At 67.8% G+C, this 40745-nt stretch carries 33 protein-coding genes; 13 read left to right on the forward strand and 20 right to left on the reverse strand.

The genetic code is table 11. The features are described 5' to 3' along the window. Window positions 1-131: 131 nt before the first annotated feature. The 8 genes from A9G05_RS22565 to A9G05_RS22600 form a co-directional block, all read right to left on the reverse strand. A complete protein-coding gene (locus A9G05_RS22565; RefSeq protein ID WP_069563078.1) occupies window positions 132-1598 on the reverse strand; it encodes an outer membrane protein transport protein in 1467 nt (488 codons plus the stop codon). Window positions 1599-1787: 189 nt separating this feature from the next. Beyond that, the gene (gene praB, locus A9G05_RS22570) at window positions 1788-2267 is read right to left on the reverse strand and encodes an alkane oxidation protein activator PraB (RefSeq protein ID WP_069563079.1); all 480 of its coding nucleotides are present in this window, start codon (window positions 2265-2267) and stop codon (window positions 1788-1790) included. A 1062-nt stretch (window positions 2268-3329) separates the two neighbouring features. Beyond that, window positions 3330-4589: an efflux RND transporter periplasmic adaptor subunit gene (locus tag A9G05_RS22575; RefSeq protein ID WP_069563080.1), complete on the reverse strand. Its 1260-nt coding sequence runs from the start codon at window positions 4587-4589 to the stop codon at window positions 3330-3332. Next, window positions 4579-6060 carry a TolC family protein gene (locus tag A9G05_RS22580; RefSeq protein ID WP_069563081.1) on the reverse strand — a complete coding sequence of 494 codons (1482 nt, stop codon included), beginning with the start codon at window positions 6058-6060 and terminating at the stop codon, window positions 4579-4581. The genes A9G05_RS22575 and A9G05_RS22580 overlap by 11 nt, the downstream gene beginning before the upstream one ends. After that, window positions 6053-7264 carry an ABC transporter permease gene (locus A9G05_RS22585; protein ID WP_069563082.1) on the reverse strand — a complete coding sequence of 404 codons (1212 nt, stop codon included), beginning with the start codon at window positions 7262-7264 and terminating at the stop codon, window positions 6053-6055. The genes A9G05_RS22580 and A9G05_RS22585 overlap by 8 nt, the downstream gene beginning before the upstream one ends. Further along, a complete protein-coding gene (locus A9G05_RS22590) occupies window positions 7261-7962 on the reverse strand; it encodes an ABC transporter ATP-binding protein (RefSeq protein ID WP_069563107.1) in 702 nt (233 codons plus the stop codon). The genes A9G05_RS22585 and A9G05_RS22590 overlap by 4 nt, the downstream gene beginning before the upstream one ends. Before the next feature lie 212 nt (window positions 7963-8174). Next, window positions 8175-8864: an ABC transporter substrate-binding protein gene (locus A9G05_RS22595; RefSeq protein ID WP_069563083.1), complete on the reverse strand. Its 690-nt coding sequence runs from the start codon at window positions 8862-8864 to the stop codon at window positions 8175-8177. Window positions 8865-8961: 97 nt separating this feature from the next. Further along, the gene (locus A9G05_RS22600; protein ID WP_069563084.1) at window positions 8962-10185 is read right to left on the reverse strand and encodes a DUF1444 family protein; all 1224 of its coding nucleotides are present in this window, start codon (window positions 10183-10185) and stop codon (window positions 8962-8964) included. 226 nt (window positions 10186-10411) lie between these two features. On the opposite strand from A9G05_RS22600, the gene A9G05_RS22605 reads away from it, so the two are divergent. Beyond that, a complete protein-coding gene (locus A9G05_RS22605) occupies window positions 10412-10636 on the forward strand; it encodes a YdcH family protein (protein WP_069563085.1) in 225 nt (74 codons plus the stop codon). Between the two features lie 97 nt (window positions 10637-10733). Here A9G05_RS22605 and tagQ read toward each other — a convergent pair whose 3' ends face one another. The 12 genes from tagQ to tagH form a co-directional block, all read right to left on the reverse strand. Then, window positions 10734-11726 (reverse strand): type VI secretion system-associated lipoprotein TagQ, encoded by a 993-nt coding sequence (gene tagQ / locus A9G05_RS22610; protein ID WP_069563108.1) that lies wholly within the window; start codon window positions 11724-11726, stop codon window positions 10734-10736. Window positions 11727-11842: 116 nt separating this feature from the next. Beyond that, a complete protein-coding gene (locus A9G05_RS22615) occupies window positions 11843-13540 on the reverse strand; it encodes an SUMF1/EgtB/PvdO family nonheme iron enzyme (RefSeq protein WP_069563086.1) in 1698 nt (565 codons plus the stop codon). After that, on the reverse strand, window positions 13533-14732 hold the full coding sequence (locus tag A9G05_RS22620; RefSeq protein WP_069563087.1) for an ABC transporter permease: 1200 nt from the start codon (window positions 14730-14732) through the stop codon (window positions 13533-13535). The genes A9G05_RS22615 and A9G05_RS22620 overlap by 8 nt, the downstream gene beginning before the upstream one ends. Continuing rightward, window positions 14732-15448 carry an ABC transporter ATP-binding protein gene (locus A9G05_RS22625; RefSeq protein ID WP_069563088.1) on the reverse strand — a complete coding sequence of 239 codons (717 nt, stop codon included), beginning with the start codon at window positions 15446-15448 and terminating at the stop codon, window positions 14732-14734. The genes A9G05_RS22620 and A9G05_RS22625 overlap by 1 nt, the downstream gene beginning before the upstream one ends. After that, entirely contained in the window at window positions 15448-18573 is a 3126-nt protein-coding gene (locus A9G05_RS22630; protein WP_069563089.1) for a serine/threonine-protein kinase, read from the reverse strand. The genes A9G05_RS22625 and A9G05_RS22630 overlap by 1 nt, the downstream gene beginning before the upstream one ends. Before the next feature lie 19 nt (window positions 18574-18592). Continuing rightward, window positions 18593-19321: a PP2C family serine/threonine-protein phosphatase gene (locus A9G05_RS22635; RefSeq protein ID WP_069563090.1), complete on the reverse strand. Its 729-nt coding sequence runs from the start codon at window positions 19319-19321 to the stop codon at window positions 18593-18595. Further along, window positions 19321-20016 (reverse strand): type VI secretion system-associated protein TagF, encoded by a 696-nt coding sequence (gene tagF / locus A9G05_RS22640; protein ID WP_069563091.1) that lies wholly within the window; start codon window positions 20014-20016, stop codon window positions 19321-19323. The genes A9G05_RS22635 and tagF overlap by 1 nt, the downstream gene beginning before the upstream one ends. Next, on the reverse strand, window positions 20013-23525 hold the full coding sequence (tssM, locus tag A9G05_RS22645; RefSeq protein WP_069563092.1) for a type VI secretion system membrane subunit TssM: 3513 nt from the start codon (window positions 23523-23525) through the stop codon (window positions 20013-20015). Before tssM ends, tagF begins: the two co-directional genes overlap by 4 nt. After that, window positions 23522-24871 (reverse strand): DotU family type VI secretion system protein, encoded by a 1350-nt coding sequence (locus tag A9G05_RS22650; protein WP_069563093.1) that lies wholly within the window; start codon window positions 24869-24871, stop codon window positions 23522-23524. Before A9G05_RS22650 ends, tssM begins: the two co-directional genes overlap by 4 nt. A 6-nt stretch (window positions 24872-24877) precedes the next feature. Beyond that, the gene (gene tssK, locus A9G05_RS22655; RefSeq protein WP_069563094.1) at window positions 24878-26212 is read right to left on the reverse strand and encodes a type VI secretion system baseplate subunit TssK; all 1335 of its coding nucleotides are present in this window, start codon (window positions 26210-26212) and stop codon (window positions 24878-24880) included. 16 nt (window positions 26213-26228) lie between these two features. Continuing rightward, window positions 26229-26711, reverse strand: a complete 483-nt coding sequence (gene tssJ / locus A9G05_RS22660; protein ID WP_069563095.1) for a type VI secretion system lipoprotein TssJ — start codon at window positions 26709-26711, stop codon at window positions 26229-26231. Between the two features lie 82 nt (window positions 26712-26793). Beyond that, complete coding sequence (tagH, locus tag A9G05_RS22665; protein ID WP_069563096.1) at window positions 26794-28494, reverse strand: type VI secretion system-associated FHA domain protein TagH; 1701 nt, start codon at window positions 28492-28494, stop codon at window positions 26794-26796. Between the two features lie 403 nt (window positions 28495-28897). Between tagH and tssA the strand changes: the two genes are divergently transcribed. The 12 genes from tssA to A9G05_RS26820 all read left to right on the forward strand — a co-directional run. Continuing rightward, entirely contained in the window at window positions 28898-29929 is a 1032-nt protein-coding gene (tssA, locus tag A9G05_RS22670) for a type VI secretion system protein TssA (RefSeq protein ID WP_069563097.1), read from the forward strand. Between the two features lie 86 nt (window positions 29930-30015). After that, on the forward strand, window positions 30016-30531 hold the full coding sequence (tssB, locus tag A9G05_RS22675) for a type VI secretion system contractile sheath small subunit (protein WP_069563098.1): 516 nt from the start codon (window positions 30016-30018) through the stop codon (window positions 30529-30531). A 12-nt stretch (window positions 30532-30543) separates the two neighbouring features. Then, window positions 30544-32040 (forward strand): type VI secretion system contractile sheath large subunit, encoded by a 1497-nt coding sequence (tssC, locus tag A9G05_RS22680; RefSeq protein WP_069563099.1) that lies wholly within the window; start codon window positions 30544-30546, stop codon window positions 32038-32040. Window positions 32041-32114: 74 nt separating this feature from the next. Beyond that, the gene (locus tag A9G05_RS22685) at window positions 32115-32603 is read left to right on the forward strand and encodes a type VI secretion system tube protein Hcp (RefSeq protein WP_044407523.1); all 489 of its coding nucleotides are present in this window, start codon (window positions 32115-32117) and stop codon (window positions 32601-32603) included. 71 nt (window positions 32604-32674) lie between these two features. Then, entirely contained in the window at window positions 32675-33106 is a 432-nt protein-coding gene (locus A9G05_RS22690) for a type VI secretion system amidase effector protein Tae4 (protein ID WP_069563100.1), read from the forward strand. Continuing rightward, window positions 33103-33531: a hypothetical protein gene (locus A9G05_RS22695; RefSeq protein ID WP_069563101.1), complete on the forward strand. Its 429-nt coding sequence runs from the start codon at window positions 33103-33105 to the stop codon at window positions 33529-33531. Before A9G05_RS22690 ends, A9G05_RS22695 begins: the two co-directional genes overlap by 4 nt. Window positions 33532-33585: 54 nt before the next feature. Further along, window positions 33586-34371, forward strand: coding sequence for a type VI secretion system accessory protein TagJ (locus A9G05_RS22700; RefSeq protein WP_069563102.1), 786 nt, complete (start codon window positions 33586-33588; stop codon window positions 34369-34371). Window positions 34372-34373: 2 nt separating this feature from the next. Beyond that, entirely contained in the window at window positions 34374-34889 is a 516-nt protein-coding gene (gene tssE, locus A9G05_RS22705; protein WP_069563103.1) for a type VI secretion system baseplate subunit TssE, read from the forward strand. Continuing rightward, on the forward strand, window positions 34886-36745 hold the full coding sequence (tssF, locus tag A9G05_RS22710) for a type VI secretion system baseplate subunit TssF (protein WP_069563104.1): 1860 nt from the start codon (window positions 34886-34888) through the stop codon (window positions 36743-36745). Before tssE ends, tssF begins: the two co-directional genes overlap by 4 nt. Continuing rightward, the gene (gene tssG, locus A9G05_RS22715) at window positions 36709-37749 is read left to right on the forward strand and encodes a type VI secretion system baseplate subunit TssG (protein WP_069563105.1); all 1041 of its coding nucleotides are present in this window, start codon (window positions 36709-36711) and stop codon (window positions 37747-37749) included. Before tssF ends, tssG begins: the two co-directional genes overlap by 37 nt. A gap of 2 nt (window positions 37750-37751) precedes the next feature. After that, on the forward strand, window positions 37752-40448 hold the full coding sequence (gene tssH / locus A9G05_RS22720; RefSeq protein WP_069563106.1) for a type VI secretion system ATPase TssH: 2697 nt from the start codon (window positions 37752-37754) through the stop codon (window positions 40446-40448). 116 nt (window positions 40449-40564) lie between these two features. After that, a partial coding sequence (locus A9G05_RS26820) for a hypothetical protein (RefSeq protein ID WP_139131229.1) occupies window positions 40565-40745 on the forward strand: 181 nt, incomplete at its 3' end.

Consider the following 40745-nt stretch of genomic DNA (forward strand, 5'->3'; position numbering starts at 1 on the left):
TAAAAAAAGGCAGGCCCACCCGTGGTGAGGACACGGGTGATCGGCCTGCCCAAACGTCCACTTACTGTTCCGGATCGGCCCGATGCCCCGGGAACCGGGCCGTGAGGGGTATGACGCGGGGGGACCGCGACTTAGAACAGGTAGGTGGCCGAAACGCTGAAAATCTGGCCCTTGGATTCAACCTTGCCGTCGATGCTGCCGCCCCCGAGACGCGGCTGGTTGACGGTGCGCAGGCGGCCCTCGTCGACGAACTGGCGGGAGTACGCCATGTCCACGCTGAGGTTCGGGTCGAAGCCGAAGCGGTAGCTGCCACCAATGGACACGAAGGTCCGATCGCCATCCGGGATGCGCGCATCACGGGTGGAGTTGCGGGTCGGCGTCTGGTCCAGCGCCACACCCGCCCGCAGGGTCAACTGATCGTTGAAGCGGTAGTCACCGCCCAGCGAGTACATCCAGGTGTCCTTGTAGTTGTAGGGAATGTCGACGATCAGGTTGCCGTTGGAGGTGAGCTTGAGGGACTCGAAGGACGACCACTGGGTCCAGGTGACGCTGGCACCCAGGCTGAAGCTGTCGTTGAAGTCGTGGACCCAGTCAAGGACCGCCATGGCCGGGATGTCCATGCGGGACTTGGCGTCATCACCATTGGGGTTGAGGACCAGCCCTGGATAGAAAAAAGCCAAGGTGTCGGGATTCATCACGCTCGGAGAGTCGAAGGGGGCAATCCCCGTCGCATCATTGAAGTGCCAGCTGTACTTCCCCTCCAACTCATTCTTGATGCGGGCGTGATAGGCGAGGCCCAGGGTGTCACGAGCTGTTGGCTTCCAGGCGACACTGGCAAACCAACCGGGCGAAACGTTATCCACCTTCACCCGCATCGTTGCCCTACTGGCTCCCGCATGCAGCAAGCCATTTGCAAAAGAGTCAGGCGCAGCGCCCGCAGCGGCCATCAGGTCAACGTTCTGACTGACGAATCCCTGAGTACGCTGAATTACCACACCGCCACCAATGGCCCACTGGTCGTCGATCTTGAACGACACCGAACCTGCCAGTGCCGCCGTTTCGATCTTGGTGTCCAGAGCGAAGTCCTTGCCTTTGAAGTTCTTGTCCCAGGTACTGCGCATTCCCATGGGTACGACCTGCCCCAAGCCGAACGCAAAGCGATCGCCTAACGGAATGACCAGGAACTGAGTGGGCAACCACTTGCTGAATCCGCCGTTGCCACCATCGCCAAGCGTCTGATAGTTCGAGGTTCCAATATCAGCGCCATCGGCGTAGTCGACACGAGGGTTGCCCTCATAGTCATAGGCCTGGCCTTTGAACTTCATGTCGATGTCGGCATAGATCGCCGAAACCTGCCCCACCGGGCGTTCGATGAAGGCCATGGCTGCGGGGTTATTGAAAGCAGCAGAGGGGTCGTTGTGCCACAGGGAGCCACCGGCAAAGGCACGGCCCCAACCGGGGGTGCCGTAGGTGGGCACAGCGAAGGCACCAGCCTCGGCCTGCTGGACGCCGAGCAGGGCACCGACCACCGCCAGGCTGAGCAGCGAGCGGCGCAGGACGGGGGCGTTACGTTGGGATGACGGGACATACGGCTTCATGACAACTCCTGGGTTCTTATTGTTGTGCGCTGGTGCATCCGATGGCGGACTTCCGAGTCATTCGACGTACAACCGCTCACCGGCCGGCGTTCGTTCGGGCATCGCCTCGGGGCGTACGGGGTACGCGCAATTGTTATGGGGTGGGATCGCTGGAGACGGCCCTTCCCACAGGGGGAAGGGCCGGTGCCATCAGGGCAGAACGGTGAAGGCCGGGTTCGGGCTCACCGACAGGCTCTGGATGGTGCAGATGCCAACGGCCTGGTTCGGGGTCAGGGTCAGGGTGTTGGCGGCGTTGCTCCAGGCACCGTTCACGGTTACCGGCGCAGAGCTGCAGTTGATACCCGCTACGACGAACTTGACACCACTGACGGTGCCGGTGGTGGTGCTGGTAGCAGTCAGGGTCCAGGGCAGCCCGGCAGTGCTGGCCAGGCCGCAAAGACCACCACCGGTGATGTTCACCGCAGTGATGGTGGCGGTGTTGTTGTTGTTGGTGGTGCCGATGAATTCCACGTTGCAGGTGACCGGGCTGAGGAAGCCCGGCTTCACCACCGATACACCCTTGGCGGAGAACTTGGTGTTGGTCGGGGTGATGGTCACCGCCATGGCAGAGGAAGCGCCCATGCAGAGGGCCAGGGCAGCGGTAGCAACGGAGATTTTGGACATTTTCATTGTTTTTCGTTCCTTGGTTGATAAGCAAAGCATGGTTGTTTTGGTCACCTGGGAATGAACCACTCAGACCTTCCTATTGATCCCATGACCGCTTTTCAAACCTGGTGCGAACCCTTCCGTGATCGACCCGCAGCGGCTGGCTGGGTATTCGGGTCCATCTCGGCGGCACACTGCCCGCTCCAGGCTCCACAGGCCCGTCGGTGAGTGCGAAGGTCGGCTCTCGAGAATGCAGCGATCCCTGGCTGCGCTTGTCGTCCTTCACACGCCCCGGCAAGGCGCTGACCGTGCCGCCCGGAGTCGGGCGGCCCATCGTTCACTGCTGTCGGTTGAACCGGGCTCCAAGGCCCGAGACAGGGTGCTGCCGATACCGCCTCGCAGGCGGTGCGAGCACGACGACGCCGGCAGTTGTCCGGGCTTCATCGCGAAAGAGCCGGGCGGCAGATTCCCGGCGGGTGATAGGTGCGTGGCCCAAGTGGGCGAAGACGTGGAGCATCCGTTGCCACCTCCCTGCTGCGTTCCAATGCGTAGCGACCGTGGTTACCGATTCGCCAGGGTTCGTTGCTGTTGGCGTCTTTCCGTAGGCGTTACACCCCACCTCGTGTGGGGCTTTGCCAGGTCGTTGCGCCGGAACTGAGATTAGGTTGGTGAACTGCGATTCATACCTAGCAAAAGATGGGTCCCCCTCGGCCTAGAGCGCCCCAGCGAAGCGGTGCGAACGGGAACTTCCTACACACTTTCTCCCGAGTTCAAGCTGACTGCCCCGTCAGGACTGGGCTAGGGGCGTGTTTCCATTGGGGACACCGCACCAGAATGGCGCACGAGCGGGTGCTTGGAGGATGGGCTCTGACGGTGGACCTGCAGTGCGTCGAGAGAAGGCTGGCAGCGAGACGGGCGGGAACAGGAAGGTAAAAGTGGGCTTATGCCGCCTTTATTGGGCGATCTTTCTTGTCTGCTGAGCTGCAGGGGGTGCGATACAGGCAGCGGTTTGAACCGAACATTGGAAGCACGGCGCTATGTCCCGGGCTGAAGCCCGGGCTACGGGCAGCTACGGACAGCTTTGGCTCAGCCGTCCAGTGCCACCTGGCCGGGTTGCAGGTCGAAGACCTCGATGCCGCCGCTGGCGGCCCGTCCGGGTCGCACCGGCAGGCGCTGGACGGCAGCCTCGGGGGTGGCGCGGTAATCCACCCACCAACGCCCGCCTTCGCTGTGCAGGGCACGGGGCGGCAGCACCAGGGCCGACGGGTTGCGGTAGACCTGGATCGACAAGCGCGCACTCATGCCCAGGCGCACGCGGGCCAGTTGGCCCTCGTCGAGATCGGCGACGGCCACCACCACTTCGAACTGAGCCCCGCCCTGCCCGTTCCCGGCCAGGGCCTGCCCACCGACCACGTTGACCGTGCCCTGAAGCGCCTCACCCTCGAAGCCGTCGCCCTCGACCCGCACTGGCATACCTTCCCGCAACTGGTTCACGTCCAGCTCCGAGACCCGCGCGACGATGCGCAGCCGCTCGATACCGGCCACACCGAACAAGGGCGCCCCCTGGGTCACCGTGGCACCGGCCTGGACCGGGCCCCGCGTCGCATCCTCCGGCGTACCGCTGCCCGGCGGCGCGACCAGGATGCCGGCGAAGGGGGCGCGTACTTCCCGGGCTTCCAGCAAGGCCTGCAGGGCCCCGTGGCGCGCTTCAGCGTTGGCCAGCTCCATCCGGGCGATCTGCAGGTACTCACCACTGCCCCGGCTGCGCGAGCGGGCCAGGTCGCGCTCGGCGGCCTCGCGGTCGAGGCGCTGGAGGCGAGCCTGCTGCTCCAGGTCCTCCAGTTCGTTGCGCGGAATGATGCCGCGCTCGTACAAGGCGCGGGTCTGGGCCAGCTTCTTCTCGCTGCTGGCCAGGGCCAGTTCGGCACTGCGCAGGGTGCGCCGGGCACGGGTCATTTCCTCGCCGCTGTCCCAATCCTCCAGCTCCTGCAGAGTGCGTCGGGCGCGCAGCAGGCTGGCCAGGGCCTCGCGCTGCTGCACTTCGGTCTCGCCGGTGTCCATGCGCAGCAGCAACTGGCCGCTCTTCACCCGCTGTCCGAGCGCCACGGGCAGCTTGGCCACCCGCCCGGCGAAGGGTGCCGTCAGCACCAGGGTGCGCTCGGCCTCGATGCGCCCCACCAGGCCCACGCTCTGCTCAAGCGGCTCGGGCTGTACCGTCACCCATTGGCGCCCCGCCGGCTCCCGCGCCGGGGCTTCACGCAGGCCCCAGGCCAGGCCGGCCACCAGCAGCAACGGCAGGGTCAGGAACAGCCCACGGCGGATGAAGGCGCGACGGTCAGTAGTCATTGAGCGAAATGTCCCATCGGTCGAGTGTGAGGCCCAGGGTCAGGTCCAGCCGCGTCTGCGCCTCCAGGTAGGCCAGCATCGCGTTGAGGCGGGCGTTTTCCGCGTTGCGCAGGTCGCTCTCGAAACTGAGTACCTGGAAGTTGCTGGATCGCCCGGCCGCGAGCTTCTCCCGCTCGATCGCAAGCTTGCGCTGGGACAGGGCCAGGGCGCGGTTGGCGATTTCCAGTTGACGCCAGCGGGTGCCCACGTCGCGCACCACGTCGGTGACGTTGCGCTCCAGCAGTTGTCGCGCGTCGGCCACCTGCAGGGCCTGGTCCTCCACGTTGACCCGCGCCTGCACCTCCGCCTGGCGCCGCGACAGGTCGCCGATGGGGATGTCCACGCGGATACCGGCGTAGCTGTCCCAGGAGCGGTCGGAGCCGCTGGCGGTGGGGTAGCTGTAGCGATCCTGGCGCTGGCTGCCTCCTACTTCCAGGGACACGTCCCACAAGCGTTGGTTCTCGGCGATCACCAGGTTGAGGTCGGCCTGCTCACGGGCGATCAGTTGGCGCAGGTAGTCCGGCTGCTGCTGCTCGGCCAGACGCAGTGCCTGCTCGCGGTTCACCTCCATGGACTCAGCTCCCAGTTCGTCGCTGGCACGGATGCGCGAAGACAGGTCCAGGGCCAACAGGCGCAACAGCTCCAGGCGCGAGGTATCCACCTGGTTCGCGGCCTCCTCCACACCCAGTTCCTGGGTCGCCAGGTCGGCTTCGGTCTGCACGATTTCGAATTCGGCCATGCGCCCCGCTTCGATCATCGAGCGGTTGACCTTGACCAGCTCGCGGGTGCGCTCCAGCGCAGCATGGGCGATGCGCAGTTGCTCCTGAGCCCGCAGCAGGTTGCGGTAAGCGCTGATGATGGCGGTGATGGTCTGCGAGACGCTGGACTTCAACGCCAGTCGATTGGCCTGTTCGGCGAGTTGGGCGATGCGCACCGGTGCCCGGTTCACCTCGCGCCCAGCATTGCGCAGCAGCGGCTGGATGAGCGTCAGGTCGACGCCGTCGTTGCGCCGTCGCCCGGCCACGTCGGCCTCGTTGTAGCCATGGCTCCAGCTCAGGGCGACCTGGGTGCCGAACTCACCGAGCAAGGTGGCAGTGGGACCGATGCGCCCATCGCGGTAGCGGTCCTGGTGGTTGCGGTTGGCCCGGTAGGTGCCGTTGATGTAGAGCTTGGGCGTGAAGGCGTCCTCCGCCACCCGCAGGTCGAACTTCTGCGCAATGCGCCGCAGGTAGCTGCTCTGGATGCTGCGGTTGTTGCGCAGACCCAGGGCCACGGCATCCAGCAGGCTGAGGTCGGCCTCCTGCTCGCTGAGCAATACGCTGCGACTCTTCCCCGCCATGCTCGGCGCCGAGGGTGCGAGCCGCTCGCTCCACGGCGCACCCAGGGCGGGCAGCGCAACGGCCAGGAGCGACGCCAGCAGCGCCTTACGCATCGCGCAGAGCCTCGACCGGCTGCAAGCGCGAGGCGGAGACCGCCGGGTAGAGGCCGAAGAACAGCCCCACCAGCAGCGTGCTGCCCATCCCCAGCGGCAGCGCCGAGGCCGCCAGGCTGAAGGTCCAGCCGGATAGCCAGGCGTAACCCCAGGCGGCGGCGATGCCCAGCAGCGCGCCGGACAGCGCACCAGCAGCGGTCAGCGTCACCGCTTCCAGCAGGAACAGGTTGCGGATGTCCCGCTGCCGCGCCCCCAGGGCCATGCGCACGCCGATCTCCCGGCGGCGCTCGCTGACGTTCATCAGCATCACGTTCATCACCCCCACCCCGCCGCCGGCCAGGGAGATCGCCCCCAGCCCGCCCAGCAGGTAGGTGAAGGTGCGGGTCTGCTGCTGCATGGCCTCGATCATCTGCTCGGCCACCTGCAGGGAGCCTTTCTCCTCCCCGGCGATGCGGTCGTTGACCCAGGCCGCCACCCGCTCGCCCACTGGCGCCACCGCCTGGTCGGGGGCGACCCGGGCCAGCAGCGCGCCGAGGCGCGGGTCGGTATTCACCCGGGCCATCCCGCTTTCGGTGAGGAACAGCGAGTCGTTGCTGGTGAAGGGGATGATCCCGCCCTCCCCCTGGGCCCGCAGCCGGCCGATCACCTGGAACTGGTAGTGGCCGATACGCAGCCAGTCGCCCACTCGCAGCGGATCGGCCGGTTCGCCCAGCACCTGGGCCGCTCGGCTGCCAACCACCACGAAGGCCTCACGCCGGTCGAAGGCGGACAGGTAGCGCCCTTCCGCCAGGCGCAGCCCGGCGGTATCCGCCAGCGCATCACCGGCCCCCACCAACGCCAGGTTGGCGCTGCGCCCGTGGAATACCACCGGCGCGCTGTAGAGCACCACCGGGCTGGCCGTGGCAACCTCGGGCACGGCTTCGCGCAGGGCATCCACATCCAGGCGCAGCGGCAGCCCATCCTGGCCGCGGGCGCCAGAGGGCAACTGCACCACCACCGTCTCGGTACCCATCTCCTTGAACACGCTCATGGCCTGGTCCGCCGCGTTGCTGCCGATATTGAGCAGCGCAATCACCGAGCAACTGCCCATGACGATGCCCAGCAGCGCCAGCAGCGAACGCCGCCCCAGGTTGCGCAGGCTGCCGATGGCCTCGTGCAGCAACTGGCCCAGGGAGGGCGAGGCGAACCCGGCGCGGGCGCTCATGCCGGCAACGCCTCGCTGACACGACCCTGCACCACCCGCACCTGCCGGCACAGGCGTTCGGCGATGCCGGGGTCGTGGGTGACGATCACCAGGGTCACGCCCTGGTCGCGGTTGAGCGCGAGCAGCAGGGCCATGATGTCCTCGGCGGTGGCCGTATCCAGGTTGCCGGTGGGTTCGTCGGCCAGAATCAGCGAGGGCTCGCCCACCAGTGCCCGGGCGATGGCCACCCGCTGCCGCTGACCGCCGGACAGATCGGCCGGGCGATGGGCCGCACGCTGGGCCAGGCCGACCTGCTCCAGCACCGCCCGCGCACGCTCGCGGGACTCGCCCAGGGGCACGCCACGGTAGCTCAGGGGTAGCGCCACGTTGTCCAGCGCGCTCAGGCGCGGCAGCAGGTTGAAACTCTGGAAGACAAAGCCGATCAGGCGATTGCGCAGGGCCGCCAGTTGATCCGGCGTGGCCCGCAGCACGTCCTGCCCGGCCAGGTGGTAGTCGCCGGCGCTGGGCCGGTCGAGCAGGCCGAGGACGTTGAGCAGGGTGCTCTTGCCCGACCCTGAGCTGCCGAGGATGGCGCAGCTCTCACCGCGCGCCACCTCAAGGCAAACACCGCGCAGGATGCTCAGCTCCTGGCCGGCGTGGTGGTAACGCTTGTCGATGTCCCGCAGGCGGATGAGCCGCTGGTTATTGTTGTGCAACATGTCCATGTTTCCGCCGTTCCGTACTGTGCGCCACGCCCGCAGAACGTGGGCGAAACCGCTCTACAACCGGCATCTGCGCCGCCCCAGGCAGGGCTCGGCGCAGCGCTCAGTAAGGGCAAAAATCCCTCTCAGGTAAAGCCAATCTTTAGTTTGGGCCCCTTGGTTCGACGGAGTGGATGAACCAGTCAGATACCAGCGAAATGCTTAGCCATTCAAGTTTCGAGCTGGCACGCCTCAACAGCCCTGTTGAAGCGTTCGATGAAATCACCAGGAAGCGCCTTGAGCCCACGGTGTGAAAAATAAACGCCCAAGGGTTTGTCGAGCTGCAGAACCGAGCGAACGTCAGCCTCTGCATTGTTTTCACGAAGCAGTTCGGTCATCACGAGGTGATTCGCAAGAATCGCGTCAAGCCGCTTGGCAAGCAGCATCTGCAGCAACTGCTGGTTCGTTGCCGGGACGACCTCGGCGTCGTAGCCATGTTGCTGAAGCCACTTCTGCATATTGGCGCCGATGAAGCTTGAAACCTTGCTGTGCGCCCGAAACGCCTCACTGCGAGGATCGGAAGCGTTATCAGCGAGCAGGAACCAACGCCACTCCTGGGGCGCAATGGTCGCGCTGAGCGTGGCATAGGCATCACGCTCGGCCGAGCGCGACGCACCGAAAAACCCATCGGCGAGACCGTCCTTCACCATGCTCTGCGCACGCTTCCAGGGAACGAACTGGATGCTGAAATCAACGCCTATTTTCTCCAGGGCACACTGCACCGGACGAACAGCCAGACCATCTGCATTCCCCTGTTCATTCACGAAGCTGTAGGGCGGCAGATCATGGGTCATCAGGCGCAAAGGTTCTGCAGAAAGCTGGGTGGCAAAGAGTAGGACGCAAAGCAGAAAAATACGCATGACAAGCCCCTCACGAGTTGTTTTTGTGAGCGTAGTTCACGCATGACTCAACGCCCGGCGATGCAGAGTGGCCTACCTGCTTCTCAGAAACGGCCTCTCAGCCGAGCTCATCGAGCAGCTCGGCGCGGCTCGGTTCGGGGAAACCCAGGGTGCGGTAACGCGGAGGGTAGTGGCCGGGTGCAGGCTCCAGGTACTCGCCCAGCAGCTCAAGGGCCTGGTCCCAGGCGACCATGCGAGTCTGGGCGTTGCCGGTGTCACCTTCCGGGCGGACCAGCATCAGGCGCTCGGTGACCGGGAGCAGCGTGTCGACGCCACGGGTCCAGGTGCTGAGGGAGAACAGTTGCTCCGGGTCCTGCTGGCTGGCGAACAGCAGGTAGTTGGCGACGAAGATGTCCACAGCGTTGTCTTCGTTGATCAGGTCCAGCGCCTGCTTGTGGGTGTCGTACTCGCTCTTGGTGTAGAGCTTGCGCAACCGCTCCAGGCGCGCCTGGAGCACTGGGTTGTGCACGCTGTAGGGCACCACCTTGGCGTTTTCGTAGCAGTACAGGCCCGCCGAGAGGATGCGGCCCTTCTCCATCGCCTCCAGGCTCAGCTCCACCATGCTGGCGAGGCCGTGCCCGTCACGGTCGCCGGCGACCAGCAGCACATCACGGGTGGGGATCATGAACACCGGGCGGCCCTTGAGCGGCAGCCGTTCTAGCACATCGGGCAGGAGGATGCGGCTGGTGTCGTAGCCGTCGCCCCAGGCGCCCTGGAAGACCCCCGGCGCGGGCTGGATGAAGCGGTCAGCGGTGCTGTCGCGCAGGTTGGTGAGGGCGATGGCGATGCCCTCCTCCAGGCGGATGTCCCAACTGCGGTCCGGTCCCTCCACCAGAGTCGCGGTGGACTCGGGGTGGTCGATGGCCAGCAGCACGGCGGCGTCCAGGCCCAGGGGCAGGTAGGCCGGGTGGAAGTCATTGTCGTGACCGTCGGTGCGCAGATGGTGCAGGCGCACATCTTCCAGGGTGCCGAGGCTGCGCACCACCGGCAGCAGCAGCGGGCGGGCGTCGTCCAGCGGCATGGCCTGGGCGCGCTGGTTGTCGCACAAGGCCGCGATGTAACCCTGCAGCGCCTTGCGCCGGCCCGGCCCACGCGCGTTGCAGTACTCGCGGTAAGCGTTGTGCAGGTTGAAGAAGGCGCTCTCGCCATAGTTGAGGCGGAAGTCGCGGGGGTTGTAGTGCAACTCGCCCTTGAAGCCGGCCTTGCGGGCAGCGGATTCGAACAGCGCGGCGAAGGCATCCGGCGAGGGCTTGCGGTTGAAGAGGAAGTCGAGAAATGCCATGGCTTTACCAAAACAGAATCAATCAGGCGATGAATTCAGGAGGATCTGTTCCCTGTGCGCAACCCCACAGGGCCTGCACAGCCGCCCCTGACCAGAAACCTGTAAAAGAGTGACGAATACAGCCTCATTGCACATAGGCATGTTGACAAGGGTCAGCAAATCCCCGGTGACGAAGGCATAGCGTGGTAACAGGTGTCCTCGAACAACCCCAGGAGATTCGCCGTCCATGTTTCCCGAATACAGAACGCTGATCACGAAACTCAAACACAACGATGCTCACTTCCAGAAGAAGTTCGACCAGCACAATGCGTTGGATGAGGAGATAAAAAACCTGGAAAAACACCACGCCAGTGACTACAGCAACGAAGTAAGAGACCTGAAAAAACAGAAACTCAAATTGAAAGAAGAGCTGTACGAGATCCTCAAACAGCACTCGCAACAAACACCCTGACAATCACCCCCAACTGCCTGCCCCACTGCCTGTGTGCAAACCTGCTGCACACAGGCAGTAGCCAAAGGGCGGGCCACCAGAGGCCCGCCGTACACACTCACACCTTGGAGCAACTGGCCGGTGCCCAGTCACCCATGTCGGGGCTGTTGCACACGTCGCTGACCATGGTTGCGCCCTGGCTGGCGACCTTCTGGCTTTCGGCACGCTTGGCTTCGGCCTTCTGCAGGGTGCGCTCGGTGGCCACGGCTTCCTTCGGCACCTTCTTCGCGGCAGCGGTGGTCGCCTTGGTGCTGGCCTTGGTGGTGGACGCCTTGGTGGAGGCCTTGCTGCCGGACGCCTTGGTGCCGGTGGCCTTGCCGCCCTGGCTGGCGATGCTGACCGGGTTCTCGGCGGCGACCACCTGGGTCACGGTCTGGCGCTCGACGCCCACGGTCTGCAGGTCACGCTCGTAGGCCTGGGTGTAGGTGTTGATGTTCTCGCCGGCACGGCCATCCACGGCAGCCATCAGGGCGTTGGTTTCCTGCAGGCCGGCGACGATCTCGGCCATGCGCAGGCGACCTTCGCTGTCGCTGATGCTCTTCGACTTGCGCGCGTTCATCAAGTTGTTGAACTCACGCTGGTAGCAGCTCTGGGCGGCGCTGGCGTAGCGGATGCTGCGGTCCAGTTCGCCACTGCTGCTGTCGATGTCGGTGGCGTAGGAAGCGATGCGCGCGTTGTCGTCGGCGATCTGCTGCTGGCGCGCGGTGTAGTAACCGGCTGCACCGCCCACCAGGGCGCCACCGGCGGCACCGATCAGGGCATTGCGACCGGCGTGCTCATCACTGGACAGGCCGCCGGCCAGGGCGCCAAGCACACCGCCGGCAATGGCGCCGGTGGCCACGGACTGGGTCACCGCCTGGTCGGAGGCGCGCAACTGGCTCACCGGCTGGTAGCACTGCGGGTAGTACTCCGCCTTGGTGGTGGCGGCCACCTTGGAGCTGGGCGAGCCCATGCCGGCGCAGCCGGTGAGCAGGACGCTGGTGCAGGTGACGGCGGTGATCAGCGCAGTGCGCACCGAAGAGAAAGCCGGAATGTTGCGTGGAGTAGCCATAGCCATGGTCATTGCTCTCGTTCTATGAGTTGTCCTGGTTCATGCGGACGCACGGTCGCCCGCCTGATCTTCATCCCTGTGCCCTGCCTGGGTACCGGATCGTTGCCGACCGCCGCTCAGGGGCCGAGCAGTTCCTTCAGAATCACATCCTTGTCCGCCTTGCGCTGTTGCCGATATTGGCCGACATGCTTGACGAAAAGCGTGGCCCGGTTCACGAGGCTCTTGCCCAATACCGGGTTTCGGTTGAGTTCCTCCCTGGTTCGCTGGAACTGCGCCTGGATCACCGCGTCGGTATAGCGGGTGCCGGTGGCCAGGTTGTCAATATAGATCGCCAGGGCGCCGTCGAGCGCCGTGCGGCCGTTGGTCATCGCGCTCTCGTAGAGCTTGGCGGCGTTCTCGTCCTTGGCCGCCTGGGCCTGGTCGCGGCTCTTCTTCAGGTTGGTCAGGCGGATGTTGTAGTTGTTGATGGTCTCGGCCACCAGGGCGGCGGACTGTATCAGGTTGCCCGCGGCCTCCTCACGCTGTTTCGCGATCAGCGAGATGTTGCGCTTGAGTTCCTCGTTGACCAGTGCCAGGCGCCCCTGCAGCTCCGGGTCGGTGCTGCTGGCGATCACGCTGTCGAGCAGTCGGGTGGGGTCCTGGTCTTCGCTGATCTCGTCGGTGAGGGACGAGGAACGGCCTTCGGCCTTCCATTGCTCGAACAGTTCCTTGTAGCGCGAGCGCGGGGCCGAGAGTGCGCCGATGGCCACGCGAAAGCCGGTGGTCTCGTTGCGCTGCTCGGTGCCGTCGGCGGCGAACAGCGGGTACTCGCGGCGCATGCCGGTGAACAGCGTCATTTCACCTTCCAGGTAGTTGCCGCCTTTGACTACGAAGCCGCCGTAGGTGCCTTGGCGACGCCCCGCGTGAACCAGTTGGAAGGATTCCTGGACCATCTCCGCAGCGTTGCCGATCACGTCGAACAGGCCGATCGGGTTGGGCTTCTTCAGGCCCACCGGCAGCAGCCGCGCCGCCTGGCCGGTGCCGCCGGCCACCTGGTTGAACACTGCCCAGTCGGCCAGCGGGCCGTCACCCTCGGCACCCTCCTGCTTGCGCGGGAACAGCCGGGCCTCCAGCTCCTGACGGCTGACGGCATGGGCGCCACGGGCGGCGTATTCCCATTCCACCTCGGTGGGCAGGCGCACGAAGGCGACGCCGCCCTCCTCCGCCTTGGTACCCCGGCCGCTGACCGGCAGCAGGTCGCGGTGGTTCTTCAGCAGCCAGGCGCTGTAGACGGCGGCGAAGCGCTCGGCGTCGAAGTGCGACAGGCTCACCTTCGGCAACCGCGCCGCCATGCCCGGCTGGGCCGGTTCGCACGCCGGCGGCTCGCCCTGGCCGGCCAGGGACGGCGCCTGGGCCATCACCAGGTCGTACTGGCGCTGGGTCACCTCGTACTTGCCGACGAAATACAGCATGGGCTTGAGCAGCGTGCCCTTCTCCGGCTTGGGCAGGCCGGGGCCGACCTTCGCCTGCCAGGGCTTGGGCAGGTCGTTGAGAGTGAACTGGCCGTTGATGTAGTCGCGCCGGTAGCCGGAGATGAACGACTGCTGGTAGCCCGTCTCGCCTTCGCTGAAGGGGTAGCCGAGGCTCACCTCGCGGTCGTCCAGCGCGCCCTTGGCCAGCACATAGACGTAGCGGAAGGCCATCTGCCCCTCGCAGGGCAGCGGCAGCAGCACGTCGTCATCCATCGGCTTGGGGTTGTAGAGCGGGTCCGGGTCGGCCTGGGCCACGGCGGCGACCAGGGACAGTGAGCATGCGACTGTCAGCAACTTAGACATCACGTAGTCCTTCCGAGGCTTCGATGCGGGCCGCGCGCCACCCACCGGTGGCAGCGGCCAGGGCGCTGCAGCCGAGGGTCGCCAGCAGCGCCAGCAGGTAATGGGCGAAGTCCAGACGGCAGGCCTGTTCGCCCTCGGCCGACTGGAACAACTGGTTCAAGCCACTCTCGGCCACCAGGTACAACAGCCCGGCGAGCACCAGGGCGATCAGCCCCGTGTAGAGCGCCTGGAGCACCACGAACAGCACCAGGCCGACGGTCGGGAAGCCCAGCAGGCGCAGCACCGAGAGGTCGCGGCGCTTGCGCTCCACCGCCGCCAGGGTACTCGCCGCCATGGCGGCGAAGGCGCCGGCCAGGGCGAGCGCGGCGATGACCCAGAACACCAGGGTCAGGTTGCGGCTCAGGGCGCGCACCTGGGCGATGGCCTGGGCCTGGGTGGCGACTTCCAGGCCGCGCTCGGCGAAGTACAGCCGCAGCGGCTCCACCGCATCCAGATCGCGGGCGTAGAGGCGGAAGCCGGGGTAGACCCTCGCCCGCGTGGCGCCGGCCTCGGCACCCGGCCAGCCGAAGCGCGGCACGGCCAGGCCGTCGCGGTAGTCCTCTACTGCTTCCAGCAGGTCGAGCCGGGCGAACAGTGCCGGGCGCGGGTAGGCCTCCAGGGGCAGCACCGCCTTGACCCGCAGGCGCGTGCGCTGGAATTCCGGCTGGCCATTGCTGGCGCGGCCGAAGGCGGCGGTGAGCAGCGCACCGGTCTGCACCCCGAGGCGCTCGGCGGCGCGCTGGCTGAGCACCACCTCGTCGGCGCCGGGCAATTGCGCCGCATTCACCAGCGGGTCGCCTGCGGCACTGGGGACCATCTCCACGGTGAGCGGTTGCGCGCTGTCGTCGGCGTAGAGGTCGGCGGTGGCGGCGATCTGCCGGGTGCGGGGCACCACGAAGGCCACGTCGGGCCGGGCCGCCAGCTCGGCGATGCCCGCCAGGCTGAACCGTGCACCGCCAAGGGGGATCACCTCGCGCACAGCCGGGTCACGCTCCAGGCGCTCGGTGAGGGTGCTGACCAGGCCATGCTTGAGGCCGAACAGCACCAGCAAGGGCGCCACCACGGCCACCAGCGCCAGCACCGCGCACAGCGACAGGCGTGCCTCGTCGCGGTAGTCGTCCCAGGCCAGGCCGGCCAGCAGCGCGCCGCGCATCAGCGGGCCTCCGCCAGGGTCGCGGTGACACCACCATCGGCGCCGCGCTGCAGGCCGATGGGCAGCGGCACCAGCCCGGCGCGTTCGGCCAGGGCGTGGTCGTGTGTCGCCACCACCAGGCACAGCTCGCGGTACTCGGCCTGCTCCACCAACAGGTGCATGACCCGCTCGGCGTTGAGCGGGTCCAGCGAGGCGGTGGGTTCGTCGGCCAGCAGCAGGCGCGGCTGGTGCGCCAGGGCACGGGCGATACCGACCCGCTGGCGCTGGCCGACGGAGAGTGCCGCCGGGCGCTTGTGCAATTGCTCGGCGATCTCCAGTTGCTTGGCCAGGCGCTCGACGCTGCCGTTCTCCGGCAGGCCCAGCAGACGCCGGGGCAGGCCGATGTTGCCGGCCACGTCGAGGTAACCGAGCAGCCCGCCGGTCTGCAGCACGTAGCCGATGGCGCGGCCGCGCAAGGCCGCCAGGGCATCCTGCCGGCCGTCACGCCAGAGCGCGGCGAGGTCGTGCTGGGTGTCGGCGTCGTCGAATTCCATCAGCGCGCCTAGGTCCGGCGACAGCACCAGGGCCAGCAGGTCGAGCACGGTGCTCTTGCCGCTGCCACTGGGGCCGACCAGGGCCAGGCGCTGGCCGCTGCGCAGATCCAGCCGGGGGATCTCCAGGCTGTAGCGCTGGCTGCCCTGCCCGCGCGTCTTGCGCAGGTCGCGGATGCGCAGCATCAGGGCAGCGTCGACAGCGGCACGCGGTAGAGGGCGTCACCGGGGGCGGCGTCGCCGAAGCGCACCCAGTTGGCGGTGTCGTTGTGGAAGGTCTCGTAGAGACGGATCTTCGATTCCAGCTCGTCGATGAAGTCTTCCTGCTCGGCCACCGACAGCGACAGCCACAAATCCTGGCTCATGTTCAGCGCCTTGCTGCGGTACGGCAGGCCGTCCAGGTACTCGCCCAGCAGGCCGCTCTCGGCCAGGTTGCCGCCCTGGGTCAGCCTGGCCGGGTCGCGGCTCATGTAGGCGCTGGCGCTGGCGATTTCCTGGAAGAAATCCTTGGGCGAACTCTGGGTGCGGCGCGCGGCGTCGACGATCACCTTGAGCGCCTGCTGCAGGTCGTTGAGCTGCAGCTTGGTGAGCAGCACACAGACCTGAAAGGCCGGCAGCTGCGGGTTGGTCAGGTCGCGGTCCGAGGTCCAGGCGGTGACCAGTTGCGGGGCGCGGGCCTGGTTGCGGTGGCCGAGGAAGTCCATGTGCATGGCGTAGCCGATGGCTTCGGTCTTGGCAGCAATGCTGGCGCCGCCGGTGGGCGCCTTCAGTTCGGCATTGCTGCGCACCTTGTGCACCAGATCGGCGAAGGTGCTGGCGATCTCGTTGACGCTCTCGCCGAACGTCTTCACGTCGCCACCGCCCACAGGGATGTACAGATCGCCGATCTGCGGGTTGGCGTCGGCAGTGAGCACGCGGTACTGCTGCTCGGCGAAGCTGTGGTTCTTCTTGCCGGTGTCGGTCTTCAGGTGCAGCGCGTAGATCTTGATCTGCTTGCGCAGCGCCGCCTGGCGCACTTCGGCCTCGTTCATGCGGGTCTGCCCCAACGGGTCGCTCTTGCGCAGCGCGCCGGCATCGCTGACCAGCAGGATCAGGCGGCCGCCGTAGCCGCTCCAGTCCATGCCGTCGACGGCCTGCATCACGCCGGCGAAGGCGTCCTCGTTGTAGTCGTGGCTGGAGACGCTGGTGGCCTTGACCTGCTGAGCCAGCTCCAGGAAGCGCGCCGGGTCGCGGCCCTCCTCCAGGCTGACCAGGGTCTTGGCGGTGTACTGCAGGCCCGGCGTCTTGTCGGTGTTGCTGCGGAACCCGACCATGCCGAAGCTGACGCTGTCCAGCTCGCCGCGGGCGGCGATCTCGCCGTGGAGCTGGTGGACCACGTCGCGCACGCGGTCGATGTAGGGCTGCATGGACACGGAAGTGTCCACCACCAGCACGATGCCGGTGCGGAAGGCGTCCGACGAAGCCGCGGCAGCGGGCTTGCCGTCCCCCTGCTTGCGCGGGGTGTCGCCCGGGTCGATGGAGGCGACGTTGAGCACCTGCACCGGCTGGCCGTTGCTGTCGAAGCTCTCCCGCGCGTCGAAGATCGGCAGCAGGTAGAACTGGTCCTGGGGCACGGCGCTGGCCGGCGGCTCGATGGCCACCAGCTCGGGGTCGGTGGCATCGCCGAACTGGGCCTGGTGCACCGCGTTGCGGGCCTTGGCCGAGTCCATGAGGAACTGCTCCACCTGGTTGGCATCACGCAGGAACATCACCGGCGAACGGCCCGAACGCTCGGTGAACTTCAGCACCAGGCTCTGCTTCCAGTCGCTGACCTTGTCCAGCGGCAGCCAGCCGTCGCGGTGGCCATCGCTGGAGGCCCCCACTTCCACCCAGGGGGTGCCGTTCACCACCTGGCGGGCATACACGTAGAACACCGAGAAAGCCGGCACCGCCTCGCCGTCGCCCTGGCCACCGGCCTGGCTGGCGAAGCGCGCGCCGGGCTTGCTCAGCACGCGCTCGAAAAGGGTCTTCTTGCCGGCCATCAGCAACGGGCGGTCACCGCCCTGCACATCGGTCGCCGGGGTGGCCTGGGTGGCTACCGTGGCCGTGCTGGTGCCGGGCGTGGACGGGGTGTCGGTGGTCGGCGCCGTGTTGCTGCCATCCCGCACCTGCACCACCGGCGGCGCACTCTCGCCACCGCGGTTGAGCCACCAGTAGCCACCGCCCCCCAGGGCGGCAACGCCGAGGGCGGCCAGGGACGCGGCGACGATCAGCGGCGCGCGGCTCTGCCCTTCGGGCTTCTGCGTGGCGACCATCTCGGTGTCCAGCACCGACTCGCGCTTGCGGCCGGCGCCGCTGTCCGCCACCGGTGCTGCAGGCGGCACCTGGGTGGCGGCGTCGGGAATGGAGACGCTGACCGGGGTCAGCCCGGTCATGCCGCTGGCAGCCGGCGGGGTTACCGCGCTGGCGGAAGTGCCGGGCAGGTCCAGCGGGCGGAACTGGGTCGCCTCGTTGTCGTCGGCCACCGGCGCCACGGGCCCAGCCGGCAGGCGGTCGAGGGCGGCGATCAGCGCGGCGGCGTCGGGATAGCGGTCGTTCGGGTCCTTGGCCAGCAGTCGGGTGAGGATCTCCTGGTAGCGGCCCTGGGCGATGGGCAGTTCCGGCAGCGGCTGGGTGATGTGCGCCAGGGCGGTGGACAGCGAATCGGTGCCCACGTAGGGCAGTTGCCCGGTGAGGATCTCGTAGAGCACCACGCCCAGGGCGTAGAGGTCGGCGCGGCCGTCGATCTCCTGACCACGGGCCTGCTCGGGGCTCATGTAGCTGGGGGTGCCGACGGCGAAGCCGGCCTGGGTGAACTGGGTGCGGTCGTCCAGCGCCTTGGCGATGCCGAAGTCGGAGAGCACCGCGCCGCCGTCGGCGCGGAACAGGATGTTGGCCGGCTTGACGTCACGGTGCACCAGGCCCTGGGCATGGGCGTAGCCCAGCGCCGAGGCGATCTGGCGCAGCCACACCAGGCCCTGCTCGGGGCTCAGGCCGGCGGCGATACGCTCCTTCAGGGTGCCGTTGGGCAGGTACTCCATGGCCATGTAGTACAGGCTGCCGACATTGCCGATGTCGTAGATGGTCACGGTGTGCGGGTGCGACAGCCGCGCCAGGGTCTTGCCCTCGCGCAGGAAGCGCTCGCAGAAGCTGGCGTCGTTGGCCAGCGCAGCGGCCATCACCTTCAGCGCCACCTTGCGTTCCAGCGAGCGCTGGGTCGCCAGGTAGACGACGGCCATCGCGCCATCGCCCAGTTCGCGCTCGATCTCGTACCCCGGAATCTGAATGTCCATGCTGGTCTTTTTTTCTGTCTCAGGATGCTTTGACGACTACCGCCGTGATGTTGTCCGGCGCGCCCCGGGTCAAGCCCAGATGCACCAGGCTGCGGACCACCTGGTAGGGGTCCTCGTGGCCCAGCACTTCGCACAGTTCGTGGTCGTCGGCGGTCTTGTTCAGACCGTCGCTGCAGAGCAGGAAACTGTCTCCCGGCAGCACGACGAACCGCGACTCTTCCAGCTCCAGGTCATCCTGCACGCCGATGGCCCGGGTCACGATATTGGCCATGGGGTGCGCCCTGGCCTCCGTTTCGTTGAGCAGGTGGCTGTCCACCAGGTCCTGGACGTAGCTGTGGTCGCGGCTGATGCCTTCCAGGCGCCCTTCCCGCAAGCGGTACAGACGACTGTCGCCGGCCCACAGGCAGGTGCCTTCGCTCCCGCGTGCGGCCAGCACCACCACGGTGCTGCCCATCATGTTCACCCCGCGCTGGGCCGCCTCGGCCCGCACCAGGGTATTGACGTGTACCAGCGCCGCGCGCAGGGCCTCCACGTAGAGGTCCAGGGCATCGGTGCAGGGCACGCCGCGGAGCGTATCGACGATCAGGTTGCTGACGTAGTCACCGGCGGCGTGTCCGCCCATGCCATCGGCCACCACCCAGAGCCCGCGTTCGCAGGCGTCCAGGCAGGCGTCTTCGTTGACCTGGCGGACCATGCCCACATGGCTGTGGCTGGCCGACTGGTACTGCGTGACAGGAGGCAGCGGCATCACAGGCTCCCGAAATCGATCTGCCCGATGGCCGGGAGCTGGCCGACGGCGCCCTCGCCCACCAGGAAGCGGCTGAAGTAGCGGGTCGGCGGCAACCCCTGGAACCTCACCAGTTGCGCCTCCACCCGTTGTGATCCCCGCCCCCAGAAGAAGCTGCAGCCCTCGCCCGCCAGTTGGCCGAGCACCGCGCGCCGCGCCGCCTCGCCCTCCACCGGGTAGGCCAGTGCGCCCAGGTCGCTGACCCGGGGTGTCACCCGTGGGCCCGTGTCCGGCGCCCCCAGGGCCTGGACCCCGCGCTCGAAGGCTTCGATGTCCGCCTCCGGCTCCAGGGTCGACAGCAGCAGGGCCTCGGCCTGTTCGAACCAGGCGTCGGCGCCCCCCACCAGCGCCCCGCTGTTGCACGACGGCTCCAGCGCCACGGCGATGGTGAGGGGGAAGTAACGGCCCACGCGGTCGATGCTGGGCATCATCACGCCGGCCACCGCCTCGGGCACCAGCAGGCCCGGGGCGATGCTGAAGCGCCACAGCGGGCTGATCAGGTAGGCGTCGAGCCAGGCGCCGCCCAGCTCGGCCTGGCTTTCCGCCATGCCGGCGGCCAGCCAGCGGTCCCAGGCTTCGATGAAGGCCGGGGTCAGGCCGCGATGGATGAAGTCGCCGCGACCGGCGAGCTTGCCGTAGAAACCCGCTGTGCTCATAGCCGCTCCGGCAGGCCGAAACCGCTCACCACGCGGCTGCGGAACGGGTTGAAGGCGCTGCTGGCGCGCAGCTCGCTGGAGATGCTCAGGTTGTCCACGCGCATGCGCAGGGTGAAGCGGTCCGGTGCGTTGCCTTGGGTCAGGTCGGACTGGTCGAGCAGGCGGAACCAGGCCCAGGGGCCTTCCAGGGTCAGGCCGGAGCGGCCGGCGCTGGTGGGCGGGGTCACGCTCAGGCGCACCACGCCCAGGCTGTTGGGGCTCGGCCACTGCATGGCCACCGGCCGGCTCGGGCCGTGGTCGTAGGTGAACTGCTGGCCGTCCAGGTCCAGCAGGAACTGGTCGATGGCAGCGTCCATGGCCACCGCCTTCAGCTCGAAACGCACCATCGGCGTGGTGTTGCCGGAGCGGAAGAAGGCATCACGGATCTGCGCCGCACGCTGGAAGGTGCCCAGCACGCCGGCGCTGATGCCCAGCTTCTCTGCTGCGCCCGGCTGCCAGCGCCAGGTGGTGGCGGAGGTGTCGACGTAGGGCTGCAGGTACTTGCGGAAGTAGCTGTCCATCACCCCGCCGACGCCGAAGAAGGCGCCGAAGTCGTCCAGGGTGGCGTCGCGGGTGCTGTTGCGGTCCAGCGGGTAGCGACCGGCCAGGGACTGGCGGTAGACGTTGACCACCTCGGCCGTCCAGGCGGCGTTCAGTTGGTTGCGGATGCCGCCCATCATGGTGTTGGTGGAGGCGTTGACCACCGACTTGACCAGCCCCTGCACCAGCGGCGGCTGGCGCTCGGCGCCGAGGCTGACGCGCTGGGCAGCGGCCTGGGCCTGGTTCTTCGCCTCGCCCAGCAACTGGTCGCCGCTGGCGCCGCTCATGGCGCTGAGCTGCACGTAGAGGGCGTTGAGGTCGGCCAGCAGGGCCTCGATGGGCGCGGCGGTGTCACCCTCGCCCTTGTCCACCAGGCTGTTCAGCTCGGCGAAGTGGCGGCTGATGGGGTCGTCCGCACCCGGCTGGGCCGGTTGCTGGGTGTCGTCACCGCCCTGCCCCACCAGGGCCTTGAGCTTGTCGACGGCGCCGTTGCCTTCCTTCGCCAGCTTGGCGGCGGCCAGGCGCTCTTCCTTCTGCAGGTCGGTCTCGCGGGCCACGGCTTCCAGCAGCTTCTTCAGCGGCGACTGCGGGCCGGACAGCACCCGCAGCACATCGGCGGCCTGGCCGGTGCTGGTGATGGGCACGAAGTCGATGTCGGCCAGCAGCGCATCCCACTGCCGCAGGTAGTCCTGGAAGTACAACTGGCGCACTTCCAGGGCCAGGCTGGCGGCGTCCTGGGCATCTTCCACGGTGCGCCCGAGCACCCACTGCTCCTCGGCCAGGGTCCCGGCCTGGCTCAGGCTGGAGACCATGAACACCTCACGGTAGCCGCGCTGGGTGAAGAAGCCGGACAGCGGGTCGTTCAGCGGCTTGCCGCTCTTGCGCGCGAAGACCAGCGCGGCGTCGCGGCCGGCGGCTTCGCTGAGGCGGAAGTCCGGCACGTTCTGCGGCAGCTTCTGGCGCTTGACGCGGTCGTACACGCGCTGGGCGACGGAGAGCTGCTGCAACTGGCGGCGGGTGTCCTGCACCAGGTCGTCGTCCAGGCGTACCGCCGGCGGTGCGCGGTCGTACAGCGCGGCCAGGTGGTCGTTGAGGGCCTGGCGCTGTTCCGGCGCCAGGTCGCGGGGCAGGCTGCGGTCCCAGTCCAGGGCGATCCAGGCCTTGATGAAGTCACCGTCGTAGTGCTCCGGGTCGGCCAGCATCAGGTAGGCCTTGAGGCCCTCGTAGAGGAAGTCGGAGCTGCCGCCGCTGCGCAGTTGCTCCTCGATGCGCGCCATGACCCGGGGGGCCATGACCGCGATCAGCAGCTTGCGGTACACGCTGGCGCCCTCGGCACCGAGCATGTCGCCCTGGTAGAGGCCGAAGCCTTCGGCCCAGGAGGGTGCGTCTCCCGGCGCATTGCGGATGGCATTGAGCAGCGGCAGCACCGCCAGCACCTCGCGCTGGGCCGGGCTGAGGGCCTGCAACTGGCCGTGCAGCGGCTTCACCCGCGCATCCACTTCGGCGATGTAGGCCTGGTTGGCGCGGAAGCTGGCGATCCACACACCCAATACCGCCAGCACCAGCACCACGGTGGCGGCGAGCACGCCCCGGGCGATCCAGGTGCGCTGGCGCTCCACCTTCGGGTTGGCCCCCACCAGGCCGCGCTCGCCGAAGGCCACCTCGCGGAACAGCCGCTCGATGAAATAGCTGCGCCCGGTGCCGGTCTGGCGCGCCAGGTGCTGGCGGTCCAGGTTCATGCTCTGGGCCATGGCACCGATCAGGCGGTCGATGGGGCTGCCTTCCTGGGTGCCGCTGGTGAAGTACACGCCGCGCAACAGCGGGCGCTCTTCATAGGGGTTGGGCTTGAACACGCCGTCGAGGAAGCCCGACAGCGCATCGCGCAGGGCCGCGAACTGCTGCGGGAAGCCGTAGATCAGGTCGCGACGGGCGGGGTCACGCTCCTGCTGCAGGCGTTCCACCAGGCGCTCGTTGAGGCGCTGTTCGAGCAGGGCGAACTCGCTGCCGAACACCGCCAGCGGGCCCTCGGCGCTCTTGCCGTCGTCCAGGGCGAAGGTCATGCCCCAGACCTGGGCGCGCTCTTCCTTGCTCAGGGCGTCGAAGAACTCCATGAAGCCCGGCACCAGGTCGAGCTTGGTGAGCATCACGTAGATGGGGAAGCGCACGCCGAGCTGGGTGTACAGCTCCTGCACCCGGGCGCGGATGGCTCGGGCGTGGGCGGCACGCTCGGTCTCGCTGCCCAGCAGCAGGTCGGACAGGCTGATGGCGACGAAGGCACCGTCGATGGGGCGCCGCTTGCGCTGGGTCTTGAGCAGGTCGAGGAAGCCCAGCCAGGCGGCCTTGTCCACTTCGGCGTGGCTGTCCTGGGTGGTGTAGCGACCGGCGGTATCCAGCAGCACGGCCTCGTCGGTGAACCACCAGTCGCAGTTGCGGGTGCCGCCGACGCCACGGATGGCGCCCGAGCCCATGTGCTCGGCGAGGGGGAAGTTGAGGCCGGAGTTGACCAGCGCAGTGGTCTTGCCCGAACCCGGCGGGCCGATGATCACGTACCAGGGCAGCTCATAGAGGTTGCGCCGCTCATGGCCGCCGAGCTTGGCGCGCTTGAGCAGGGCCAGGGCCTCGTCCATGCGCTGCTTGAGGGTGGCCAGCTCTTCGCTGGTGGCCACGGTGGCAGCGTCGGGAGCGACGGCCACCAGGCCCTGCATGACCTTGGCCGCGTTGCGCCGGGCCTGGATCAGGCGCAGCACGCGCCAGCCGATCCACACGGCGAACAGCAGGATGATGATCACCCAGCGCACGGTGGCCGAAGCCAGGGGCTCGAAACCGCCGATGGCGATGAGCGGGCCGACGAACCAGATCACCAGGCTGAGGGCGATCAGGCCCAGCACCGGGATGACCCAGCGGGCCAGGAAACTGAAAAACGCCTTCACTCGACGCCCTCCGCGAAAACAGTGATCTCCACCCGGCGGTTGCGCGAACGGCCGTCGGCGGTGTCGTTGGATGCGACCGGCTCGGTGTCGCTGCGGCCTTCGGCGCGGAAGCGCTCGGGCTGGCCGGTCTTGGCGGCGAGCACGTCCATGACCTGCTGGGCACGGTCCTGGGACAGCTTCCAGTTGGATGGGTAGCGCAGCGTGGCGATGGGCCGGTTGTCGCTGTGGCCGGTGACCAGCACCTGGCCCTTGACCTTGCGCACGGCCTCGGCGATGCGCAGCAGCAGCGGCTGGAAGTCGTCGTCGATGCTGGCGCTGCCGGAGGCGAACAACTGGTCGCCACGGATGGTCACCACGGAGCGGTCCACGGCGTCTTCCACGGCCACCTTCTGGGCGCGGATCTCGTCGGCGAGGAAGCCGGCCAGACGCGGGCGTTCGACGATCTTCGGCTTCTGCGGCGGGCGGTCGATGGTCTGCACCGGGATATCGCCCAGGGCATGCAGGTTCTTGAACACCGGCTCGGCCTCAGCGGCCAGCTTCAGGCGCATGCCGAACAGCAGGGCCAGCAGCAGCGCCGCACCGATGGCGATCACCACCCAGGGCGGCAGGAACTGGCGCAGGCGGTCGCGGGCGACCACCAGGCCGCGCCAGTGCGGCGACAGCTCGCGCTCGATCTCGCCATGGGTGGCGCGGATGGTGGCGGCCACCCGCTCGCGCAGCGCGTCCAATTGGCTGCGGCCGTCGTTCATGACCCGGTAGCGGCCTTCGAAGCCGAGGCTGATGCACAGGTACAGCAGTTCGAGGATGTGCAGGCGCTGGCGCGGGTTCTGCAGGCAGTGGTCGAGCAACTGGAACACCTTCTCGCCACCCCAGGCCTCGTTGTGCAGGGTGATCAGCAGGCTCTGCTTGCCCCACTCGCTGGCACTGCCCCAGGGGGTGCTCATGACCGCCTCGTCGAGGGCAGTGCAGAGCACGTAGCGGCTGAGCATCACCTCGTCCTGGGGGACGCCGGCGGCGCGGGCCTTCTCTTCGAACTGGCGCAGGTAGCCCAGCAGTTGCGCGCGCAGGCTGGCGGGCATGGGGTGGGCGATGGTGTTGCGCAGCCGGGTGAGCAACGCCAGCATCGGGCCGGCGGCGTTCTCCAGGGGGTTCAGGCCCAGGCCGCGCGCGGTGAGCATCGGCCCGCTGGCCGGGGCCGGGCCGGGCGGCGGTGCGTCATGGCGCGGCGCGGTCGGCTCGGGGCCACGCCCGCCCGGGCGCGGCATGATCATGGTGCGGTCGTTGTTGTTGCCGCCACTGCCGCCACCCATGGGCGGGCCGCCGAAGGGATCGTCGATCGGGTGCATCGCGAATTAACTCCGGATGGCCCAGAAGGCCAGGTTGAGGCCGGGGAACTTGCCGGCGATGTGGAAGGCGAAGCCGCCGGAATGCACCAACTGCTTCCAGTGGTCGCTGCCACGGTCCAGTTCGAAATAGGTGCTGCCGGCGTGGTACGGCAACTGGCGCGGCGCCACCGGCAGCGGCAGCAGGCCGATGCCCGGCAGTTGCAGGTTGACCAGGTCGCGGATGTGCTCGACCGACCCCACCTTGGCCTGCTGCGGGAAGTGGCCACGGATGGATTCGCCGGGCACATCGGCACGCACCACGAGAATGAACGCGGAGTTCTCCAGCAGGGTGCGGTCGGCCAGCATCGCCACGTGCACGCCGTAGGCCTTCTCGACGATGGGGATCGGCACCGCGCGGCTGTCGATGACCATCGACAGGGCCTGGCGCAGGGCCAGCATCACCGGGGCGAAGCTGCTGGCCAGGTCGTCGTGCTGGTAGGCCGGGTATTCGGCCGGGCGCCGGCCGCTGGCGGTGAAGGTGGAGAACTCGCCGGCCAGGGCCACGGCCTCGCGGTAGAAGTCCTCGGGGTGCAGCGGGGCGATGCGCGCCAGGTGCGCCACCAGGGGCTCGGCACGGTTGACCAGTTGCAGCAGCAGGAAGTCGGCGATTTCCGAGGCACCGCCCGCGCCGGAGGCGACCACGCGGCCGGCCAGGGCTTCGCCACGCTGGTGCAGCAGGCCCAGCAGCTCACTGCGGAAGGCCGCCAGCGGTTTGGAAACGGCCACGTCCAGCAGCGGCGGGATGTAGGACTCGTCCAGCACCACGGCGCGGTCGGCACGCTTCTCCAGCACCCGCACCACACCCACGGTGGCGTATTCACCCAGGCCGTCGCGCTCGGTGACCAGGCGCAGGGCACGGCCGCCGATGGACACGGGGGCGCGGCTCTCGAAGGCGGCGTTGTCGTCGCGCACTTCGCGCACCTGGCTGCGGTAACGGGCACCGCCCAGCTCCTCGCCCTCCTCCACCGTGTCGCGGGCGCCGGCCCGCTTGAGCGGCAGGGCCAGGTAGATGATGCCGTCACGCAGGCTCTCGTCCACGTCGAACGGCTCCGGCGCCAGGTCGTCGCCGGGGATGTCGAAGGGGGTGCCGTCGGGCAGCAGGCCGCGGGCGGAAATGATGGCCAGCTTGCCCTGGGTGAGCAGTGACTCGTCGATCTTCAACTCGGAGAATCCCCAACTGCCGGGGCGCAGCGAACGGCAGCGCCCTTCCACCAGGGCTTCGAGGTAACGGTCATGCTGCTGGAAGTGCTGCGGACGCAGGAACATCCCTTCCGACCAGACCACACGGTTGTTCCATGACATGGGCTGTCTCCGCTTTTCAGTGTTCGGTGATGGGCGCCGGCGCGACGGTCACGCCGCGTGCGCCGAACTTGAGGCTGTAGGCGCTGGTCTGGTTCAGCGGCACGGTGATGACATCGCGCCAGACGGCGGCATCCAGTTCGCGGTAGCCAACGACGATGCCGAACTGCCGGGTGCCCTCGTCGAGGGTGCGCTCCTGCATCTGGCGATCGGACGGCTTGACCAGCAGTTCGTCCTGGGCGACCAGGTCGGCGGCGAGGGTCGCCTGGGCCTTGTCCACCAGGGAGAAGTAATCGGCACGGCTGAAGGTGGTGGCGTTGCGCAGCTCGTACAGGCGCACCCGCACCGGCGTGCCGGCGCCGCCGGGCAGCGCGTTGAGGTCGGCACTGGCTTCGATCTGCAACTGCACCACGGTGGGCGGCGGCGGCGGTGCATCCTTTTCCGGCTCGGAGGCGCAGGCGCTGAGCAGCGCGGCTACGGCGAGCAGAAGAATCCTTGGCATTCGGTACGTCCTCGTTGACGGCTGTTGATCCACGGAAGCGACGGCGGGACGGGCCTGGCCATGCCCCGGCAGGCGGGCGGCGCTAACCACCGCGCAACCTGGCGCTGTGCTCCTCGTAGGCGCGACTGAACTCGCGTCCGAACAGGTCCTGGAAATCATCCTCGGCCTCCCGCGAGATGCTCGCGTAGAGGTCGGTGAACAGTTCCCAGTACTGCGACTGCCGAGAACCCGGCAGCAGGGCCGACAGGCCCGATGGCTTGCTCAGGCGGGCTTCGAGGGCGGCAGGTTCGAAGCGCTTGAGCAGGTGCTTGATGGCAGCCTGCACACCGGCCATGACGGCCAGTTGGTGTGCCTTGACGTCATCGAAGCTCTCCTTCACCGCCTGGTCCGGCGGCATGAAGGCGGCGTTGCCGTGGCGCAGCAGGAGCAGCAGCGCCTCGTCGGCATTGGGAGCGAACTTGAGCGGGTTGTTCTCCACCGGGCGGATCATGGTCTGCGACATGCGGAACTCGCCCTTGAGGCTGGAACGCGCACGCAGCACGTCCACCAGCCCGTCCACCATCAGCCGGTAGCTGCGCCCGATGGCCTCCATCTGCGCGGCCGCCTCGGCATGGTCGATGCGCAACTGGGACAGCCCGGCACCGCGCAGGAAGGCTTCCAGCAACTCGCCCTGAGGCGCCTGGGCAGCAACCGGGGGCGGCGTGGCAGCAGGCGGCGTCGGCACCGGCATGGCCACGGCAACGGGCTCCGCCGGCGGGGTGGCGATGGCGGCGTGGGTGGCCTGGGCGGCAGGCGTCAACGCGGGAGCGCCGGACACCTCCACCGGCTCGGCCATCGGCGCCTCGGTCTGCGGGCCCGGCTCGAACGGGGTGCTGCCGAACAGCATGGCCATCGGGTCCGGCTGGGCGGCGGCCTGGGGCGGCGGCACGGAGGTGGCCTGGGCATCGCTGGCGGGCGCGCCGATCCCGGCGAAGAAGTCCTCGGGCAATTGCGCTGGCGCCGGCTCGGGCACCTGGGGCGTGGCGGCCGCGGGCATCGGCACCGGGATCGACGGAGCCGCCGACGGGGTGGAGAGGCCGAGGTCGGCAAAGGGGTCCCAATCAGCCGGGATCGCATGGGCCTCGGCGGCAGCAGCCGGCGGCGGCGTCACGCTGGGCAGCGGCGGCGCGGGCGGTACCACCGGTGTCGGCGGGCGGAAGTCATGGCGCTCGGCGGGCACGTGGTCGGGAATAGCGGCTGCCGGCGGGGGGGCCGGGTTGAGGAAGTCGAACAGGTCCGGCTTGGTGTCGAGCGGCGAACCGCCCATGGGCATCTGGGTGGCCGAAGGTGCGGTGTAGGGCTCGGGGATGGCGCTGGAGGCAACCTGCCGGTTCATCAGCGCATCGAAGCTGCTGAACGGGTCCGCACCGCCCACCGAAGGGGCAGCCGCCGAACTACTGGAGAACGGCTGCGAAGTGGCCGGCGCGGTGATCTGCACGAGGATTTCGTACTCGCCGAGCTTGAGCACTTCACCATCGTTGAGGCGCTCGCTGTTGCCCCGACGCAGACGGATGCCCGACTGCGCGAGCATCACGCCGTTGGTGCTGGTGTCGGTGAGGTAGTAGACGCCGTCGCGGCTCTGGATGGTGCAGTGCTGGCTGGACACCAGGCGCTCGGGGTCGGGGAGCACCCAGTCGTTTTCCGTACCACGACCTATCCTCAGTTCACCACGGTCCAGCTCGGCGTCGGGGCGCTGCCCGGGGGTGAGCTTGTGATAACTGGTGATGGTCAAACGCAGTGGCATTGCGACTCCTTGCACATCTCACTGAAGAGGGACGCGAACACCGAACCCTTCGATGCCGTGCAACAGCGCGCCGGTCCCGACCCTGCACGTGCCCCTGTTTCGCCAAGCCGTGCGAAGACTCTCAGCGAAGAAAAATCTGATGGCTTTAGCCGACTTATCTTAGAACGAAAAAAGTAAACTTTTACAATCCGAAGAGGCTAGCGTCGACTAGCGCACATCTGTCGGTTGTGGTCCGCGTTTGTCTTGACAAGGACAAAATGCGGCCCGAAAAATGGACGGGAGTTGCAGCGGTTGAAGCCAGAAAAATGGCGTCACCAGGACGTTGATCCAAGGGACTGTGATCAAGTCGTACGTCTGCTCCAGAACCATGCTCGCCCCTGCCCTGACAAGGAGAACACCCGCCGTGGTGGACGTGTCGCATCTGCTTTCCCCCGTTTCCGCCGAGTCCCCGTGCGGTGATGACCTCGAATACGACGCCTCGTATCTCGAACTCGAACGAATCGCCCAAGGCCAGCCCGAACGTCAGATGGGCGATTCCGTGCTGCCTGCCGAACCGCCCGCGTGGCGCGACGTGCGCGAGCTGTCCAGCCAGTTGCTGGGCCGCAGCAAGGACCTGCGCATCGCCAACTACTTCCTGCAGAGCACCATCGCCCTGGAAGGCCTCGCCGGCCTCGCTCAGAGCCTGACGCTGGTGCGCGAGCTGCTGACCCAGTACTGGGATGGCCTGTATCCGCAGCTCGACGCCGACGACGACAACGACCCGACCTTCCGCATCAACGCCCTCACCGGCCTCGCCTGCGAGCCGGTGATCCGCCTGGTGCGCGAGGCGAAACTGACCAGCTCCCGTGCCTTCGGAGCGGTCAGCTTGCGTGCTGCCCTGAATGCCCTCGACCTGCAGCGGTTTCCCAGCGAGACGCTGACCGCCGAGCAGCTCCAGGGCGCCTTCCGCGACACCGACCCGGCGCTGCTGGAAAGCACCCGCCAGGCCCTCACCGATGCCCAGTCCGCACTGGCGGCCATCGAGTCGACGCTGTCCGACCAGGTCGGCTCGGCCCAGAGCGCCGACCTCACCCCGCTCAAGCAACTGATCCGCCAGGCCCTGCAGATCGTCAAGGAGCACGCGCCCCTGGACGACAGCGCGCCGGCCGAAGACGCCGCGCCGGGTGACAGCGACGGCAGTGCCGGCGAGAGCCCGGTCGCCGTGGCCAGCGCACCGCGCGCCGCCCCCCACGAGATCAACAACCGCGACGACGTGTTGCGCACGCTGGACCGCATCCTCGCCTACTACGAGCGCCAGGAGCCCTCCAGCCCGGTTCCGATGCTGCTCAAGCGCGCCCGGAAGCTGGTCACGGCGGATTTCGCCGAGATCGTGCGCAACCTCATCCCCGATGGGATGTCGCAATTCGAGAATTTGCGCGGCCCCGAGTCCGAGTAATCCCGACCCGGCAGACCGTGCATCCGTTACCGGCTAGCGGCCGATGACGCCCCAACAGCCGAACAGGCAGCGAAGGAGGAGCAACCATGGGTAGCACCAGCAGTCAGAAATTCATCGCGCGCAACCGCGCACCCCGCGTCCAGATCGAGTACGACGTGGAGCTCTACGGCGCCGAGAAGAAGGTGCAGTTGCCCTTCGTCATGGGCGTGATGGCCGACCTCGCCGGCAAGCCGGCCGAGCCGCTGGCCGCCGTCGCCGACCGCAAGTTCCTGGAGATCGACGTCGACAACTTCGACTCGCGCCTCAAGGCCATGAAGCCGCGCGTCGCGTTCAACGTGCCCAACGCCCTGACCGGCGAAGGCAATCTCTCCGTGGACATCACCTTCGAGAACATGGACGACTTCAGCCCGGCCGCCGTGGCGCGCAAGGTCGACTCCCTGAACCAACTGCTCGAAGCCCGCACCCAGCTCGCCAACCTCCTGACCTACATGGACGGCAAGACCGGCGCTGAAGAACTGATCATGAAAGCGATCAAGGACCCGGCCCTGCTGCAGGCCCTGGCCAGCGCACCGAAGCCGCAGGACAACGAGCCGCAAGCCTAAGAGGACAACCAGATGGCCGAGTTGATGACCGACGCCGCGCCCCAGGCCGGCCAGACCACCGAGCAGACCAGCGAGTTCGCCTCGCTGCTGCTGCAGGAATTCAAGCCCAAGACCGACCGGGCGCGCGAAGCGGTGGAAACCGCCGTGCGCACCCTGGCCGAGCATGCGCTGCAGCAGACCAACCTGATCTCCAATGACGCGATCAAGTCGATCGAGTCGATCATTGCCGCGATCGACGCCAAGCTCACCGATCAGGTCAACCTGATCATGCACCACGCCGACTTCCAGCAACTGGAAAGCGCCTGGCGCGGCCTGCACTACCTCGTCAACAACACCGAGACCGACGAGCAGTTGATGATCCGCGTGCTGAACATCTCCAAGGGCGAGCTGCACAAGACCCTGAAGAAGTTCAAAGGCACCGCCTGGGACCAGAGCCCGATCTTCAAGAAGCTCTACGAAGAGGAATACGGCCAGTTCGGCGGCAAGCCCTACGGCTGCCTGGTGGGCGACTACTACTTCGACCAGTCCCCGCCGGACGTGGAGCTGCTGGGCGAGATCGCCAAGGTCTCCGCCGCCATGCACGCGCCGTTCATCTCCGCTGCCTCCCCCACCGTGATGGGCATGGGTTCCTGGCAGGAGCTGTCCAACCCGCGTGACCTGACCAAGATCTTCACCACCCCGGAATACGCCGGCTGGCGCTCGCTGCGCGAGTCCGAGGATGCGCGCTACATCGGCCTGACCATGCCGCGCTTCCTGGCCCGCCTGCCCTACGGTGCCAAGACCGACCCGGTGGAGGCGTTCGCCTTCGAGGAAGACACCGCCGGCGCCGACAGCAGCAAGTACACCTGGGCCAACTCGGCCTACGCCATGGCGGTGAACATCAACCGCTCGTTCAAGCTCTACGGCTGGTGCTCGCGCATCCGTGGCGTGGAGTCCGGTGGCGAAGTGCCGAACCTGCCGGCGCACACCTTCCCCACCGACGACGGTGGCGTGGACATGAAGTGCCCGACCGAGATCGCCATCTCCGACCGCCGCGAGGCGGAGCTGGCGAAGAACGGCTTCATGCCGCTGCTGCACAAGAAGAACACCGACCTGGCGGCCTTCATCGGCGCCCAGTCGCTGCAGAAGCCGGCCGAATACGACGACCCGGACGCCACCGCCAACGCCAACCTGGCCGCGCGCCTGCCGTACCTGTTCGCCACCTGCCGCTTCGCGCATTACCTGAAGTGCATCGTTCGCGACAAGATCGGCTCGTTCAAGGAGAAGGACGACATGCAGCGCTGGCTGCAGGACTGGATCCTGAACTACGTCGACGGTGACCCGGCGCACTCCACCGAAACCACCAAGGCCCAGCACCCGCTGGCCGCCGCCGAGGTGGTGGTCGAGGAAGTGGAAGGCAACCCGGGCTACTACAGCTCCAAGTTCTACCTGCGCCCGCACTACCAGCTCGAAGGGCTGACCGTGTCGCTGCGCCTGGTATCCAAGCTGCCTTCGGCCAAGGGGGCCTGAAGCGAGTCACTTTAAGCGCCTGCCAGGTGGCGGGCGCGCCTGACAAGGTGGCGAAAGCCACGAAGGAGGAATAGATGGCTGTTGATATGTTCATCAAGATCGGGGACATCGAGGGTGAGTCCGCCGACAAGGTGCACGCCAAGGAAATCGACGTACTGGCCTGGAGCTGGGGCATGTCCCAGTCCGGCAACATGCACCAGGGTGGTGGTGGCGGCGCCGGCAAGGTGAGCGTCCAGGACCTGTCCCTGACCAAGTACATCGACAAGTCCAGCCCCAACCTGATGATGGCCTGCTCCAACGGCAAGCACTTCCCGGAAGCCAAGCTGACCATCCGCAAGGCCGGCGGCGAGAACCCGGTGGAGTACGTGATCATCACCATGAAGGAAGTCCTGATTTCCTCCGTGAGCACCGGCGGCAGCGGCGGTGAAGACCGTCTGACCGAGAACATCAGCCTCAACTTCGCCCAGGTCCAGGTGGACTACCAGCCGCAGAAAGCGGATGGCGCGAAGGACGGCGGCCCGGTCAAGTACGGCTGGAACATCCGCGAGAACGTGAAGATCTGATGTCTTCGCCAACGGTCCCGGCCCTGCCGGGACCGTTGCTGCTCCACCCTCCTCCCGGCGAGGCGACCCCCATGGCAAAGCCTGCGTTCATCAACCTCTGGAACAACTACCCGACCGAGCAGTACCCGTGCGACGGCGGCTGGGACAACCAGTGCGCGATCCGCATGAGCCTCACGCTCAACGCCGAACGGTCCATCACCATCGACCGCAACACCTACCCGGAACCCAAGTGCGCACACGGCCACGCCCGTGGAGCCGAGTCGCTGGCCAACTGGCTGTGGCGAAACCACCTGGGACGTCCGCAGATCTTCACCGACGGTGCCGCCGCCAAGCGCACGCTCAACGAGCGCACCGGCATCATCTTCTTCAAGGACTGCTTCACCCGCAGCGGCGAGACCCGCGCCACCGGCGACCACATCGACCTGTGGAACCGTGGCCTGACCAAGACCTACGACGACCCGGCCAATCGCGCCGCCCAGGTCTGGTTCTGGGAGCTGGCATGACCCGCCCCACCCTGCTCCTCGCCTGTGCCCTGCTCCCCAGCCTGAACGCCTGCGCCGCCACCCCGCCCGGACCGGCCGCGCCCGAGCAGGCCATGCTGGGCGACCAGGTCCTGCACCTGGAAGACCAGGCCGGCCGCTGCACCCTGGTGCACCCCGCCGGCCGCCTTGAACTGGCCCTGCCCTCGCCCTGCGAATTCCACCGCAACGCCGACGGCGCGCCGCGTATCGAACACCAGGGCGCGGTGCCCATCCTGCTGGTGCAGCACAGCCAGCCGGAGGCGCCCCCCGGCCAGGGCTGCGTGACCCGCCTGCAGGCCGTGCGCCTGCGCCAGGGCACCCTGCAGGCCTCGGCCCCCATGACCAACGCCAGCTGCCCGCGCGGGCCATGGGACCAGAAACTGTTCACCGGACCTTTCGACTGGTGACCCGGATTCCCCAAGAGCCCTATTCAATGCAGCCACGCTGCAGACAGGACGACCATGAACGCTGAAGAACTCTTGCGCGCCGGCCGCGTCGACGACGCCCTCAAGGCCCTCCAGGACCAGGTCCGCACCCAGCCGGCCAACGCCGAGCTGCGCGTCTTCCTGTTCCAGCTGCTGGCCGTGCTCGGTCAGTGGAGCCGCGCCAACAACCAGTTGAAGGTGGCCGGCGAGCTGGATGCCGGCGCCCTGGCCATGGTGCAGACCTACCGCACCGCCCTGGAATGCGAGGCCCTGCGTGCCGAAGTGTTCGCCGGCCGCCTCACCCCGGTGGTGCTGGGCGAACCCGCTGACTGGGTGGCCCCGCTGATCCAGGCCCTCAAGCACGACGCCGACGGCCAGCCCGAAGCCGCCCAGGCCCTGCGTGACGCCGCCTTCGACGCTGCACCGGCGATGGCCGGGCAGATCAACGAGCAGCCCTTCCAGTGGCTGGCCGACGCCGACCCGCGCCTGGGCCCGGTGCTGGAACTGATCGTCAACGGCCGCTACGTGTGGCTGCCGATGCACAACATCCAGCACCTGGCCATCGAAGCCCCCACCGACCTGCGCGACCTGGTGTGGCTGCCGGTGGAGATCACCCTGGTCAACGGCGGCACCACCGTGGGCCTGATCCCCAGCCGCTACCCGGGCAGCCAGGACGACGCCGACGGCGCCATCCGCCTGGCGCGCAAGACCGACTGGCTGGACAGCGGCCTGCCCCTGGGCCAGCGCCTGTTCGTCACCGATGAAGGCGACGTCGCCCTGTTCGAGGTGCGCACCCTCGCCTTCGAGCAGCCGAGCGCCTGAACATGGCCGACCTGACGCTGCAGGAACGCCTGCAACCGTCCCTGCTCGATCGCCTCACCGACGACGATCCGGGCAACCCGAAGGAGAGTGCCGACAAGCGCGTGCTCTCCCTCACCCAGCTCAAGGCCTCGGTCCTGCGTGACCTGGCCTGGCTGTTCAACACCATTGCGCCGCTCGACAGCGACACCTCCGGCGAGATCCAGGCCGGCAGCTCGGTGGTCAACTACGGGTTGCCGCCGCTGGCCGGGCACACCGCCTCCAGCGTCGACGTGCAGGCCATCGAGGCCCTGCTCACCGAGACCATCGCCGGCTACGAGCCGCGCATCATCCGCTCCACCCTGCGTGTACGCGCCCAACTGGCAGCCGACCAGATGAACCACAACGCATTGTCCTTCGAGATCGAGGGCGACCTGTGGGCCGAACCCGTGCCTTTGCGCATGCTGCTCACCACCGACCTCGACCTGGAGACCGGCCACGTCCGCGTGGTGCCCGCCGAACAGGCCAGGAGGCGCAAATGAACCCGCGCCTGCTGGAGTACTACAACCAGGAGCTGCAGCACATCCGCGAGAGTGCCGCCGAGTTCGCCAGCGAGTACCCGAAGATCGCCGGGCGCCTGACGCTCTCCGGCATCGACTGCGCCGACCCCTACGTCGAGCGCCTGCTGGAAGGCTTCGCCTACCTCACCGCCCGCGTGCAGCTCAAGCTAGACGCCGAATACCCGACCTTCACCCACAACCTGCTGGAGATCGCCTACCCGCACTACCTGGCGCCGACCCCGTCGATGACCGTGGTGCAACTGCAGGCCGATCCCAACGAGGGGTCGCTGGCCAGCGGTTTCGTGGTGCCGCGCAACGCCTCGCTGCGGGCCAGCCTGGGCGCCGACGCGCAGACCGCCTGCGAATACCGCACCGCCCAGCCGGTCCACCTGTGGCCGCTGGAAGTGACCAAGGCCGAATACTTCGGCAACCCCGCCGCGGCCCTCGGCCGCCTGGCCGCCAGCGAGCCCGGCGCCAAGGCCGGCCTGCGCCTGCGCCTGCGTACCGGGGCGGGCCTGCCGTTCAACAGCCTGTCGCTGGAAGACCTGACCTTCTTCCTCCACGGTGCCGACGAGCAGCCCTTCCGCCTCTACGAGCAATTGATGGCCAACGCCTGCGCGGTGTTCGCCCAGGCCCCCGGCGGCGAGTGGGTGGAGCGCCTGCCGCCGGACAGCCTGCGCTCGCGCGGCTTCGACGACGAGGACGCGGTGCTGCCGGTGGTGCCCCGCGCCTTCCAGGGCTACCGCCTGCTGCAGGAATACTTCGCCCTGCCCAACCGCTTCCTGTTCGTCGACCTGGCCAACCTGCGCCGCCCCGTGCAGCGCTGCGCCGGCCAGGAACTGGAGATCATCGTGCTGTTCAACCGCCTGGACAGCACCCTGGAAGGCAGCATCGGTGCCGACCTGTTCCGCCTGTTCTGCACCCCGGCGGTGAACCTGTTCCCGCGCCGGGCGGACCGCATCCACATCAACGAGCGGGTCAACGAACACCATGTGATCGTCGACCGCACCCGCCCGCTGGACTTCGAAGTGCACAGCCTCACCGAGGTGACCGGCCACGGCGCCGGCCCGGAGCAGCCCTTCCAGCCCTTCTATGCCGTGCGCGACCCCTCGCGCTACGGCCGTGAGCAGGCCTGGTACACGGTGCGCCGCGAACCCCGCGTGCTCTCCAGCAACCAGCGTCGCAAGGGGCCGCGCTCCACCTACATCGGCAGCGAGACCTTCATTTCCCTGGTGGACGCCAAGCAGGCGCCCCACCGCCACGACCTGCGCCAACTGGGCATCGGCGCGCTGTGCACCAACCGTGACCTGCCGCTGTTCATGCCGGTGGGCACCGGGCGCAGCGACTTCACCCTGGAAGACAGCGCCCCGGTGCAGGCCGTGCGCTGCCTGGCGGGCCCGAGCCGGCCCAAGGCCAGCCGCGCCCATGACGCCAGCGCCTGGCGGCTGATCAGCCAGTTGTCGCTCAACTACCTGTCGCTGAGCCAGGACGGCCAGGGCGCTGCCGCCCTGCGCGAGATGCTGCGGCTGTACGGCGAGTCCAACGACCAGGCCCTGCAGATGCAGATCGAAGGCCTGCGCAAGGTCGCCAGCAAACCCTGCACCCGGCGCCTGCCGATGCCGGGGCCGATCGTCTTCGGGCGCGGCCTGGAGATCGACCTGGAGTTCGACGAAAACGCCTTCCGCGGCACTGGCGTGTTCGTGCTGGCCTCGGTGCTGGAACGTTTCCTGACACGCTATGTGTCGATCAACAGCTTCACCGAAACGGTGTTGCGGACCACTGAACGGGGCGAGGTGATGCGATGGCGGGCGAAGCCCGGACGTCGTCCGAATCTGTAGACACCCTCGCGGAAATGGAAGCCGCGCCCTGGAACTACGACTTCTTCCAGGCGCTGCGCCGCATCGAGTGCGAATACCCCGACCGGCCGCGCCTGGGCCATTCCCTGCGCCTGGCCGACGACCCATTGCGCCTGGGCCAGAAGCCCGATTGCGGCTTCGCCCCGGCGACCCTGGCCAGCGTCGAGCACAACCCCGACGGCACACCGCGTATCGAGCAGTACTTCTTCGGCCTCACCGGACCCAACGGGCCGTTGCCGCTGCACCTGACCGAGTACGCCCGGGAGCGCCAGCGCAACAGCGCCGACGCCACCTTCAAGCGCTTCCTCGACGTTTTCACGCACCGCCTGCTGACGCTGTTCTACCGCGCCTGGGCCGAAGCCCGGCCGACGGTGAGCATGGACCGCCCCGACCAGGACTACTGGTCGCCACGCCTGGGCGCACTCTCCGGCCGGGGCATGGAAAGCCTGCTCGGCCAGGGCCCCATCGACGACGCCGCGCGCTACTACTACACCGGCCACCTGGCGGCGCAGACGCGCTACCCGGACGGCCTGCGCACCATCCTCGCGGAGTTCTTCGGCGTGCCGGTGGCCATCGAGGAATACGTCGGCCAGTGGCTGGAGCTGCCCGAACGCAGCCGCCTGGGCGCAGCCGCCAGCACCCTGGGGATGGACCTGTGCCTGGGCACCCACGTGTGGGACCGCCAGCACAAGTTCCGCATCTGCATCGGCCCGCTGGACCTCTCGCAGTACCAGCGCTTCCTGCCGGGCGGCGAACTGTTCCACGAACTGGCCGCCTGGGTGGCCGAGTACCTGGGAGAAGAACTGGACTGGGACGCCAACCTGGTCCTCAAACGTGAGGATGTCCCGCCGCTGACGCTGTCCGGCGGGGACCGACTCGGCTTCAACACCTGGCTCGGCACTCCCGGCCAGGACGCAAAGGACCTGCTGCTGGCACGCCACTACGCCGACGCCACGCCGCGCCAATACCCGGATCGAGGAGAGTGAAAATGGGAGAAATCAGTCGCGCCGCGCTGTTCGGCAAGCTGAACAGCCTGGCCTACAAGGCCATCGAAGCCGCCACGGTGTTCTGCAAGCTGCGGGGCAACCCCTATGTGGAGCTGGTGCACTGGTTCCACCAGATCCTGCAGCTGCAGGACTCGGACCTGCACCAGATCATCCGCCAGTTCAGCATCGAGCCGGCACGCCTGGCCAAGGACATCACCGAGGCCCTGGACCGCCTGCCGCGCGGCTCCACCTCCATCACCGACCTGTCCTCCCACGTCGAGGAAGCCGTGGAGCGCGGCTGGGTGTACGGCAGCCTGATGTTCGGCGAGAGCCAGGTGCGCACCGGCTACCTGGTGGTGGGCATCCTCAAGACCCCGAGCCTGCGCAACGCGCTGCTGTCCATCTCCCGCGAGTTCGAGAAGCTGAAGGTGGACACCCTCACCGAGCGCTTCGACGAAGTGGTCGGCGCCTCCCCCGAGAACGCCCTGACCGCCACCGACGGCTTCAACGCCGGCGCCCCGGGCGAAGCCAGCGGCGCCATGGCCCCGGCGGCCATGGGCAAGCAGGAAGCCCTGAAGCGCTTCACCGTAGACCTCACCGAGCAGGCCCGCAGCGGCAAGCTGGACCCGATCGTCGGCCGTGACGACGAGATCCGCCAGTTGGTGGACATCCTCATGCGCCGCCGGCAGAACAACCCGATCCTCACCGGCGAGGCCGGTGTGGGCAAGACGGCGGTGGTCGAGGGCTTCGCCCACCGCATCGTCGCCGGCGACGTGCCGCCCTCGCTGAAGGACGTGGAGCTGCGCGCTCTGGACGTCGGCCTGCTGCAGGCCGGTGCCAGCATGAAGGGCGAGTTCGAACAGCGCCTGCGCCAGGTGATCGAGGACGTCCAGAGCTCCGAGAAGCCGATCATCCTGTTCATCGATGAAGCCCACACCCTGGTCGGTGCCGGTGGCGCCGCCGGCACCGGCGATGCGGCCAACCTGCTCAAGCCGGCCCTGGCGCGCGGCACCCTGCGCACCGTGGCGGCCACCACCTGGGCCGAATACAAGAAGCACATCGAGAAGGACCCCGCCCTCACCCGCCGCTTCCAGGTGGTGCAGGTGGACGAGCCCTCCGAGCACCGCGCCATCCTGATGATGCGCGGTGTGGCCTCGACCATGGAGCAGCACCACCAGGTGCAGATCCTCGACGAGGCGCTGGAAGCGGCGGTCAAGCTGTCCCACCGCTACATCCCCGCGCGCCAGTTGCCGGACAAGTCCGTGAGCCTGCTGGACACCGCCTGCGCCCGCGTCGCCATCAGCCTGCACGCCGTACCGGCGGAAGTGGACGACAGCCGCCGCCGTATCGAGGCGCTGGAGACCGAGCTGGCCATCATCGGCCGTGAACACGCCATCGGCGTGGCCATCGGCAGCCGCCAGGTGGACACCCAGGCCGCCCTGGACGCCGAGCGCGCCCGCCTGGGTGAACTGGAAGCCCGCTGGGCCGAGGAGAAGGCCCTGGTGGACGAGCTGCTGGCCACCCGCGCCCGCCTGCGTGCCGCCGCCGAGCCGGTGGACGGCACCAGTCGCGAAGGCGGTGCCGACACCCCGCCGCTGGCCCCCGAGGAACTGGACGCCCTGCGCGCCCAGCTCACCGACCTGCAAGCGCGCCTGAGCACGCTGCAGGGCGAGGACCCGCTGATCCTGCCGACCGTGGACTACCAGGCGGTGGCCTCGGTGGTGGCCGACTGGACCGGCATCCCGGTCGGGCGCATGGCGCGCAACGAAATCGAGACCGTGCTCAACCTGGGCGGTCACCTGAAGAAGCGCATCATCGGCCAGGACCATGCCCTGGAGATGATCGCCAAGCGCATCCAGACCTCCCGCGCGGGGCTGGACAATCCGAGCAAGCCGATCGGCGTGTTCATGCTCGCGGGCACCTCGGGCGTGGGCAAGACCGAGACCGCGCTGGCTCTGGCCGAAGCCATGTACGGCGGTGAGCAGAACGTCATCACCATCAACATGAGCGAGTTCCAGGAAGCCCACACCGTCTCCACCCTCAAGGGTGCCCCGCCCGGCTACATCGGCTACGGCGAAGGCGGCGTGCTGACCGAGGCGGTACGGCGCAAGCCCTACAGCGTGGTGCTGCTGGACGAGGTGGAGAAAGCCCACCCGGACGTGCACGAGATCTTCTTCCAGGTGTTCGACAAGGGCGTGATGGAAGACGGCGAAGGCCGGGTGATCGACTTCAAGAACACCCTGATCCTGCTCACCACCAACGCCGGCACCGACCTGATCGCCAGCCTGTGCAACGACCCCGAGCTGATGCCCGAACCCGAGGGCATCGCCAAGGCGCTGCGCGAGCCGCTGCTGAAGATCTTACCGCCGGCGCTGCTGGGCCGCCTGGTGACCATCCCCTACTACCCGCTGAGCGACGAGATGCTCAAGAGCATCACCCGCCTGCAACTGGGCCGGGTCAAGAAGCGCGTCGAGTCGGGCCACAAGGTGCCGTTCGAGTTCGACGACAAGGTGGTGGACCTGGTGGTCTCCCGCTGCACCGAGACCGAGAGCGGTGGCCGCCAGATCGACGCCATCCTCACCAACAGCATGCTGCCGGACCTCAGCCGCGAGTTCCTCAACCGCATGCTGGAAGGCCGCAAGGTGGAGAAGGTGCAGGTGAGCGCCGAGAACGGCGAGTTCACCTACCGCTTCGAGTGAAACGGATGCGGTGTACCCGACCGGTGCGCCGCATCTCCAGGCAGCGTGTACAGGCAGTAACGGGCCGCCACATGACGGGCAGCCGGTAACGCGCGCAACGCTAAGGATGTATAGGGATGGCAATTTCACAACGGGCACGCATGGCCAAGGTCAGCAGCCCGCTGGGCGGCGATGTGCTGCTGCTCGACCGACTGGACGGCCACGACGAGCTGGGCCGGCTGTTCGACTACGAACTGGAGCTGGTCTCCGAAGACCACAACCTGCAACTCGACGCGCTGCTGGGCAAGCCCATGGGCG

Source organism: Pseudomonas sp. ENNP23 (assembly GCF_001728945.1).
GTDB lineage: Bacteria > Pseudomonadota > Gammaproteobacteria > Pseudomonadales > Pseudomonadaceae > Metapseudomonas > Metapseudomonas otitidis.

Coding starts and splice junctions, on each gene's coding strand:
- A9G05_RS22565 (WP_069563078.1), bottom strand. CDS start 1,598: ATGAAGCCGTATGTCCCGTCATCCCAACGTAACGCCCCCGTCCTGCGC.
- praB (WP_069563079.1), bottom strand. CDS start 2,267: ATGAAAATGTCCAAAATCTCCGTTGCTACCGCTGCCCTGGCCCTCTGC.
- A9G05_RS22575 (WP_069563080.1), bottom strand. CDS start 4,589: ATGACTACTGACCGTCGCGCCTTCATCCGCCGTGGGCTGTTCCTGACC.
- A9G05_RS22580 (WP_069563081.1), bottom strand. CDS start 6,060: ATGCGTAAGGCGCTGCTGGCGTCGCTCCTGGCCGTTGCGCTGCCCGCC.
- A9G05_RS22585 (WP_069563082.1), bottom strand. CDS start 7,264: ATGAGCGCCCGCGCCGGGTTCGCCTCGCCCTCCCTGGGCCAGTTGCTG.
- A9G05_RS22590 (WP_069563107.1), bottom strand. CDS start 7,962: ATGTTGCACAACAATAACCAGCGGCTCATCCGCCTGCGGGACATCGAC.
- A9G05_RS22595 (WP_069563083.1), bottom strand. CDS start 8,864: ATGCGTATTTTTCTGCTTTGCGTCCTACTCTTTGCCACCCAGCTTTCT.
- A9G05_RS22600 (WP_069563084.1), bottom strand. CDS start 10,185: ATGGCATTTCTCGACTTCCTCTTCAACCGCAAGCCCTCGCCGGATGCC.
- A9G05_RS22605 (WP_069563085.1), top strand. CDS start 10,412: ATGTTTCCCGAATACAGAACGCTGATCACGAAACTCAAACACAACGAT.
- tagQ (WP_069563108.1), bottom strand. CDS start 11,726: ATGGCTACTCCACGCAACATTCCGGCTTTCTCTTCGGTGCGCACTGCG.
- A9G05_RS22615 (WP_069563086.1), bottom strand. CDS start 13,540: ATGTCTAAGTTGCTGACAGTCGCATGCTCACTGTCCCTGGTCGCCGCC.
- A9G05_RS22620 (WP_069563087.1), bottom strand. CDS start 14,732: ATGCGCGGCGCGCTGCTGGCCGGCCTGGCCTGGGACGACTACCGCGAC.
- A9G05_RS22625 (WP_069563088.1), bottom strand. CDS start 15,448: ATGCTGCGCATCCGCGACCTGCGCAAGACGCGCGGGCAGGGCAGCCAG.
- A9G05_RS22630 (WP_069563089.1), bottom strand. CDS start 18,573: ATGGACATTCAGATTCCGGGGTACGAGATCGAGCGCGAACTGGGCGAT.
- A9G05_RS22635 (WP_069563090.1), bottom strand. CDS start 19,321: ATGCCGCTGCCTCCTGTCACGCAGTACCAGTCGGCCAGCCACAGCCAT.
- tagF (WP_069563091.1), bottom strand. CDS start 20,016: ATGAGCACAGCGGGTTTCTACGGCAAGCTCGCCGGTCGCGGCGACTTC.
- A9G05_RS22650 (WP_069563093.1), bottom strand. CDS start 24,871: ATGCACCCGATCGACGATCCCTTCGGCGGCCCGCCCATGGGTGGCGGC.
- tssK (WP_069563094.1), bottom strand. CDS start 26,212: ATGTCATGGAACAACCGTGTGGTCTGGTCGGAAGGGATGTTCCTGCGT.
- tssJ (WP_069563095.1), bottom strand. CDS start 26,711: ATGCCAAGGATTCTTCTGCTCGCCGTAGCCGCGCTGCTCAGCGCCTGC.
- tagH (WP_069563096.1), bottom strand. CDS start 28,494: ATGCCACTGCGTTTGACCATCACCAGTTATCACAAGCTCACCCCCGGG.
- tssB (WP_069563098.1), top strand. CDS start 30,016: ATGGGTAGCACCAGCAGTCAGAAATTCATCGCGCGCAACCGCGCACCC.
- tssC (WP_069563099.1), top strand. CDS start 30,544: ATGGCCGAGTTGATGACCGACGCCGCGCCCCAGGCCGGCCAGACCACC.
- A9G05_RS22685 (WP_044407523.1), top strand. CDS start 32,115: ATGGCTGTTGATATGTTCATCAAGATCGGGGACATCGAGGGTGAGTCC.
- A9G05_RS22690 (WP_069563100.1), top strand. CDS start 32,675: ATGGCAAAGCCTGCGTTCATCAACCTCTGGAACAACTACCCGACCGAG.
- A9G05_RS22695 (WP_069563101.1), top strand. CDS start 33,103: ATGACCCGCCCCACCCTGCTCCTCGCCTGTGCCCTGCTCCCCAGCCTG.
- A9G05_RS22700 (WP_069563102.1), top strand. CDS start 33,586: ATGAACGCTGAAGAACTCTTGCGCGCCGGCCGCGTCGACGACGCCCTC.
- tssE (WP_069563103.1), top strand. CDS start 34,374: ATGGCCGACCTGACGCTGCAGGAACGCCTGCAACCGTCCCTGCTCGAT.
- tssF (WP_069563104.1), top strand. CDS start 34,886: ATGAACCCGCGCCTGCTGGAGTACTACAACCAGGAGCTGCAGCACATC.
- tssG (WP_069563105.1), top strand. CDS start 36,709: ATGGCGGGCGAAGCCCGGACGTCGTCCGAATCTGTAGACACCCTCGCG.
- tssH (WP_069563106.1), top strand. CDS start 37,752: ATGGGAGAAATCAGTCGCGCCGCGCTGTTCGGCAAGCTGAACAGCCTG.